36 protein-coding genes and 2 pseudogenes are annotated in these 42,448 nt (G+C 41.4%); 18 read left to right on the top strand and 20 right to left on the bottom strand.

What is annotated here, in order from left to right; all coding sequences use genetic code 11:
- The first annotated feature begins 427 nt into the window (after window positions 1-427).
- The gene (locus ACYTXL_RS35010) at window positions 428-2,731 is read left to right on the top strand and encodes an adenylate/guanylate cyclase domain-containing protein (RefSeq protein WP_461928582.1); all 2,304 of its coding nucleotides are present in this window, start codon (window positions 428-430) and stop codon (window positions 2,729-2,731) included.
- Between the two features lie 17 nt (window positions 2,732-2,748).
- Window positions 2,749-4,170 (top strand): mechanosensitive ion channel domain-containing protein, encoded by a 1,422-nt coding sequence (locus tag ACYTXL_RS35005; protein ID WP_461928581.1) that lies wholly within the window; start codon window positions 2,749-2,751, stop codon window positions 4,168-4,170.
- A 132-nt stretch (window positions 4,171-4,302) separates the two neighbouring features.
- On the opposite strand, the gene ACYTXL_RS35000 is transcribed toward ACYTXL_RS35005, so the two are convergent.
- On the bottom strand, window positions 4,303-5,250 hold the full coding sequence (locus ACYTXL_RS35000) for an NAD-dependent epimerase/dehydratase family protein (RefSeq protein WP_461928580.1): 948 nt from the start codon (window positions 5,248-5,250) through the stop codon (window positions 4,303-4,305).
- A 423-nt stretch (window positions 5,251-5,673) separates the two neighbouring features.
- Between ACYTXL_RS35000 and purD the strand changes: the two genes are divergently transcribed.
- The 4 genes from purD (at window position 5,674) to nblS (ending at window position 10,136) form a co-directional block, all read left to right on the top strand.
- On the top strand, window positions 5,674-6,972 hold the full coding sequence (gene purD, locus ACYTXL_RS34995; RefSeq protein WP_461928579.1) for a phosphoribosylamine--glycine ligase: 1,299 nt from the start codon (window positions 5,674-5,676) through the stop codon (window positions 6,970-6,972).
- Between the two features lie 249 nt (window positions 6,973-7,221).
- On the top strand, window positions 7,222-7,638 hold the full coding sequence (locus ACYTXL_RS34990) for a XisH family protein (RefSeq protein ID WP_461928578.1): 417 nt from the start codon (window positions 7,222-7,224) through the stop codon (window positions 7,636-7,638).
- Window positions 7,626-7,970, top strand: coding sequence for an element excision factor XisI family protein (locus ACYTXL_RS34985; RefSeq protein ID WP_461928577.1), 345 nt, complete (start codon window positions 7,626-7,628; stop codon window positions 7,968-7,970). Before ACYTXL_RS34990 ends, ACYTXL_RS34985 begins: the two co-directional genes overlap by 13 nt.
- Window positions 7,971-8,189: 219 nt before the next feature.
- The gene (nblS, locus tag ACYTXL_RS34980; RefSeq protein WP_461928576.1) at window positions 8,190-10,136 is read left to right on the top strand and encodes a two-component system sensor histidine kinase NblS; all 1,947 of its coding nucleotides are present in this window, start codon (window positions 8,190-8,192) and stop codon (window positions 10,134-10,136) included.
- A gap of 76 nt (window positions 10,137-10,212) precedes the next feature.
- On the opposite strand, the gene ACYTXL_RS34975 is transcribed toward nblS, so the two are convergent.
- Window positions 10,213-10,584 carry a zinc ribbon domain-containing protein gene (locus ACYTXL_RS34975; protein ID WP_461928575.1) on the bottom strand — a complete coding sequence of 124 codons (372 nt, stop codon included), beginning with the start codon at window positions 10,582-10,584 and terminating at the stop codon, window positions 10,213-10,215.
- A 264-nt stretch (window positions 10,585-10,848) separates the two neighbouring features.
- Between ACYTXL_RS34975 and ACYTXL_RS34970 the strand changes: the two genes are divergently transcribed.
- Window positions 10,849-12,234 carry an AAA family ATPase gene (locus tag ACYTXL_RS34970; RefSeq protein WP_461928574.1) on the top strand — a complete coding sequence of 462 codons (1,386 nt, stop codon included), beginning with the start codon at window positions 10,849-10,851 and terminating at the stop codon, window positions 12,232-12,234.
- On the top strand, window positions 12,231-12,947 hold the full coding sequence (locus ACYTXL_RS34965; RefSeq protein WP_461928573.1) for a ParB N-terminal domain-containing protein: 717 nt from the start codon (window positions 12,231-12,233) through the stop codon (window positions 12,945-12,947). Before ACYTXL_RS34970 ends, ACYTXL_RS34965 begins: the two co-directional genes overlap by 4 nt.
- A 131-nt stretch (window positions 12,948-13,078) precedes the next feature.
- Here the strand turns inward: ACYTXL_RS34965 and ACYTXL_RS34960 are convergent, their stop codons facing one another.
- Window positions 13,079-14,026, bottom strand: coding sequence for a glycosyltransferase family 2 protein (locus tag ACYTXL_RS34960; RefSeq protein WP_461928572.1), 948 nt, complete (start codon window positions 14,024-14,026; stop codon window positions 13,079-13,081).
- A gap of 284 nt (window positions 14,027-14,310) precedes the next feature.
- Between ACYTXL_RS34960 and ACYTXL_RS34955 the strand changes: the two genes are divergently transcribed.
- Window positions 14,311-14,742, top strand: coding sequence for a ketosteroid isomerase family protein (locus ACYTXL_RS34955; protein ID WP_461928571.1), 432 nt, complete (start codon window positions 14,311-14,313; stop codon window positions 14,740-14,742).
- 104 nt (window positions 14,743-14,846) lie between these two features.
- Here ACYTXL_RS34955 and ACYTXL_RS34950 read toward each other — a convergent pair whose 3' ends face one another.
- The 3 genes from ACYTXL_RS34950 to ACYTXL_RS34940 form a co-directional block, all read right to left on the bottom strand.
- On the bottom strand, window positions 14,847-15,272 hold the full coding sequence (locus tag ACYTXL_RS34950) for an ATP-binding protein (RefSeq protein ID WP_461928570.1): 426 nt from the start codon (window positions 15,270-15,272) through the stop codon (window positions 14,847-14,849).
- Between the two features lie 3 nt (window positions 15,273-15,275).
- On the bottom strand, window positions 15,276-16,949 hold the full coding sequence (locus ACYTXL_RS34945) for a SpoIIE family protein phosphatase (RefSeq protein ID WP_461928569.1): 1,674 nt from the start codon (window positions 16,947-16,949) through the stop codon (window positions 15,276-15,278).
- A gap of 167 nt (window positions 16,950-17,116) precedes the next feature.
- Window positions 17,117-17,836, bottom strand: coding sequence for a response regulator (locus tag ACYTXL_RS34940; RefSeq protein WP_461928568.1), 720 nt, complete (start codon window positions 17,834-17,836; stop codon window positions 17,117-17,119).
- Between the two features lie 444 nt (window positions 17,837-18,280).
- Here ACYTXL_RS34940 and ACYTXL_RS34935 point away from each other — a divergent pair, with 444 nt between their 5' ends.
- The gene (locus tag ACYTXL_RS34935; RefSeq protein WP_461928567.1) at window positions 18,281-19,036 is read left to right on the top strand and encodes a WecB/TagA/CpsF family glycosyltransferase; all 756 of its coding nucleotides are present in this window, start codon (window positions 18,281-18,283) and stop codon (window positions 19,034-19,036) included.
- 198 nt (window positions 19,037-19,234) lie between these two features.
- Entirely contained in the window at window positions 19,235-19,978 is a 744-nt protein-coding gene (gene ftsE / locus ACYTXL_RS34930; protein WP_461928566.1) for a cell division ATP-binding protein FtsE, read from the top strand.
- Window positions 19,979-20,046: 68 nt separating this feature from the next.
- Here ftsE and ACYTXL_RS34925 read toward each other — a convergent pair whose 3' ends face one another.
- Window positions 20,047-21,159: an acyltransferase family protein gene (locus ACYTXL_RS34925; RefSeq protein WP_461928565.1), complete on the bottom strand. Its 1,113-nt coding sequence runs from the start codon at window positions 21,157-21,159 to the stop codon at window positions 20,047-20,049.
- 405 nt (window positions 21,160-21,564) lie between these two features.
- Window positions 21,565-22,335, bottom strand: coding sequence for an armadillo-type fold-containing protein (locus ACYTXL_RS34920; protein WP_461928564.1), 771 nt, complete (start codon window positions 22,333-22,335; stop codon window positions 21,565-21,567).
- A 659-nt stretch (window positions 22,336-22,994) separates the two neighbouring features.
- Between ACYTXL_RS34920 and ACYTXL_RS34915 the strand changes: the two genes are divergently transcribed.
- Window positions 22,995-23,891 (top strand): alpha/beta fold hydrolase, encoded by an 897-nt coding sequence (locus ACYTXL_RS34915; RefSeq protein ID WP_461928563.1) that lies wholly within the window; start codon window positions 22,995-22,997, stop codon window positions 23,889-23,891.
- A gap of 225 nt (window positions 23,892-24,116) precedes the next feature.
- On the opposite strand, the gene ACYTXL_RS34910 is transcribed toward ACYTXL_RS34915, so the two are convergent.
- The gene (locus ACYTXL_RS34910; protein WP_461928562.1) at window positions 24,117-24,704 is read right to left on the bottom strand and encodes a Uma2 family endonuclease; all 588 of its coding nucleotides are present in this window, start codon (window positions 24,702-24,704) and stop codon (window positions 24,117-24,119) included.
- A 24-nt stretch (window positions 24,705-24,728) separates the two neighbouring features.
- Complete coding sequence (locus ACYTXL_RS34905; RefSeq protein ID WP_461928561.1) at window positions 24,729-24,932, bottom strand: hypothetical protein; 204 nt, start codon at window positions 24,930-24,932, stop codon at window positions 24,729-24,731.
- Between the two features lie 55 nt (window positions 24,933-24,987).
- On the opposite strand from ACYTXL_RS34905, the gene ACYTXL_RS34900 reads away from it, so the two are divergent.
- From ACYTXL_RS34900 to ACYTXL_RS34890, 3 genes are all read left to right on the top strand, one after another.
- Window positions 24,988-26,097 (top strand): AAA family ATPase, encoded by a 1,110-nt coding sequence (locus ACYTXL_RS34900; RefSeq protein ID WP_461928560.1) that lies wholly within the window; start codon window positions 24,988-24,990, stop codon window positions 26,095-26,097.
- On the top strand, window positions 26,094-26,579 hold the full coding sequence (locus ACYTXL_RS34895) for a hypothetical protein (RefSeq protein WP_461928559.1): 486 nt from the start codon (window positions 26,094-26,096) through the stop codon (window positions 26,577-26,579). The genes ACYTXL_RS34900 and ACYTXL_RS34895 overlap by 4 nt, the downstream gene beginning before the upstream one ends.
- Window positions 26,580-26,889: 310 nt before the next feature.
- Window positions 26,890-27,345, top strand: coding sequence for a nuclear transport factor 2 family protein (locus tag ACYTXL_RS34890; protein ID WP_461928558.1), 456 nt, complete (start codon window positions 26,890-26,892; stop codon window positions 27,343-27,345).
- 1,005 nt (window positions 27,346-28,350) lie between these two features.
- Here the strand turns inward: ACYTXL_RS34890 and ACYTXL_RS34885 are convergent.
- The 4 genes from ACYTXL_RS34885 to ACYTXL_RS34870 form a co-directional block, all read right to left on the bottom strand.
- The gene (locus ACYTXL_RS34885) at window positions 28,351-29,313 is read right to left on the bottom strand and encodes an orange carotenoid protein N-terminal domain-containing protein (protein ID WP_461921476.1); all 963 of its coding nucleotides are present in this window, start codon (window positions 29,311-29,313) and stop codon (window positions 28,351-28,353) included.
- A 782-nt stretch (window positions 29,314-30,095) separates the two neighbouring features.
- Window positions 30,096-31,610: an anthranilate synthase component I gene (gene trpE, locus ACYTXL_RS34880; RefSeq protein WP_461921477.1), complete on the bottom strand. Its 1,515-nt coding sequence runs from the start codon at window positions 31,608-31,610 to the stop codon at window positions 30,096-30,098.
- Window positions 31,611-31,910: 300 nt separating this feature from the next.
- A complete protein-coding gene (gene psaD, locus ACYTXL_RS34875) occupies window positions 31,911-32,336 on the bottom strand; it encodes a photosystem I reaction center subunit II (protein WP_292791048.1) in 426 nt (141 codons plus the stop codon).
- Between the two features lie 203 nt (window positions 32,337-32,539).
- Window positions 32,540-34,549 carry a DICT sensory domain-containing protein gene (locus ACYTXL_RS34870; RefSeq protein WP_461921478.1) on the bottom strand — a complete coding sequence of 670 codons (2,010 nt, stop codon included), beginning with the start codon at window positions 34,547-34,549 and terminating at the stop codon, window positions 32,540-32,542.
- Between the two features lie 1,056 nt (window positions 34,550-35,605).
- Here ACYTXL_RS34870 and ACYTXL_RS34865 point away from each other — a divergent pair.
- Window positions 35,606-37,897, top strand: a complete 2,292-nt coding sequence (locus ACYTXL_RS34865; protein WP_461921479.1) for an amylo-alpha-1,6-glucosidase — start codon at window positions 35,606-35,608, stop codon at window positions 37,895-37,897.
- Window positions 37,898-38,012: 115 nt separating this feature from the next.
- Here ACYTXL_RS34865 and ACYTXL_RS34860 read toward each other — a convergent pair whose 3' ends face one another.
- The 4 genes and pseudogenes from ACYTXL_RS34860 to ACYTXL_RS34845 all read right to left on the bottom strand — a co-directional run.
- Window positions 38,013-38,693: a hypothetical protein gene (locus ACYTXL_RS34860; protein ID WP_461921480.1), complete on the bottom strand. Its 681-nt coding sequence runs from the start codon at window positions 38,691-38,693 to the stop codon at window positions 38,013-38,015.
- Window positions 38,693-39,106, bottom strand: a complete 414-nt coding sequence (locus ACYTXL_RS34855; protein WP_461921481.1) for a RusA family crossover junction endodeoxyribonuclease — start codon at window positions 39,104-39,106, stop codon at window positions 38,693-38,695. The genes ACYTXL_RS34860 and ACYTXL_RS34855 overlap by 1 nt, the downstream gene beginning before the upstream one ends.
- A gap of 107 nt (window positions 39,107-39,213) precedes the next feature.
- Window positions 39,214-39,510 carry a hypothetical protein gene (locus tag ACYTXL_RS34850; RefSeq protein WP_461921482.1) on the bottom strand — a complete coding sequence of 99 codons (297 nt, stop codon included), beginning with the start codon at window positions 39,508-39,510 and terminating at the stop codon, window positions 39,214-39,216.
- Window positions 39,500-39,685: pseudogene (locus ACYTXL_RS34845) on the bottom strand (BrnT family toxin); the annotation flags it as partial. The pseudogene ACYTXL_RS34845 and the gene ACYTXL_RS34850, both read right to left, overlap by 11 nt.
- A gap of 327 nt (window positions 39,686-40,012) precedes the next feature.
- Here ACYTXL_RS34845 and ACYTXL_RS34840 point away from each other — a divergent pair.
- The gene (locus tag ACYTXL_RS34840; RefSeq protein WP_461921483.1) at window positions 40,013-40,183 is read left to right on the top strand and encodes a hypothetical protein; all 171 of its coding nucleotides are present in this window, start codon (window positions 40,013-40,015) and stop codon (window positions 40,181-40,183) included.
- Window positions 40,184-40,253: 70 nt separating this feature from the next.
- Here ACYTXL_RS34840 and ACYTXL_RS34835 read toward each other — a convergent pair whose 3' ends face one another.
- Complete coding sequence (locus tag ACYTXL_RS34835) at window positions 40,254-40,583, bottom strand: DUF2973 domain-containing protein (protein WP_334903739.1); 330 nt, start codon at window positions 40,581-40,583, stop codon at window positions 40,254-40,256.
- 413 nt (window positions 40,584-40,996) lie between these two features.
- Complete coding sequence (locus ACYTXL_RS34830; RefSeq protein WP_292791024.1) at window positions 40,997-41,314, bottom strand: DUF2605 domain-containing protein; 318 nt, start codon at window positions 41,312-41,314, stop codon at window positions 40,997-40,999.
- Window positions 41,315-41,729: 415 nt separating this feature from the next.
- Between ACYTXL_RS34830 and ACYTXL_RS34825 the strand changes: the two are divergent.
- Window positions 41,730-42,448: pseudogene (locus tag ACYTXL_RS34825) on the top strand (threonine--tRNA ligase); the annotation flags it as partial.

Genomic DNA, 42,448 nt, shown 5'->3' with positions numbered 1-42,448 from the left:
TCTAAAGGATTGTTCCGGAAAGAGTCAGGATAAGTCGTGATTTTTGAAGCCAGTTTTAAGTAATTTGGGAGAGCGATTTAGATGCGTTTACCCTGGAATTACCCCCCCCCTTAATCTCCCCTTAATTCCCCTTTCTTATAAAGGGGGAAAAAGAAATCTAGTTCCCTCCGCAATACATACGGGGAGGGTTAGAGTGGGGTATTTTTGTACCTCACCAACTCGCAATCTGCTGTATAAAAGAAGGCAGGAGGAAATGATTATGAATCAAAACTTTAGTTTTGGGTATAAAACCCAATGGTTCAATCCCACGCTTTTAAATCCATCTGGGTTAATTGTAGCTTCTGCGTTCTTTTTCAAACCCCTAAAAGAATAAATAACTTTCAGCCTGTATTATGCTCCTTGGGAGCAGGAAAAAATCATCACAAATATGCAGCTACCCATCTTTAATCGGTTGACTATCAAATCCAAGCTTATTATCGTAGTTCTATTTGCCAGTATTAGCTCGATTTTGATAATTGCTTATCTAGGGTTGCAGATGGGAAAGCGATCGCTAACTGAGTCTGTCTCTAACCAGCTTATCAGTGTTCGTGCTGCTAAGTCCGATGAAATTAAAACTTACTTTCAAACTCTCCGCAACCACGTTAAAACCTTGTGTGAAGACAGGATGGTTGTTGCAGCGATGGTAGATTTGCACCAAGGATTTCAAGAATTGAATGAGAAATCAATTCCGCCAGAGTCGGAGCAGTCTTTGCAAAATTATTATGAAAATAAATTTTTTCCGAATATTTCTGACAAAGTTTCTGGAGAACTCCGTTTTAATAACTATCGTCCTGTAAGCCTAGCTGCTAAATATCTCCAGCATTACTACATTGCTGCTAATTCCTATCCTGCGAACCAAAAAGCTCAACTTTTAGATCCTGGTGATGGTAGTGCATACAGTCGTTTTCATGCTCAATATCAACCTTTATTTCAAAATCTAGTTCAGAGCATGGGCTATGACAATTTATTACTAATCGATCCTAATACAGGCCATATCATCTACTCAGTCCGCAAAGAACCGGACTACGGCACTAATCTCACTACTGGCCCCTACCGCACCAGTAACCTAGCCAAGTTAGTGGCAACTGTGGGTCAAACCTTTGATCCTGGGGCAATTCAAATCACTGATTTTGAGGCTTATCAACCAGCCTATGGTTCCCAAATGGCGTTTATCGCTGGCCCCATTTATGACGGTTCTAAGCTGGTGGGAATTTTAGCGGTGCGACTATCCGTTGCTGAAATTAACCGCATCATGACCAATAACCAAAGCTGGGTGAGTCACGGTTTAGGAAAGTCTGGGGAAGCTTATTTGGTCGGCTCAGATTATCGGATGCGATCGCCCTCCCGATTTATACTCCAAGATAACTCCCCTGCTGAAAAGAAACTAAACAAAATCCAGATAGAAACAGAAGGCGTGCGAAAAGCTTTGACAGGTGAAACTGGTACAGGCATCTTCAAAGATTCTCGTGGGATCTCAGCCCTCACTGCTTATGCTCCTTTGAAGATTGGCGATCTCAACTGGGCAATATTGGCACAGATGGACACAGATGAAGTATTTGCTCCTGTGAACAATCTACAATTGTTGCTGTTGAGCGCCAGCACAATTTTAATTGTCATATTCACATTTTTGAGCATTATTGTTTCTCATTTTGTAAATCGTCCGATCGCAGCCATCAAAGAAGGAATTCAACAACTGCAAGCCGGAAATTATGACATCACAGTTGATATTAATGCTAACGATGAATTTGGAGAGATCGGGCGGGCATTTAATGCAATGGTTATTAATTTGGGCGAAAAGTTAGGAGAAATCGACCAGAAAAATCGGGAAAACGAAGCTCTAATGCTCAATATTGTACCTTTTACCATTGCCCAACGCCTCAAAGAGGGTGAGTTGCTAATTGCTGACCATGTGAAACACGTCACAATCTTGTATGCGCGTATAGTTGGCATTGCCGAACTTAGTCAACGACTCCCACCGACAGAAATTATTCAACTGCTGACTCGCTTATTTCATGAATTTGATCAGGCGGCGGAACGCTTTGGGCTGGAGCGTAAAAGTACAATTGACACCGACTACATGGTGATCTGCGGACTAACGATTCCCCGACTGGATCACGTTAAACGCACCGTGGATTTTGGGCTGGAAATGTTGAATATCTTGCATCGGATGGAGTTGGCACAAAATTTAGCTTTGGGGTTGAGAATTGGTATTCATACTGGTTCGGTAACAGCTGGGGTGATCGGTACTGAGAAATTTGGTTACAACGTTTGGGGCGAATCGGTTTATTTAGTCATGCGCTTGTACACTCAAGCGGAACTCAACAGCATTGTGATGACTCGTGCTGCCTATGAGTGGGTAGCAGACTCTTATACTCTCATACAATACCGACCAATGCACATTGATATCATTGGCGAGGTGGACACATGGATTTTGGTTACTGCTACTAGGGTATCAATGAGCAAAGTTGACTTGGTGCAATCATCCTTTGCAAAAGTTCAACTAATCGCTGATCAAGCTGCCGAACTATTTTATCAACGACTATTTGAATTAAGCCCCTCTTTGCGGCCTTTATTCAAGGGGAGTATGGAAGAGCAACAACGTAAGTTCATGAGTACACTAGCGATCGCCGTTGAAGGATTACGTAAACCAGCAGCAGTTATCAAGGCTGTGCAAGAACTGGGGACATTTTAACTTGGGGAATTGCCTTGATGCTGGGAGTTCCTCTGGTGGCGATCGCTCTCAACGAAGTAATTGAGAGGTTACAACGGCAGAATATACCGTTAGTAGAAACACTGCAACATCTGCGGAATCTAGTTTTACCCTTTCTGACTGCATGGCTGGTGATGCGTCAGATTCTCACCCTCAATCCTTCAGGAAACTTGAGCCGGGCAATTGAAAGCTTATTTTGGGTGGTAATTATGTACACCGGATTATCTTTTTTAAACACTACTCTGACAACCCGCAAAAAACCTAAAGCTTGGCAAATTCGATTACCAAAGCTCTATTTGTTGTTAGCAAAAGCATCAGTTATATTACTCATTGGGGTGCAAATCTTTTCTAATATTTGGCAAATTGACTTAGCACACATTACAACTGCTCTTGGGGTTGGCTCTTTAGTCATAGCGTTAGCTCTAAAAGATACTTTAGGTAATCTAGTTTCAGGTTTTCTACTACTCTTAGAGAGACCCTTTCAAGAAGGAGATTGGATAAAATTTTCGCAGCGAACAGGCACAAGTTTTGACGGAGAAGTAATTGAGATGAATTGGCGATATGTTCGCCTGAAAACCAGAAATAGAGATATCATCGTCATCCCAAATGCAGAACTTGGACAAACAACTTTTGAAAACTATACTTTACTCAATCCCATCCATGCAGAAAGGGTTTTTCTCAAGTTTTCTCATAATGATTTGCCTAATCAAGTTATAGATATTCTGCAAAAAGCTGCATTAGAAACTCCAGGAATTGTTGCCGAGCCAGAACCTAAGACACGTATCAAAGAATATGGTGATTTTTTCATCAGTTACGAAATGAAAATATACATCAATGATTATCCCAAGAAAGATGATGTAAGAGGTGATTTATTAAAACGAATCTACTACGCCATCAAGCGTCACAAGTTAACAATTCCCTTGTCAACTCAAATAGACTATTCCCTCGATCAAGCTTTGTTAAAAAGCGAAGTTCCCCAAGAAAGAGTATTGGAATATTTAGAAGCTCTCCCTTATCTTGCCTTTCTTGACCCTAGTACTATCAATAAACTTGCTCGTAGCGCCATTGTTGAAGAATACGGCGTAGGTGAATGTATTGTCAAAGCTGGAAATCTCGACAAAGGATTTTTTATTGTTTGGGATGGATGCGTTCGTCTCTCAGTAAAAAACTTTCAAGATAAAGAGCAAGAAGTATTTCGTTTGTCAAGTGGGGATTGTTTCGGTGAAATGTCACTCTTAGCAGGACAATCTAGTTTAGCGACTGTCACCGTGGTTCAAGATTTACAGGCGGTCGTAATTCCGACTGGGGTAATCATTGACTTGGCAGAACATAGTGCTAAGTTTGCCTTAGAAATCAACCGCTTAATTGAAGAACGAGATAAGGCAATTAAGTTAATTCAAGGGATAAGGAAGCCTTATTAATAATTCGTAATTACCTTATGGAAGGGGAAAAGAGCGAAAAATGCGGTCTTCTCCCTTTGGGAGAGGCTAGCCTTTGACAAAGAGTTTTAGCCTTAACCCAAGCGTATTCACCCACTCCCCACTTGTCTAGAGTTAATATAAAGACTTAATCCACTCCCATTCCTGTATCAAACCCTCTCTCAAAGAAACTTGGGGCTGATATCCGAGAATTTTCTTTGCTTTAGATACATCAGCAGCCGTGTGACGAGCGTCTCCCATCGCCTTTTCTATGTAATTTCTTTTGATTGACTTCCCAACGATTTCTTCAATCCTATCCAAGACTTCTGCTAAAACTACCCTGCTACCACCACCGATGTTAAAGATTTCTCCCAGTGCTTCGGGTGCGATCGCGGCGGCTAAATTAGCAGCGATAATATCACTAACATACGTAAACTCCCGCGTTTGCTGGCCATCGCCGTAAATAGGAATCGCTTCATCTTGCAAAATCGATTTAAAGAACTTATGAAATGCCATATCTGGGCGCTGTTTGGGGCCATAAACAGTGAAATAGCGCAATGTCACACAAGGCACACCAAAGTTTTTGTAATACAGTTCACACAAAAATTCTGCTGCTAGCTTTGTAATGCCGTAAGGAGAAACTGGTTGAGGGCAAATTCCCTCGTGGGTAGGTAATGTTTCTGCATCACCATATACACTCGATGAAGAGGCAAATACTAGCCTTTTCAGATGTTTAGCATCTTTGGCTGCTTCTAGCAAAACTTGTGTAGCGTTAATATTTCGTTCTGTGTAACCTCGAAAAGCTTTACCCCAACTTGCTCTCACACCTGCTTGTGCCGCTTGATGGTAAACTAGATCAACATCTTTTAGGAGTTTCTGCCAATCTAAAAACTGAATATCTCCTTCAATTAATCTAAAACCAGGTGAACGATGCAAGTGTACAATATTCTTACGCTTTAACATCGGATCGTAGTAATCATTGAATTCATCAATTCCGATTACTTCTTCTCCTTGTTGCAGCAATGTTTCTGCAAGATGAGAACCAATAAACCCGGCGGCTCCAGTAACGATAATTTTACCCATGCTCCCTATTTTTTTATATCCTGATTTATCTTTAATATTTACAAGTTAATAATTATAATCAATAATCCGTTACTAATTAATAATTTTTTAAATTACTTATTGCAGGTTATCAACATAATAGATTAATTAAACTAATCTACTTGCATTTAAGATATATTATGAAATATATTTAGTAATTGCGAAGAACAAAAATTATAAATTCACTAATTCATGAAATCTAATTTGAAGAATAAATACAGTGAAAACTCAATAGTTAAAATAGGTTAGCAGATCGGAATAATTAAAGTTAGATATAGCAATCCTAAAACATTGATGAAAAGTTAGATCCCCGACTTCTTAAAGAAGTCGGGGATCTGGACACCGAGAATTTTCACAAATCAGATAGGATTGCTATATGCATAATAGGGACGCACAAGGAAATCAGTGAAAGTTTTAGTTGTAGGTAATGGGGGGCGCGAACACGCTCTGGCATGGAAACTGTTGCAATCTAAGCAAATTGAGCAAGTTATCTGTGTACCAGGGAATGGGGGCACAGCAAGTATGGAACGTTGCCAGAACTTGCCCCTAGCAGTAGATGATTTTGAGGGCATGAGCCGATATGCTCTAGAACATGGCATAACTCTGGTGATAGTTGGGCCAGAAGTCCCCTTGGCGAAGGGAATCACAGATTATCTTCAAGAGAAAGGGTTGATGGTATTTGGCCCAGTCAGAGCTGGAGCGCAAATTGAAGCGAGTAAAGCTTGGGCAAAAGCTCTAATGCAAGAAGCAGGGATTCCGACGGCACGGAGTGCGGTATTTACACAGGCAGCAGCAGCAAAATCTTACGTCAAATCTCAGGGAGCGCCAATTGTCGTCAAAGCTGATGGCTTGGCGGCTGGTAAGGGTGTAACGGTGGCTGAAACAGTTGAACAGGCAGAAAGTGCCGTTGATGCGATTTTTCAGGGACAATTTGGCAGTGCTGGTAAATTTGTCGTCATTGAAGAATGTTTAATTGGGCAAGAGGTGTCAGTTTTAGCGTTAACCGATGGGTTAACAATTCGACCCTTGTTGCCAGCTCAAGACCATAAGCGGATTAGTGACGGCGATATAGGGGAAAATACTGGTGGGATGGGAGCATATAGCCCAGCACCCATTGCTACACCTTCTTTGATGGCACGCATTCAAACAGAAGTTTTAGAAAAGGCGATCGCCACCTTACGAGCTAGAGGCATTGATTACCGAGGCGTACTCTATGCTGGGTTAATGATTGCACCCGATGGCGACTTTAAAGTTTTAGAATTTAACTGTCGCTTCGGCGATCCAGAAACCCAAGTTATTTTACCACTGTTAGCAACACCTTTAGAAGAGTTGATTCTAGCGTGTGTACAGCAGCGATTGAGTGAATTGCCGCCTATTGCTTGGAAAGAGGGAGCATCTGCCACTGTGGTTGCAGCTTCAGGTGGTTATCCAGGAGAATATGAGAAAGGCCAGGTAATTACGGGCATTGACAAGGCAGAGGCAACAGGAGCAACTGTATTTCATGCAGGTACGAAGTTAAACCAGCAACAAGAAGTAGTGACAGATGGGGGTCGAGTATTAAATGTGACTGGAATCGGAGAAAATTTTGAGCAAGCGATCGCCCAAGCCTATGCAAGTATCAAATATATTCAGTTTCAGGGGATATATTACCGGAGAGATATTGGGCATAAAATAGTGAGTGCGAAGCAGGGGGAGCAAAGATAAGCGATCGCACGATGTTGCTTGTTCAAGAAGTTATGCGGGTGATTCTTGCGTTATAAAGCTCTGTTATCTGCCAATAGGCTAACAATAGCGTACACCGCATGGACAATCCCGCACACTTAACAGGCATAGGGTAGCTAATGATGCTTAGATTAAACTATGTTTAGGGATCCAATCAAAATGCAGTCTGATGTCGGCTTTAAGGCTGGCACTGATTTCCATCAGATAGCGAGGCTGACTTATACTTAAGCTATGCCCAAGTTAGACATTATCCATAATGCGGTAAAAAACGCACTGATCAAGGACGACTGGACGATTACAGATGATCCCTATGTAATTCAGTATCGAAGAACAACGCTGTACGCTGATCTAGGTGCTGAACGCCCCATTGCGGCTGAACGAGATGGGCAAAAACTTGTTGTGGAAGTGAAAAGCTTTGTTGGTGCATCAAAGATACAAGATTTAAAACAGACTCTCGGTCAGTACGACATCTACCGTTATCTTTTAGAGGAAACAGCACCAGACCGTAAACTTTACGTTGCTGTCGGTGCGATCGCTTATAAAAGCTTTTTCAAACAGGATGTAATTCAACTCATCCTCCACAAACATCAACTTCCACTCATTATCGTCGATACAGAGACAGAGGAGGTCACAAAATGGATAAATTAACTGAGTATCCCAAGATAATTAAGCGTATCCTGACGGAATATATAGAATTATGCAACCGTAGTCCTAATCGAGATATCGAAACATTCTTGATTATGGATGAGCAAAAGGGTCACTATATTTGGATGAACCTTGGTTGGCAAAATGGTGAACGCATTACTGGTATGACCGTCTACATTCGGATTCGAGATCGCAAATTCTGGATCGAGGAAGATTGGACTGAAAATGGGATCGCAACTGACCTACTTCGTGCGGGTGTTGCCAAGGAAGATATAGTGTTGGCATTCCATGAGCCTAAGATGCGGCAGTACACAGATTTTGCAGTAGCATCCTAGCGATGGTGTTCTCTGACAATGCAGTGTCGCCGACAGTAAAAATATCTTGGTACTGAGTTCAAGTTTACTAGCCCCCGCTAACCTGAGCCGGACAACTAGCTCAAAATTTGAAAGCCTTGCATTCCCCCATCTCCCTCTCTCCTAACATATTTATCGAATTAACTGTTAATTTTTTAGTTGTTGGGCTTATAACAAAGACTACTAACAACTTTATTTAAGATGCTAAGTCTGTTAAAAACAATTCGAGATGCGATCGCTAGTTGGTGGTCAGAATTCACCCTCCAGACCAAACTGCTCGCTGTGGCTACAATGGTAGTTTCGTTAGTGATGAGTGGTCTGACCTTCTGGGCTGTGAATACAATTCAGCAGGATGCGCGGATGAATGACACCCGCTTTGGCCGTGACTTGGGACTGCTGCTTGCTGCCAATGTTGCCCCCTTAGTTGCTGATCATAATCTTAGTGAGGTTGCCCAATTTTCCCAACGTTTCTATAACAGCACCTCTAGTGTGCGTTATATGCTCTACGCCGATGAAACCGGGGAAATGTTTTTTGGCATTCCTTTTTGGGAAGCGGAGGTAGAAAACTCCCTCACGATTAAACGGCGGATACAACTGCCAGAAGATTACCCTGGTGATGGGGAAAAGCCGATGGTGCGGCAACATCTGACCCCAGATGGAGTAGTCACCGATGTATTTATTCCCCTGATCGTCAATAAAAAATACTTAGGTGTATTAGCGATCGGTTTCAACCCCAATCAGACTGCGATCATATCCACCAATTTTACCCGCGATGTCACCATTGCCGTTTTTATCACGATTTGGGTAATGGTGATTTTGGCAGGAGTGATTAACGCCTTGACCATCACTAAGCCGATTAAAGAGCTGCTGGTGGGGGTGAAGCAAATTGCTACCGGGAATTTCAAGCAGCGCATTGATTTACCATTAGGGGGCGAACTGGGTGAGTTAATTTTAAGCTTTAACGAAATGGGAGAGCGATTAGAGCGCTATGAAGAACAGAATATTGAGGAACTGACCGCAGAAAAAGCCAAACTAGAAACCCTAGTTTCGACGATCGCAGATGGTGCTGTGTTAATTGATAACAACATGCAAGTGATTTTAGTCAACCCCACAGCGCGGCGAATTTTTGGCTGGGAAGCCGCTGATGTCGTCGGACAGAATGTGTTGCATCACTTGCCCCAATCGGTACAAATGGAAATCACCCGTCCCTTGTACGAAATGGCAGCAGGGGAATGCGAAAGCGCCGAATTCCGAATTTTTATTAACCAACCCATTCCACGGACGATCCGCATTCTCTTGACTACAGTACTCAATCTGCAAAGAGAAAGCATTAAAGGCATTGCGATTACTATCCAAGATATTACCCGCGAGGTTGAGTTAAACGATGCAAAAAGTCAATTTATCAGCAACGTTTCTCACGAACTGCGAACGCCTCTATTCAACATCAAAACCTATATTGAAACCCTGCACGACTACGGTGAAGAGTTAGCTTTGCAAGAACGGCAAGAGTTTCTGCAAACTGTGAACCATGAAACCGATCGCTTAACCCGCCTAGTTAACGATGTTTTGGATTTGTCAAAACTCGAATCTGGTCGCAACTACAGCTTCGATGGCGTAGATTTAGCCCAAGCGATCGAGCAAACCCTGCGTACTTACCAACTCAATGCTAAAGATAAAGGTGTTGAACTTCTTCAGGAAGTTGCTCCTAATTTGCCCTTGGTAATGGGTAATTATGATTTGTTAGTACAAGTGTTTGGCAACCTAATTGGTAATGCCCTTAAATTCACAAAAGCCGGTGGTAAAGTGGTAATCCGCGCCTATCAAGTAGATTTCAAGCCCAGTCACACCGAATCTTCTCCAGTGCGGATTGAAATTTCCGATACTGGAATTGGCATTGCCACAGAAGATCAACACTCAATTTTTGAACGCTTCTTTCGCGTAGAAAACCGAGTTCACACCCTAGAAGGCACAGGTTTAGGTTTATCGATTGTCAGAAATATCATCGACAGACATCGTAGTAAAGTCCATCTAGTGAGTGAAGTTGGCATAGGCACAACTTTTTGGTTCCATTTAACTGCCTTTGAAGAAAAAGCGCCACCGATACAAGTTGAACCTATTGCTGAAGTATCCAAAATCACCACAACTTGAAGATTAGGGATTGGGAATTGTTTGTTATTTTTGACAATTCCCTACTCCCCACTCCCCATTCCCTAGTAAACACAAATCAAGACCTTAATATAACAAACAACAAACAGACCAATAATAAACCTAATAGCAACAGCAAAGCTTGATTGCGTTTTATCCAACTTTTTAGAGTTAATGTAAAACTGTTAGTGTAACGCTGCTGTTCCAACTCTAACTTTGTCTTTTCAATATTTTGGTAGAGGGTACAGTCTTTAGCGTAGGGACGCTGGGGAAAATTGCAAGTATCATCAGCGTGATATGTGCAGGTGTCGCACAGATACCCTTCCCCAGTGGCGCGGTGCAATGGAATACCGGGATGGCCGTAAGCTTTGAGTGTTGTCCGGCAATAGGGACAATTAATAGCTTGACTATCAACGAGTTGATGGCAGTGGGGACAAGATACAGTAGCCAAAACCTTTAGCGCAAATAGCTTAAGTAAACACTTTGATTCTAGCGACTTACAGGAGTAATGGGCAAATACATATATGACCTGTTAATTTTGAATATCGCTAGCTCTCAGAATTGCTTATTTTATCAGCAAAAGTACTAATTTAATGATGATTTTTTATCTATTTCTAAGTGATTTATATCACTCAAAATAATTAAGGCTATGCCATAATCGAGCAAATATCAGATTTTCTCCCAAGTCCAAGAGTTATTTAGAGGTATAAAAATATTGCCTTTTAATCCTGAGATGTGCCGTAACGAAAGCGAAGTTGAAAGCAAACTCATAGTGCAATATTTGCTACCACAGCTAGGTTATACTGCTGACACCTGGCATCAAGAAATTGCCGTTGGTAGCATCCGCTTAGATTTCTTAGCATTTGCCGCACAAGTTATTCCCTTTGTTTTAAATGCTAACTCACCCTTGAGTGTTGTCATGGAGGCAAAGCATCCCAAACAAAACTTAAATAATCATGTCCCCCGACTCAGGCATTATTTAACCAGCTTGAATGTCAGATATGGATTACTGACTAATGGCAAAGAAATCAGAATTTATCAAAAATCGCAATACGATATTCAGCTATTATTCCAATGTTCTGGGAAGGAAGTTGAGATCAAGTTAGATAAAATTAAAGGTTTAATTGGTAGAGATAGCTTAAAAAAAGGACAATTAGTAGATAAACCAGAAGTTCAAATAACTGAAAATAATTTAATTTTTGAAACAAAGAGGCAACATTCAATGAAAACGATTGCAATCTACCACAATAAAGGCGGCGTTGGTAAGACTACTGTTGCAGTCAATCTTGCAGCAGCATTGAGTAAAAAAGGTAAAAGAGTACTGTTAATTGATATAGATTCCCAGGCAAATACTACTTTTGCTACAGGATTAATCAAATTTCAATTTGATGAAGATGATGATTTACGAGATTCTAATATCTATCATTTATTAGAATCAGGTGATTTTTACTTAATACCCGATGTCATCCGAAAATCACATTATTTTAACAATCCTGAAGTAGATGTTATTCCTGCACATATTAATTTAATAGAAGGACAGTATAAACTTAATCAAATTGATGCTAGTAAGACTAGGTTAGTTACGAAATTAAAAAAAGTAGAGCAAGAATATGATGTTGTCATTATTGATACACCTCCATCGAGAGATTTATATGCTAAAGTTGCACTTGTTGCTGCTGATTACCTGATAATTCCTTCAGATTTAAAGCCATTTGCAAATCAAGGATTATTAAGTGTCAAAAACTTTATTATAGAAGTTAATGAATTTAGAGAAATGATAGGAAAACCACATATTATATTAATGGGTATCCTCGCTTCAAAAATCTCTACCAATTCCAAATTTTTACAATATACTTTTCCTAAACAAAGGAGCGTGATTTCAGAACGTTACAATCTGCCTTTGATGGAAGCAGTAATTTATGATAGAACCGTACTATCCGAATGCATGAATCAGACTATAACAGTTGGAGATTTAGAATATCCTGATCCCAAATCTGTTGTTAAATATGCAGAAGAAGTAAAATCAGATGCTCAAAAATCTGCTATGGAATTTGAAATTTTAGCAGATGAAGTATTAACGGGAATAGGGTTAAATAAATGATGAATTTTTCTTTAGTAGATGTAAAGAATATTACTTCTAATGAACCTCGATCAAATTTTTCAGAGGCTGATTTGGAAAATCTCGCAGACATAATTATAGAAACTGGAGGAATTATCAGACCATTAATTGTGAAAGTGACAGGAGTAGAGAGCTATACGGTAGTTGATGGACATTTTGAATATTATGCTGCTGTCAGGGCACGAGAAAAAAATCCTCGGCAAGCTGAAATGGTTAATAGTTTTGTCATCGCCCCAAAATTAGAGGATTTAGTACTAAAGCAAGTTGTATCTCTCCAAGGAATTGATTCTTCTGGTAAAATAGTAACACCACACCCTGAAACAACAAAGTTAGAACCACGTCTGGCAAATCTAGAATTACGTCTTGAGAAGCAATTCAATGAATTTAAGTCAGAATTTCTACAAGAAAGACAGAGAATAGATAGTCAGTTCAAGCAACTTGAAAACCTTATTCCCCAAAAGGGTGAACAGAGTAATCCACTCAGTTTATTGAACTCTTTGGATAAAGACGAGTTATCTATAAAGTTACAACGCGCTAGAATTCCTGACGCGGAAAAACTTGCCAAAGCTATAGAAGATGCTCGACATAAGAAGCCAAAGCAAGTCTTTGAAGATTACCGTGATGTAGTAAAATCTGTTAAAAACTTGGGTGAAAAAAGAATTTTGACTATTATTGATGAGTGGTCAAGAAGTTAGTAGTTAGTAAAATAAGTTCTTTGCGATGTAAAAACTCTGCATAGCATTCTCTGCGTCTCTGCGTGAGACATTTCCACTAAGTATTTGATATAAAAAGGGATGCGTTAGCATAGCCCGCGCATTCCCATAGCCTAACCCCGCACCTGTCGCAGTGCATTAAATGCCTTACCTCGCAACCCAACTGGTAACAGCGATAATCCTAAACCAGTCCAAGCTTTAGGAGTTGAAAAAGACTTTCCTGCTAAAACTAGCTCTCTGCCTTTTTGCGTTTCACCCTTTTCAATTAAACGCAAACCTAATAATAATTGCGTTTCAGTTAGACGATTTTTCCTGATTGTCTCTATTTTTTCCGACTCAAACTTATAATTTTCTAAATACCGGAGTTTATCAAATAAATAAGGAATGGCTCGATTGATACCTTGCTGCTCTGCATGAGAGCGATATTCCATCAATAATTCTGGTAAATAATAGCCATTTTTTCCAGCCAAAGCCAGACGCACAAATAAATCATTATCCTCACAATTTTGCAGATTTGGCTGCATATATCCTAATTCTTGCAATGTTTGACGGCGAAATAATGTTGCCCCAATTTGAAAGCTTTGCTGAATAAATACAACTTCCAACAAATTATCTACAATACCTGCTGGTAAATTCTTCCTACCCCAGCGATGAGAATTTTCTTGAGTTTTTGCCTCATCCCGCACATTGTTAATATCAATTATCCAATGGTCTGTACCAACAAAATCAATACTAGAGTCTTGAGTAAGAATAGCTGCGGTACTTGCGAGAAAATCGGGTGTTAGCCGATCATCATCATCAAATTTAATAAAATATTCACCACTGGCAGCATCAAAGCCAGAGCGCATATTATTACTTTTACCAATATTTTGCGGATGACGGATATATTTAATCCGGTGATCTGTGTACTGTGATATCAATCCAGGTGTAGCATCCCTAGAACCGTCATCACAAACAATTAGCTCAAAGTCTTGCTCAGACTGATTGAGTATGCTGTCAATCGCATAAGGGAGGAGATTAACACGATTAAAAGTAGGAATGCAAACAGTAATTTTAGGCATATTATATACTAATAACTGGAAAATATAACCGAGGGCAAGAAGGAAGCTATTTTGGTTATGGATGATACTAACTTACCCTCTGTTTGTCTGCATTGGCAAAACCCGTGTTGTGGTATCGCTTCTCCTAAAAGTGGCCTGTGCGCTTGGTTATTCGATTAAATGCTGTAAAACTTCCATCGTAAGGAAGATTTACGAATATGTGGCAATCTCTCTCAATAGGAGCTTTCTTTTTAGCTATTTTTGTATTGAAATTAATATTCAGCTAGGATGATCCAGGTAATTTTATGACTTCTGCTGAATTTATATCGCCAGCCCAGTTGAAAGAAGAATTCCAGATTGAGGGAATTACAGAACCAAGTATACTCGGCTATTTTAAAACCTTAAATGCCGGAGAATTTGAAGCAACTGCTGCCTTATTTGCGGGAAATGGTGTGATGCGTCCACCATTTGAATCTGATATTCTGGGGACAGATGCGATCGCAGCCTACTTAAAACAAGAAGGCCAAAACATTAAAGCTTACCCCAACACAGCAATAGCCGACACTTTAGAAAACGGTGATATCCAAATCCAGGTAACAGGCAAAGCCCAAACTTCCTGGTGTAGTGTGAATGTCTTGTGGCTATTTATCCTCAACCAACAACGGCAAATTTCCTATACTAGAATCAAACTTTTAGCTTCCCCCCAAGAGTTACTTTCTTTACGTCGTGAAAAGTAGTAAATAAGTGTAATACCTTAGACAATATTTGATTATACCCAAAACAAAATCTAGTCATCTACAACTTGGATAAATAATATTACTTGAAAAATAGTAACTTTTGTCTATTGGACTAATTCGGGTAAAATAGCTTCTAATTTAAGACAGTTAGCACCATCAATCTGCAACTGATACTCGACCTTATCCATAAGACGATTCATAATCATCCAACCATAACCACCTTCTTGTTTTTCCATCGGGTTTGGAGTGTAGTATGTAGACATATCAAAGCCTTCGCCGAAGTCCCAAACTTCTAAGGCAAGCTCCCGGTCTTTGAGTTCCAAACGCAGTAAAATTGGCAAATTTGGTTTGTTTTTGTGAGCATGACGGACTGCATTTGAGTAGGCTTCTACCAAAGCCAGTCTCAAACGACTTGATTGCCGTGACCAATCCACAGAATCTCCTAGTTGGATTTTTAAACATCCTAGCAACCAGTTTTCGACAATATTAAGAAAACTCAAGTCACTTGGTACATGAAGCTCACTTTTCATGACTTACAAAATCTCCACTGAAAGTATAGTTTGATCATCTTCTTGAACGTGGTTATCTGCCTGGATGCGAGCTAGTAAATGGTTAAGAGAAAGCGGTTGTTGCTCTTGTTGTAAGAGTTGCCATAAACCATCTTGATTCAGCATAGAACGGTTAACTGGCTCAACGTTAGACTCGGTTTTTACTGGTGAATCAGAATTAGTTGATACCGTTGCTTCTGTAATTCCATCGCTGGCTAGTAACAATGTGTCTCCAGCCGCGAGAACCAAACGACCAGACTGTGCCTGCCACTTAGGCAAGATCCCCAAAGGAACGCTGCGGACTTTGAGGTAATTGGGATTATCGGCTAAAGCACCTTGGCGTGACCATAATAGTGGATAAATATGACCGGCATTAGTATAGACAAATTCCTTAGTGCTAGGGGTATAACAGGCTAAGACGAGGGTGATGAAATAATTGTTGCTAATCAAGTCTTCACTGAGAGCGTAGTTGAGGTTCTGCATGACCACATTCGGCTCGGCTGGTGTTTCTTGAGATAATTCCCGGCGCAAAACTGAAATAATACTAGCCATAAATAAAGCAGCTGGAACGCCCTTACCAGAAACATCACCTACTGCTAGCCACAAGTCGCCTTTGGGATGAACAAAAACTTCAAAAAAATCGCCTCCGACTTCCCGCGCTGGGTAACAGCAAGCTTGCACCTTCACACCTTTGATGTCAGGTAAAGTTTGGCGTAGCAGGTTGTATTGAATTTGGCGAGCCACCTCCAATTCATTGTGAATCTGCTGTTGCTTTTCTTGGAGGCGCTGGTAGAGTTTTGCTTGTGAGAGAGCTAAGGCTGCTTGTTCGGCAACACCTACAATCAGTTGGATGTCTTCGTCTTCCCAAGGGCGATCGCGTCCCCATTGGTGGAGGGCTAGCACAGCCAACAGATGCTGCTGGTAGCTAAGTGGCACAACTAGGTGGTGGGAAGCCTTGCCATTATATACATCTTCAGCAAGTTGATAATGGCGGGTTTCCAGTACTTTTTCAATTAAAACACTGGGGTCGAATAAGCTATCTGATACATCGAATTTAGGATCGCGGTAGAAGAACTCGTCTTGTGTAAGGCGATCGCCCTCTACTGGTCTGAGCAAGCAACTGGTAGCTTCAAATGTTTGTCCAATAGTTGCTACAATCTTTTGCAGCATACTGTCGTAGTCTAAAGATTCCCGAATTGCTGTTGTTACCGCATTAAACAAAGATTCTCGCCGTAAAGCCCGACGCAACTCTTGCGTGCGCTTCTTAACTAGCCGATATGTATCAGTGGCTTGCTCAACTAACGCTCTGAGCTGATCCGGATTCCAGGGTTTGGTAATATACTTGAATACCTGACCAGAGTTAATCGCATCTACCAAATCTTCGACATCAGTAAAACCAGTTAACAAAATCCGAATTGTGTCTGGATAGCGCTCTACAGCCCGACTAAAAAATTCAGTGCCACTCATTTCTGGCATTCTTTGGTCAGAAATAATCACCGCCATTTCGCCAAATTGATCCAAGATTTCCAGAGCGCCCAAAGCATGATTGGCTTTATATACTTGAAAATCTCGCCTAAAAGTGCGGTAGAGTAGATCTAAGTTATCTGGCTCATCATCTACCACCATGAGCTTAAGTTTGTCCAACCCGATCTTAGACATAATTGACTTCAGTTTTCACATATTTGAATAGCGAGATAGGATAATGTTTATCCCACCTGATAAATAACAGAAAACCCGAGAAGCCATTCACTTTGAAAATATAACTTTCTCAAAGTTGGGAGTTTCTCGTGTTGATCCTCAATAATTGCTCCAAACCAAAATTAACTTTATCCAACCAACCCAGAACGCAAGGCGCGGACTGCTGCTTGAGTACGGTCATCGGCACATAGCTTATTCAAAATATTACGAACGTGAGTTTTAACAGTCCCAACAGTGATGTAAAGTCTTTCGGCAATTAGTGCATTACTACAACCTTCGACAATCAACTGTAACACTTCTAATTCCCTTTCTGTCAGGGTGTAAGGTTGAATTCCTTCCTGATTCTCAACAGAATTAGGGTTAGGGGCAATAGTCTTGGCATCGACAAAAGCCGATTCCAACTTTTGGGGATTTTGTTGCGCTTGTTGTAATACAATCCGAGCGATCACCGGATCGATCCAGGCGTTGCCATTGTAAGTGACTCGCACTGCTTCCAGCAAATTACCGAATTTGATATCTTTCATACAGTAAGAGTCTGCACCAGCAGCAAAAGCTGCCAACACCGCTTCTTTATTATCCCGCAGCGTCAAAATTAACACCTTTGTCACTAGCTGCTGCCCATTAATAGTAGATTTTACCTCCCGTGTCAACTCAATGCCATCCTTATCTGGTAAACCAATATCGACAATGGCAATATCTGGTTGTACTATTTTTAACATTTTTAGCCCGTCAGTAGCATTAGCAGCTTCACCTACAACTTCAATGTCATTCTTTTGCAGTAGTGCTGTCCGAATACCCACACGAGTTAGGTCATGATCTTCAATCACAGCAATCCGAATTTTACTCATAGCCAACTTCAGCCCGTTACACTACCTTAACCGTAAAGTCGAGTTTGCTGACATACTCCCACACTAACTGCAAGTAGTATAGTGGGGGCTTGTGTTACCGGAACCAGAGTTGAGTGTTTTATACTGACAGGACTTACGCAAACAATAGCTGAAAAGAATGATTTTTAGGTAGGGGCAATACCCTGCGGTCAGCTAAAGCTACATAAATTCCCCCTATCGTGTGTAGTTTTGCGTAAGTCTTAAGTGAGTGAATATTACACTTTAACAATCATAAAATTTGCACTGCTTCAGTCCAAGTACAAGCGCCCAAGACTAATTAGTTAAATATGCTTTCTATTGTTGCAGGGCAATGGGGAATCTTTCCTGCCTAAGTTCTAATCTAAAAAAATTTGATAAACTTAACAATCAAGGAAATCTGGTGTGATGGTTAATCAACAATAGGTTATGTCTAACGGCAATCAAGCATTTTCAGTATTGGGAATACCAGTTCATGTGATGGCTAACTATCCAGGCTGGTTGTTAGAATGCCTGCACACAGGCAAAGGAACTCATGTAGTAACGCTGAATGCAGAAATGATTATGCAGGCAGAGCGAAATCATTTCTTAGCTGAGGTGATTAAAAATGCTGAACTTGTGATTCCAGATGGAGCCGGGGTTGTTCTGTATTTGCGGTGGCTATTATGGCAAAATGTACAGCGTTTTCCGGGGATTGAATTAGCAGAAAAACTTTTGCAAGAACTTGGGCAACACCAGACAGGGGCAAAGATATTTTTCTATGGAGCAGCGCCTGGAGTGGCCTCAATTGCGGCAGATTTTTGGCAGCAGCAAATTCCAGATTTAAGTATAGTAGGTACTCACTCAGGCTACCATTCCCCAGAAGAAGAAGCACAATTGCAACAAACTCTGGCTCAATTGCAGCCACAAGTGATTTTTGTCGGTTTGGGAGTGCCACGTCAAGAGTTATGGATTGCCGAAAATCGCCATTTGTGTCCTCAAGCAATTTGGATTGGCATTGGTGGCAGTTTTGATATTTGGTCGGGAACTAAAACTCGCGCTCCCGCCTGGTTAGGAAATAATAATTTGGAATGGTTGTATCGGCTTTATCAAGAACCTTGGCGTTGGCGGCGGATGTTGGCATTACCGGCGTTTGCTGTGAAAGCGTTTGTTTATCGTTTGACAGCAAGGGGTGCAATTAGTTAAGAGACGCGATTAATCTTAAGAGACGCGATTAATCGCGTCTGTACTAGGGAGTGTTAGTATTAAAGCCTTCAAAAAATTTAAAATTTTTTTTGGTAAATTTTAAATTTCCAGGCGAAACCTGGGAATCCTTATTTTTGACAGGAATGTCACATCTAAATCGGCAAACTGTTTGGTTGTGGGTATGAGGAAGATTGAACAATGCCAGTATTAACAACTCAAGTTAAGAAAGACAAATCAGTTCATAGAGAGGACAGTAAAACTAAACAGCACGGTAATACTACTGCAAAGGTGCAATTGCAATCTGTAACTAAGACCTATAATAACGGCTGTCACGCCTTGTTGAATGCGAACCTTGAGGTAAAAAAGGGAGAATTTCTGTTTATCACGGGGCCTTCTGGTTCTGGTAAATCAACGCTCTTGAAACTGCTGTATGGACAGGAGTTAGCCACTCAGGGAGAAGTAATTGTTGATGGATATAATGTAGCGGATTTACGGGGCGATCGCTTGTCATTATTACGGCGACGGATTGGCATTGTGTTTCAAGACTATAAATTGATTACCCAACGAACAGTAGCGGAAAATGTGACTTTTGTGTTGCAAGCTCAAGGGTATACCCGTAAAGAAATTCAACGACGTTTACAACCAACTTTAAAATTGGTGGGTTTGCTGAATAAAGCTGACTGCTTTCCAGATCAACTGTCTGGGGGAGAGCAACAACGGGTGAGTATTGCCCGTGCGATCGTTGGCACACCACCCCTGCTGTTGGCGGATGAGCCGACTGGAAATCTCGATCCAGATAATTCTTGGCAAGTGATCCAGATTCTCCAAAAGTTAAATTCCTTTGGGGCTACAGTAATTGTTACCACCCACGATGAACAATTGGTGCGGCGATGCAATCATCGGGTAGTGCAAGTTCGGAATGGACGGCTGTCTCAAAAATAAGTATTGGGCATTTGTAAATGACAAATGCCCAACGTTAACCTATTTTCTCTTGTTTCCCTGAGTATAAATTATTTCAACAACAACATAGAAAGCAAATTCGAGTGATTCTGACCATATCTGGTTTTGCTAATTATTCCAGAAATGATTTTTTTCTGGAGATAAGTGACTGCGATCGCTCCGAAAGTTACCACTGAAAAGGCAATCATAAAGTGACTGGCAAATTTTGGTAAATATATTACCAGAGTTTGCCAATAATAAACAAAGAATATATGCCACAAATATATCCATAAAGAGGATGAACTGACAAAAATAATTCCCCTGAGCAAGACATGATTATTGTTAGATAAATTATACTTATTACAAATTCTATCTACTGCACAAAAAGCAAACAAAGACATAAAAATGCCATAGGAAACAAAGTACATTCTGGGTGGATATTTAAAATCTGCGGTAGATATAAAATGTCCTTGACTCCGGTAATATAACCCAGCTAATAATAAGAATATAGTCAAAAAAATTCCAGAAATAAATAATACTTTTTTTAATCTAAGTTGGAGTAATACCATGCCCAAGCCATATAAACATCCATACGGAATAAGATAAAATAAGTAATCATCGACAAATTGGGTAATGATTTTACTGTGTAAGTTGAAATGCTTAATTTCAATAAATAATATTTCGTATCCCAGATATATTAAAAATAGCAGAGCTAAAAATTTATTTTCTGACTTACATAATTTATATAACTTCAATAAAGGATTCGCAAAAATAGCAACGAGAATAAATACACGAATAATCCAGACATATCCAATCCCTTTTAATAAGAGAAATGTTTCAATTATTTGTGAAGACGAAAATGGATAAGGTTTCGCCAGCAAAAAAAATATCAGATCAGCCGAAATAAAGAAAAAAGTCAAAAATAACCATACCGGCGCAATCAGACGAGGCAATCTTTTTTGCAAATAATTCCAAAAAGATATTTTTTTATTGTTAGCTGAATAGTAATATAATGTTCCTGATGCAATAACCATCAGAGGCACATCAAAACGTCTGATGTCAAATAAAATATTATTTTCAGGTCCGACATGGGCAAAAATAATACAAAGCAACGCGATGGTTTTTAAGATATCAAATCTAATATCTCGCTGTTTTTCTAGAGTTTTTTCTATTCTATTTATCATTGGCTACACAAAAGTAATTTCATATTTATGGCTTTTCAGTAATTATGCGAAGTTGCTTTGCCAAAAGTAGAGAAATTTTACCAGATTATTATCTAACATGGGAAAATTTCGTAGAAATTGGGGCGTTCTATCCTTGATTTTTAAGTCAAATTTGGATTTTGATGTTTAACTAATATACGAATCCTATTTTATTTTTAACCAAGACTCAGTACAGATTTATCCCTTGTTCCCTGTTGCCTGCCACGCAAGTAAATTCAGAAATCAACTCGGATTGCTATAGTTTGGCATACTATATATTGAATAACCACATTTATACATATCTTGCCTAGTTGACAGACAAAACTCAAGCTGCATAGCAGTATGACTTGACTTGAAACTCTCTTTCATACTGCTTTTAAGCCGTAACTAATAAACGTGGTGCTTGACTTTTGTAGATAGGGGTACGAAAGTTGCTGTTTTGGGTGGTAGCAGTTGTAGGCGATCGCAAGCTTGTAAACTCTTAAAAGCTGCCTCTCGAATCACCACTTCCTCATCTCGACTGAGTAGGAGTTGCAAGCATTCAACAACATCTTGCTGTACTGAAGAATCAACTTGTTTACGGCTGATGAATTTAGTTAGTTGACGTAGGGCAATCAAGCGCTTCAATGGATCTTTTTCTGTTAAATTCACCAACAACTGATCGAGGTGGTCTTCTTCTCGATTTTCATAGAAGTTGACAATTTGCCATACCAATAAAATTAAAGTTAACAGGGTTCCCACACCTTGCACAATAGCACCGGTGGCAATCCAAGGACTGTGAGAGTCAACCCAAATTGCAGCTGCCATGTAAGTGCTGACAGTAGCAAGACCACCACTGACGACTGCTAAGGCTAACCGACGATTTGAACTGTTTAAGAATTTACGTATCTTAGACCAGTGCAATTGCCAGTCCCACTCCTGCATTGAGTAAACTAATACCATTACTCCAACGCCGATTAAGAGAGCCAATAGCAGTTTCCAGTTCCACAACAACATGGCAACGACGATTGTCAGAAACCCAAGAAAGCCCCCAGGTCCAGAGAAGCGCTTAAATGTTTGCTGCTTTGTGGCTCTTTTTGTCTTGAATTTTGTCAGCGGCCAGTTCCATTTGGGGATCTGGTTGATCAATTGCTGCCAAGAAGACGAAGCCTGTGCCACAGTGTTTACCTACTTAATTACGAAATTACCTATTGTATAAGTTTTACTAGGGATGAAGAAAGGGTGAAGCCCAAACCACAAGATGCCCGGTTTTCATGGACGGATAGTAGACTAATACAGTACGGCGAAAATCAAGATACCATTTAAAATCGCTCAGAGCAAGGGCATAAAGGCTTTATTAGCGCTTGATAGTGCAGTTTGAGCGATCGCGATCGTAAGCCCAAAGCACTAGTAGAATTAATAGCTTATTAAAATCAGCGTTTTGACTCTTCTTGACGCTCAAAATTATTTATAGTTTTTTTGATAGACTACCATAAAAACTTATCTTTGATTCACGCTTTAGTGATAGTCCTACCACGAAAAACCCTTATAAAACAGTAATTACAACGTTAAGTTATTTTTTATTATGAAAGAATAATTACCAAATCTTTACAAGTAATCCAGTAATTTTATATCTACTTAATCTGGCGGTAGCGAGAAGTCCTAGAGTGATTGGTTCGCTGATAATAACAATGAGTGAAGAGTTTGAACTAAACACGTAAGCATCCAAGGTGACTAAAAAACGCGGTGACGCGGAGAAATTATCAAATACTTTCTTTGCGTCCCAGGTCTATTCTTTCACTTGTGCCAACTAATCACCACAGTCAACAAAAATACTTATGTTTCAACCACTAGGATTTGAACAACGCTCGATAAATACCTCACTAGGTAGAATGGCATACTATACTGCCGTTGGGACACCTTGGCTAAACAATGTAACTGCCAAAGATGATCGAGAAACTTTGGTGTTCTTGCACGGTTTTGGTGGTGGTTCTTCTGCTTATGAGTGGTCGAAAGTTTATCCGGCTTTTGCCGCCGAATATCGGGTCATTGCGCCAGATTTAATCGGTTGGGGTAGGTCTGAACATCCGGCGCGGAGTTATAATATTGAGGATTATTTGACCACGATTCGGGAGTTTTTCGAGCAGACTTGTACGGAGCCAGTAAGTGCGATCGCTTCTTCTTTGACCGCAGCATTTACAATTCGAGTAGCAGCAACTCATCCTGATTTATTCAAGTCTTTAATTCTCACTACCCCCGCCGGACTTTCGGATTTTGGCGAAGACTATTCCCGTAGTTTTTTTGCCCAGTTAGTCAGCGTTCCCGTTGTTGACCGTTTACTTTACAGCACTGGAATAGCTACGAGTGGGGGTATTCGCAGCTTCTTGGAGCAACGGCAATTTGCTCAGTCTAATCGAGTCTACCAAGAAATTGTCGATGCTTATTTAAAATCCGCCCAACAACCTAATGCTGAGTATGCAGCCCTGTCTTTTGTCCGTGGCGATTTATCCTTTGATTTATCTCTTTATATTCAAGAACTAACAACTCCCACCGCCATAATTTGGGGACAAAGGTCGCAATTTACAGGGCCATCAATTGGTCGCCGCCTTGCCGAAATTAATCCCCAAGCGATCCGATTTTTTCAACAGTTAGAAGATGTGGGGTTAACACCGCAGCTGGAATTACCCGCAGTGACAATTGGGTTAATTCGCAAATTTTTGCCTTTGCTTAATTAGTGGTTTGCTCAATTGTCAAAGCCTCATCTAATTTCAACCATAATTGTGTAGCTAGACTTGGGATTGTCGAGGCTTAATAAATTAAATTAAGGGCGTTACTGAATCATATTTTGATTTTAGAACGCCCTTAATTTCACCTTAAACTTACTTATAGGTTGCTTGTATGTACTGCAAAAGGATCTCGCTGAAAATAAATGTTGCTAAAGTATATCTTAATTAATAAAGCTACATAATCTGCTGTAAATCTAACACAAATCCAGGTAGTACATTTTCTCCTGATAAACTAGCAGGATTCTCTAATATCTCTACATCTTTACCTGGACGATAAATTTCTACTCGCTTGTTTTTCCGATCAATTAACCAGCCTAATTGAGCGCCATTTTCGATATACTCCTGCATTTTCTCCTGCAATTCTTTCAAGGAATCAGAACGAGAACGCAACTCTACTACAAAATCAGGACAAATCGGGGCAAATTTTTCTTGTTGTTCTGGGGTTAAAGCATTCCATCGCTCAATTTTTATCCAAGAAGCATCAGGAGAACGTTCTGCACCATTGGGTAATGTGAAACCAGTTGAAGAGTCAAAAACTTCGCCTAAATTACTCTCAGAGTTCCAAATATCTAATTGAGTACTAATTTTTACATTCCGTCTGCCAGTATCACTACCTGTAGGTGGCATAATTAATAATTCCCCTGATGCTGTACGCTCAAATCGATAATCGCGGTTTTTCTGACACATCTGGAAAAATTGCTCATCAGTCAAGTCAATTTTCAATGTGAGTGTAGAAGGTAAAGTGGTTGTTGTGGCGTCCATAGGTTATCTTGAGCATCTTACTTTCTAGTTTAGTGCTGTGTGGTGTGCGATCGCATGATTCGTGTTTAGGACTTTCCAAACAACCTCTAAACTTTTAAATTCATCAACTCCCATTTCTTGAGGATAGCGTTTGTTATGAGAGTAAATGTAATTTAATATGTATCTAATTCCTGTGTCGATCAGCAAAGCACCGGAATTCTCAGGACGTTCGTGGCAATGCTTATTCACTCCTTAGGCAGATCAAAAAGTTCTTTCACTTTCCACTCCTCGGAATCGTTTTCCTATGCTCCAAAGACTATATATACACAATTTCAGATGCCTAGAAAACTTTGAACTGCCCCTAAAGGGGATGTCATCTGCTCTCTTGATTGGAAAAAATGGTGCAGGTAAATCAACTATTGCCTCTGCATTAGAGGTACTTCAATCCATCGGTCGAGGTATTAATAGAGTTGGCCAACTTGTCCAATCAAAGGATTTTGCTCGTGGAAGGTCTGATGTTCCGATCCGGTTTGAAATAGAAGTATTAATTGAAAATAAATTATACAAATATGCCCTTGCTTTAGAACTGCCAGAAAATTTTAAAGAGCTTCGGGTTTTTGAAGAGCAATTGATAGTTGCAGGAAATATAATGTACTCTCGAAAAGAAGCACAAGTCACTGTTTACAACAACTTACAAAATCGTGAGGCTCAGTTTCTGGTAGATTGGCATCTTATTGCCCTTCCAGTAATTCAGAAACAATCAGAGACTGATCCTCTTCATATTTTCAAGACTTGGCTTGCTCAGATGATCATTTTAGCCACGATCCCAAGCTTGATGACCGGAGACTCTAATGGTGAAACTTTGGAGCCAAAACGAGAGGGTTCAAATATTGGGGAGTGGTTTTCTGGGTTACTCGGTCGCTATCCTGCGGCCTACACACAGGTTGACCAATATCTTCGAGAAGTTATACCTGACATAAAGGATTTTATGAATGAACTTATTGGCAAAGACTTCAAAAGCATGATTGTTCGCTTTGAAGAAAATAATGCAAATCTGAGTGTTAACTTTAAAGACTTATCTGACGGTGAAAAATGCTTTTTTCTTTGTGCTGTTGTCTTGGCTGCTAACAAATCATACGGTCAACTTTTTTGCTTCTGGGATGAGCCTGACAACTATCTCTCTTTGTCAGAGGTTGGACATTTTATAACATCACTGCGACGCTCATTTAAGAATAGTGGACAAATTTTGGTGACTTCGCATCATGAGGAAGGAATCCGAAAGTTTTCAAATGAAAATACCTTTGTACTTGATCGAAAAAGCCACTTGGAGCCAAGTTTGATCAGATTGCTCAATGAGATGTCTGTTCAAGGTGATCTTGTAGATGCTTTGATTCGTGGCGATATATCACTATGAGCGTGAATAAGTATAAACCGCACATTCTTGTGTTGCCCGAAGACGATGCTAATCGTCAGATTGCAAACGGATTTATTCTTGATCTAAACCTCAATAGCCGCGCTATTCAAGTCCTACCAGAAGCTCATGGTTGGGAAGACGTTGTGGATAAATTTACGAATGATTATGCCTCTACAATGCGACAATATCCACACAGAATGATTGCCTTGGTGATTGATTTTGATGAGCATAAAGATAGATTAATTTATATAAAGGATCAGATTCCCGATGATTTAAAAAATAGAGTATTTGTTCTTGGAGTGTTATCTGAACCAGAGAGATTAAGGAGAGATATTAATAAGGATTTTGAAAAGATCGGAGAAGCTCTTGCAAAAGATTGCTCCGATAATACGAATGAATTCTGGGGACAGCATCTTCTCAAACACAATATAACTGAGTTAGATCGGATGATTTCATCTGTCAAACCATTTCTATTTAATTAAAGTAGATATCAAGCACTTTATAAGTTGCCAGATTATTATAGCAATCAGAATCGAATCGTGAGAAAATACGGAGATTAAAAGTACGTATTTATAAGCTTTTCAGCCTTTTACTGTCTCACGAATGATTTAGGATTGGTATATATAATTTATCCAAGGAGTAGGTTAAAGAGCGATCGCCAGTTTTGGCTGTAGAATTAACATCAACGCTACAGACCTTCTGCATCCAATCAAAACTTGATTTTTCGCAGGTACGAGATTAAATGTTACAAATACTCTAAGGCTTGATACTTTAGAGGGTAGAAAAATCTAGATGGTTTGGTTGTCTCAATGGCTAGTTTTAGGAACTATATTTGTTAACTTAACTTTTAGCACACCTTTATTTGCCAGTCAGTCTATGAACCAAGAAGATATTCAGATATTAATAGAAAAAGCTAAAGATGCATGGGTTGCTCAAGATGTCGATGCTCTTGTACAGTTATTTACAGTTGATGGGGAACTAATCGTACCTGGTCAATCCTGGCGGGGGCAAGAAAGAATTCGAGAAGAAGTTACCCATTTTAAACAACAGTATTCAGATGTCAAAATAGACATCCACCGGATTATCGTTGGAACAAATCAAGCAGCAGTAGAATGGCACTACGAAGATACGGAAAAGGCGACAGGTCGTCGTAATAAAGCTGATGATGTAATTGTCGTAGATTTCAGGGATGGTCAAATTAGTCGTTGGCGTGAATATTTTGACACACAAACGCCAGCTAACAGATAGTTGCACTAACCTTTATAGTTCCAAATCTCCTTAGTTCAAAATCAATTAAGGAGATTGGAGCGTCATAATTAAGTTCTAATCTAAAAGACACAAGACGTTTACCACCTTAGACCGCTCTGATGAAGGGTTTAACCTTCCCTTGGTGATAATAAAGTGGAGGAAGCGACAAAAACTCCAGACCGTCAATGCCTTTAATTGATTTACACTGTTCAAACATCTGCGATCGCTCTCCTTCGATGTCTGATAATGGGTCACAGCGGCATAACACCCATACAGTGTTGTTTGTTTTCACTCACTAGAATAGCTAACAGTTGAATGAAAAACCTTCGCTCTCAGGTAGGAATACTAGCTAGCCAACAGAGAGAGCTATATTGGTTATCCAAGCCTATCTCAAGTAAGATTTTAATTCTTTATCGTAAATAAAAGGGTTTAAGACCCCAACCATTACACGTAGTGCGGAGTCGGAGCCACTCCGCCTCCGATCAGTTTCAGTCCTTAAAAAGCGGGACGCTACGCGTAGCTTGCTTCCACGAAGTGGTACGACAGGCTCAGGAACCATCGGGGTTTAAATCCCCCGAAGTTGCCACAAACTCCTCCACCCCCGCAAGGCACTTCTCTTCTCTGCCAGACGCTACGCGAACGTCTGAAAATGTCTTTAATTACGAATTACGTTAGCGTAGCGTTAGCGAGTCATCGAGCGTCATTACGAATTACGAATTATTTAAAACTTGACCACAAAATCCCTTGGCTACTCTAGCTAATGGGTAGAAACTGGGCGGTTAGGAAAATCTCAGATGAAATTAGTCCCCAGATAATATATGCTTGATTGACCTTTAGCTAGATTTTTCAACTACCTTTTTGCGATCGCAGGACGAAGATACCAAAGAAGGCGTTATCCTGAGAAGTTTCTTTTGTTTAAGCGTGGAAGAGTGGTGATGTCTACGACGGGCTGTTCGGTGACGCTCCTTGACTCATCCACGCTTAAGCAGTGACTAATCTAGCGCTCTATTTACGTACTAGGTTGAGCAGTTCTTTAGGAGAAGCGAGCAAGTCAATCCCTACAAAGAAGATTTTGCCTTCGGGATTTAGCAAAAACCGCCATGCAATATTCATCCCCACACTGGCACCGAACCAAGGGCTTTGAACTTTGCCTGTGACTTTAACTTGTGTATAGCCATCTTCCACTGGCTCAGAGACACCGCGCTCTGGGATCATCTTCAAGCCCTGGCATTCTTCACGCATATAAACGCGGATTCCCTCCTGACCAACAATCGGTCTTTCAAAGGGAGGTTGCAAGGCACCTTCAGAGGTAAACAAAGCAACCGCAGCATCAAAGTCATTGGCATTCATGTTGTTGATATAGCCCAGCACCGTAGGGTTGTTGATGCCCTCAATCATGACTTTAGTCCGAAATGCTAGTGCAGTGGGAGGAGCCACAGGCTCTGAGATTTTTTTGTAACTGCCGGGAGCGTTCGGGTCAAATCCCATGCTAACTACGGTATTGCGTAGGATTGTGATTTGTTGACCTGAATCAGCATTGCGGATGGCTTCCAACACCTCGGCAGCCTTAGGAGAAAGCTTGTAGCCTTCTGGGATTGGAGCAACGATTCCTTGGGCCATCCATTCTCCTAACTGATACCAGAAGCCCAACTTAATGTTCACGGTGAAGGAAGCATAGGAACGGCAGAAGGGAGTGTCAGCAGAGTTAGCCAAATCGTACATGACTTGCGTTTGAGCCTCAAAAGACATCTGCTTAATTTGTTCGAGTAAGCCTTGCGCGAGGATCATGTTGGCTGCCCCAGGAGCAGCAACCGTAATACTTTTACCCATCTCGGTATAGGCAAACCAGAGTAATGCTAGTTGATCTTCAGCATTGAGCTGAGAGAATGATTCGACAACAGTTGGAACAACATCAGCAACTAGGGTGCCGGGAAAAATTCTTTGAGCCGACTGGATGGTAAAAGACATAGCAAAAATTCCCAAAAGAAAATTACAGTTCTATCGAATCTGAAAATCAAGTGTGCAAAGACGGAAGGCAAATGCATTTAGCTGTTAACAAAGGCACTTAGTAGCTGTTGCGTATGCGTAGCCCGTACTTCTCTACGAGACCCTTCTCTACCAGACGCTGCGCGTAGCTTGCTTCCACGAAGTGGTACGGCAAGCTACCTCGGCTGCGCTCGGCACAAGTCAGTAACCATCGTAGACATCGCTTTACCAAAAGCATAGTGATTCCTCTTGACGTTGAGTTTGGATACTCGGCAAAGCACATTGCATACTCAACTGCATAGTTATTTAGAAAGCCTTAATCAACAGTACTTTAACGCATTTATGTTGCTTTTGTATCTTTATGTAAAGAAACATAGCAACTTAGTTACAAATAAGCAATACTTCTTCAGTTATAAATTGATAATTTATATTTATATAATTAATAAGTTTTACTAAAGTAAGATTAAACGCAATTGGTGTGTTTGTACGTATTCACTTCTAGGAACTCCGGCGTAGCGCGCACTTCTCTACGAGAGGCTACGTCAACGACAAAGTGACACAGTGAGCCCTTCGACAGGCTCAGGGTAACACCTGTCGAACTGCTCAGTGACCGTCGTAGACATTGCACGTCTCTACACCATGAAATTTCCGTAAAAAATCCTTAATTGAACCTATACCGGTTCTCAGTTGGGTGTAATACGCCTGCTTATTGGGGAGTCCGAAGCCAGAATTCAGGTAACAATCGCAAAGTTAGGTAAGCAAGTTCAACGCAAACAACGAATCGCCTCTAATAGACCTCTAGCTTTATTCAGCGTCTCTTCGTATTCTTTCTCTGGCTCAGAATCAGCCACCAAACCTGCGCCGGCTTGGACGCTGACTGTATTATCATGCACTACCATTGTGCGAATTGCGATCGCAGTATTTAATTGTCCTTCAAAATCGTAATATCCATACACACCGGAGTAAACTCCCCGACGACTAGATTCTAACTCGTGGATAATTTCCATTGCCCTAATCTTAGGTGCGCCGCTTACCGTACCTGCTGGGAAACAAGCTTTCAATAAATCCCATGCTGTTTTAGCAAGTGCTAATTTACCCACAACATTGCTGACAATGTGCATCACATGGGAGTAGCGCTCAACTACCATTAATTCATCAACTTTGACGCTACCACTTTGGCAAACACGCCCCAAATCATTCCGTCCTAAATCCACAAGCATGACGTGTTCGGCAATTTCCTTGGGGTCTTGGAGTAAATCTTGAGCGAAGGCTGCATCTTCCTGGGTGGTTTTGCCCCGTGGACGTGTCCCGGCAATTGGGCGTACTGTTGCTATCACTCCACCATCTCGATCTATTTCGGCTTTCACCATCACTTCAGGACTGGAACCGATGATTTGCCAATCTTGGAAGTTAAAGTAAGCCATGTAAGGCGAAGGATTTATCTGACGTAGGGAGCGGTAAAGTGCAAAGGGGTCGCCTGTGTATGTTGTTGATAGTCGCTGGGAAATTACTACTTGAAAAATATCGCCTGCTTTAATGTAGTCTTTGGCCTTTTGGACATTGGCACAAAAATCAGGGCGGGTAAAGTTGCTGGTGTATTCCTCTGCTCCTCCAGATACCCTGCTTCCAGGCGGTTTCCATTCCAATCTGGTTTTTTGTGGCGATAGGGGTAGAGATAGCTTTTCGAGCATTTGGGTGACGCGATCGCCCGCTTGTTGATAGGCTGCTTTTAAATCTACTTTCTCTTCACGTAAATCAGCATAAGCGATCGCCCAAATTTTCCGCTTCACCTGGTCAAAAATCAATAGGTGGTCTACCTGCATCCACAATCCATCAGGGATATTTCGCTCATCTTGGGGATTAATTGGCACACGCGGCTCAATCCAGCGAATCAATTCATAGCCCCAAAACCCAAACAAACCGCCAATTCCTGGCGGTAGCTCTGGTAATTTCACTGGGTGATAAGGTGCTAAACATTCGGCTAAAGCTGTAAAAGGGTCGCCTGCAAAAACGACCTGTGATCCATCGCGGTTTTTCTGGGTTGTGCGATCACCCCTTGCTTCCAAAACCCACACTGGATCGCAGCCTACTAAACTATAGCGTCCCAGCTTTTCCCCGCCTTCTATCGATTCCAACAAAAAGCTATAGGGCTGACCTGCACATACTTTATACCAAGCAGATACGGGCGTATCTAAGTCCGCGACCCATTCTTGATATACCGGGACGAAGTTACCTTCTAGAGCTAGCTGAGAAAATTCGGAGAAATCGGGGAATACCATAAATTGCTTAGGGATTGGGTATGGGGCATGGGGCACTTGTACTGAGCGTTGCCGTTGGCGCAGCCTCTCGTAGAGAAGTATGGGGCATGGGGCATGGGGCAATTGAATTTGGGATTTTTGATTGACGATAGCGCAGCATTAGCGAGTCCGCGATAGCGTAGCGGTAGCGAGTATTCGATCGTCGCGTCTTTTGGATTAAACTTCAATTGTTTAATCCAAAAGCGTTCGACTGAGCGCTCACGCCGAAGTCTAAAATCTAAAATTCTTACTCCCCAGTCCCCAGTCCCCAGTCCCTAGTCCCTATGCTTCGTGGGTAGCTTTACCACTGAACTTGAGTTGTGCTGGGCTGGGGTTTTGCCCAATGCTGCGTGGGACATAAGCCACTTTTGGACGACCTTCTTTGACTTTTTCGGGGAATTCACCATCAGCTGGGTGAATTAAAGTCGTTTCTCCGTTGGGTAAAATCCGATAAATTTTGTAGTCTGTGATTTTGAATTTCCGACGGAGTTGCTGACCGCCCAAAGCGATGCCATATTCTTTACGAGCTATATACAGCAGGTTTTCACCTTTCCGCATAATAGCAGCACCACTTGTAGGCAATTCAAATACTTGCTCTTTCGGGCTAGTCCAAGTGATCGCGTACTTTTCTTCAACTTCTGCTTTTCTGAGCAAGCCACCGGTGCTGCCACCGTATAGCGGGGTTTGTCCAGAGAGTGTTTCTGCCATAAAGTGATTCTCTCAACGTTTTTAGGGAATCCTAACATCGCAAGCAGGATTATATTGCGATCGCGTCATAGACTGTAACAGTTTTTAGTCATTTGTCATTGGTCATTAGTCATTTGTCATTTGTCAAAAACCAATGCCCCATACTTCTCTACGAGAGTCTGCGCCAACGGCAACGCTCAGTACAAGTGCCCAATGCCCAATACCTATTTACTCTTGACTTTTGTCCGCTTTTCCTCTTGGCTACTGTGAACAATCGGGATAGTGAAGTGAAACTGACTACCCTGGTCTTTGCCAGTTGACTCTGCCCAAATTTCCCCACCCCAGCCATTAACAATTTGACGGCAAATTGCTAAACCAAGTCCAGTCCCGCCAGTGGTGCGGCGCAGCGCTCCTTCTTCTTGATAAAAGCGGTCAAAAACTACTTCTAAACGATTCGGTTCAATGCCCCGTCCAGTGTCAGCTACAGTCACTTCAACCATTTGACGGCTGTTGTGAATCGCTTTAATGGTGATTTCTCCTTGGGGTGGCGTAAATTTATAAGCATTGTCCATGAGTTTTGCCAGTACCTCAACTAGCCAATCACCATCAGCTCTAACCAAAGGGAGGTTTTGGGCAATTTGAGTCTTGATTTGGAGCGGCTTTTCCGTTGAGGAACGCGTGCGATTTCGGCTGAGTGCTAAATCCACACATTCTTGGAAGGTGAGGGATTCTGGGTGCCACTCCACCCGACCGCTTTCCAAGTTGGAAAGTGTGAGGAAATCTTGTACTAGTTTTCGCATCCGCTCTGAGTCGGAAAGAGCAGTATTCAGCATGATCTGCTGCAACTCCAAGGGCATATCCGGCTCACTAGCGAGACTTTCCAGGCAGACTTGAATTGTAGATAGGGGGGTACGCAGTTCGTGTCCGGTGATGGCTATCAGGTTGCTGCGGGTACGGTCTAGGGCTTCTAACTGCTGGTTAAGTTCTTCTAGGTTGGCGTAAGCTTCCGCTTGGATGAGAGCTGCTCCCACTTGGGTAGCGATCGCTTTTACCAGATCCAACTCCCCAGGTTGGCACTCATGGGGTGGCATCCGGCAATAGTGCAACTCCACAATGCCCAATAATCGCCCCTGATAAAACACTGGTTCCATGAGCCAAGAACGAATGGCAAACTTTTTGGCGATCGTGGAGAGTCCTGGCGAATTGGTAACGCGAGGGTCAGTCAGCGTATCGCTCACACAAACACCTTCGCCTTGTTCCACTATGTCCCGAAATAGGGAATTTTTCTCTAACTCCCAAGTTTGCCCACGAACCGATAAAACACCGGGATTCAAAAACTCGTGTTCAATCATGGCTTGGCTATCTGAGGCTTGAGCGCGGTAAATTAAACAGCGACACGCTTCTAAGTGTTGTCCTAATTCTTGTGCCGCCACCTGGAGAACTTCGTGAGGATCGAGCGATCGCCGAATCGCAGTGCTAATTGAGTTGACTAATCGTTCTTTTCGTGCTTGGGCAGCAATTGAACGGTAAGCTTTATGCAATTTGTACTGGCTAGCTTGCAAATAAGTTACTAAGCGCTGCACAAAGGGATCTGTATCAATGTCACAAGCATATTCGTTTACCGGCTCTGCTCCAGAGTCGTTTCGCGGCTCCCCGATGCCAAACCTCTGACGTGCCTCCTGAATTTTACTTGCTAGTTCTGGTCTATAAACCAAAATCCTGTCTAACAGCAATTCGGCGGCTTTCAGGCTAACTCCCCTTTCCGATGTCCAAATTCCCTCAAATCTTCGCGCTGTGTCGATATCCAGATTCGGGCTTAGTTCCGGTAATTGCCTGTTTTTGGCAATAGAACCAAGGCTTTCCCGGCAAACCAGACAAGTCGCATAATTATCAGCAATCACTACTAAATGCCACTCTTGACTTAAGCCATCCTTAGGTTCAAAAGCGATCTTTTCGTAGTGTTTGGAACTGTTGGTGAAATCCGTTTCTGGAGCAGATAATACATATACTTGATTACTTCGCAAGGCAAGTCGCTGGTAGCGATGAGCTTCTTGGCGGTAGAATCGCTCTCGCTGAAAACTAGCAATTACAAGGGGTTCAGCTAAAGTCCCAGCCAAAACTTGATCTTCCATCGCGTGCGAGAGCGCCGTTAATGAAGCCTTAAAATATAGCTGGGGTCGCAAGTAGGGTAGGGACTTTAGCAGATCACTCAGCACAGAAGTCGAAATGCTCATGAATTATTGTTAAACGCTCAACCTCGATAAGATCCACGTCACAGCTGCATTGTACAAATTCCAAGGGACTCTCAAGTAAAATAGACAGTTCCAATATGTAAAGAACGCTAAAAAGCGCTTTTCGCCAAAGCAGGCGCAACACTTTGTTACCAATTAGCAGGAGTGCGTACAACTTGATTTGTTAATTGACAACCTACTACGCCCAATATACATTCTCGACCAACTTATGCTTTTGCTTGTACAGGTAAAATCGTTCCTGACTAAGTACTAAAATACTAATTATTGTATGGTTTAAACTGTTGTCTTGCCGAATAAGCACTGATAATTGATTGATAATTCACACGTTGCTGTAGCAGGTTGTAGACATCGCCTACTTTGATTTATGCTCACTAAAGAAATTTTCTTACCCAGAAATTATTATTGCTACATTCAGATAATTTAGTCCATAATTAGTGATGAAATTTAATCAATTAAACCTCATCTAAGCCGAGAACCGTAGTTTTTGCCCTCACCCTAAATCCGTCTCCCAGATATGGGAGACGGACTTTGAAATTCTGGCTCCCCTTCTCCCAAATCTGGGAGAAGGGGTTGGGGGATGAGGGCAAATCCTTTTGATCACCGAACAACTACAGGTTTCAAGATAGACGCGGTTTAATTAATTCTCATAAATCTGTCTAATGAAATACCAAAGATATTTAAGACAAAATCGTATAATAGTAGGGAACAAATGCTCTCTATACCCAAGAAAAACTGTAAATTTCGCATTTTTGCTGAGTATACTATATATCTTGTGTTTCTGAAAGTTTAATGAGTAATGAATTCTCTCAAAATCCGCGGTTTTCAGTCTTGACTTGAAACTTATAAAATATAAAATTATCAAAATTTGGTTATATGGATTTGAGCAGTGCTATTTTGTCAGCAGTATGTAAGGATTACTTTGGCTCGAATGGCTCAAACTAATTTTAGAGAGCGTCTTTTTTTCGGAAGTTGTGAGGGTCAGTGACCTCTACTCGGAAGACCACAAAAAATATAGACCTGTACACGGAACTTTGACTAATGACACCGGATACGCTAATGACCCCGGAAAAAATTTTTCTGGATGGAAAAACTTTTATTCCTGCTGAACAATTACCGATCCCGGAGTGGCCTTGTGTTGTGAGTGAAAGACCACAACCAACACTGACGGTTAAAGATGATGATTTATTTTTTGTGACAGATAGTATCGGGAATATTTCTGGCTGTTCTCTTAACGATGGCAATCCCAGCATGGGCTTGTTTTGTTGTGATACAAGATTTCTCAATCGTTTGGAGTTGCAAATTGAAGGGCGATCGCCTGTACTCCTCAGTAGTACTGCCCAAAAAGGGTTTTCACTCTCAGTTTTGTGTACCAACCCCAAAATTGACGAACGCCTGAAACCTGACACTGTAGGAATTCGCCGAGAAATCGTGCTGAATGGGGCACTATTTGAAGAAATAGAAATATCTAACTACAGCACAACTACCGTCAGCTTTGAACTAAGCATCAGCTTTAATGCGGATTTTGTTGATTTATTTGAAGTCCGGGGCTATGACAGAGAAAAACGAGGTCGGCTTTTACGCCTAGCGGAACTGACGGCTGAGGAAGAAACATTTTCTCTGATTGATGGCGTTGCGTCTGTACCCAAAGAGCCATCGGCCTCTAGGGAACAATCTTTGACACTCGCCTATCAAGGTCTGGATGGCTCCGTGATGGAATCCCGGATTCTATTCCAGCATCGGCAACCAGACTCTTTCAAGGGTTACACTGCGGTTTGGCAGCTAGAGTTAGCTTCTCACGAAACTCAAAAGCTGGGCTACCGAGTGAATATGTTGAGAAACAACCAGTCCAGTTCAACCGTGAGCGCCGCCTTCACATTAGGACAGGCGAAAGCGGCGGAGTTGATGGAGGAGCAAAACTGGGTACAACAAATTACACGCATTAGCTCAGATAAGAATACCTTCAATCGAGTGATTGAGCGGGCTGAACAAGATATGTATTTGTTGCGCCAATCTTTTGGGAAGCATAAGACTGTTTCTGCGGGAGTGCCGTGGTTTTCGACACTATTTGGGCGAGATTCGCTGGTTACAGCTTCTCAAACTCTGATGTTAAATTCGCAAATCGCCAAAGAAACCCTGATATTACTTGCGACGTACCAAGGTAAATTTGAGGACGAATGGCGCGAAGAAGAACCGGGTAAGATTTTGCACGAGTTACGTTTAGGAGAAATGGCTCGTTGTCAAGAAATTCCCCATACACCTTACTACGGTACAGTTGATGCGACTCCCCTGTGGCTGATGCTTTATGCCGAACATTATGCTTGGACTCACGATCAAGAACTCCTAGAGCAACTTTGGCCGAATGCTCTAGCAGCAATGGAGTGGATTGATCGCAATAGCAAACAAACCAGCTACCTCAGTTACTTCCGTAAATCCAAACGCGGTCTGGTTAACCAAGGTTGGAAAGATTCTGGGGACTGTATTGTAGACCACAAGGGAGAATTAGCTAACGGCCCAATTGCCCTCTGTGAGGTACAAGCTTACGTCTATGCTGCAAAAATGCGCCTAGCAGAAATAGCTAGGATGAAGAAGCGGCTTGATTTGGCAGATCGTTGGCAAGAAGAGGCCAAAAATCTTAAGATTCGTTTTAATCGAGATTTTTGGGTAGAAGACCAGGATTTCTGCGCTTTAGCTTTGGATGGAGATGGCAAGCCAGTAGACAGTATTACCTCAAATCCCGGTCATTGTCTGAATTTGGGACTCTTCACACCCGAAAAAGCCTATAGTGTAGCAGAACGGTTGCGGGCACCAGATATGTTTAATGGTTGGGGCATTCGGACTCTGAGTAGTTTGTCACCCGCTTACAATCCAATGGGCTATCACACTGGTTCGGTTTGGCCTCATGATAACGCTCTGATTGCAATGGGATTGCGATCGCTCGGTCTGATCGATCAAGCCCTGGAAATATTCCAAGGTTTATTCGACATGACTGACCAGCAACCCTATCAACGTCCTCCAGAACTTTTCTGCGGCTACGAACGGAACGGTGATAATAGCCCTGTGCAGTATCCAGTTGCTTGCACTCCCCAAGCTTGGGCTACTGGTAGTATTTTCCAACTACTGCAAATGATAGTCAATTTGGTGCCTGACGCTCAAAATAACTGCTTGCGAATAATTGACCCCGCTTTGCCAGAATCGATTAATCGGTTGTCATTTCATAATTTGCGAGTCGGTCCCACCATCCTCGATTTGGAATTCGAGCGTTCTGGTAGTACGACTGCTTGTCGCGTTGCAAAAAAACGGGGTAATTTGCGAGTAGTTATCGAAGCTTAGGAAGGGAGTAGGGAGTTTAGCACTCCCTATTTTATGCTTAGTGCGTAGGCGTAGCCCGTCGTAGACATCGGCATGACTTGAAATTCGGCACCAGGGCTGTCCAACCAACGCAATGTTAGCTTGCTTCATCGCCAGTGCGTAGAGTTCTCAAAAGCTGCTCTGTAAGCTCGATCAATTCATATACAGAATTTTGCGTAATTTGTGTAGTTTTGAAGCCATGAGCAATAGAATTACGTAATGGGAGTGAATTCATTAATAACTGATACTCAGATTTTGAAATTACACCTTCAGTTGCTAATTGCTTCACTAAGTACAGTGGATCAAATCTTTCTAAACTTAGCTTTTCCTTTTGGGCAATAAGTCTCAAAGTTGCTTCTACTAAAGGCCAGGAACATAGGAGAGCTAATTCTGGATGTTGCGTTGTAAGTTGCCTTGCTGGTTGCAACTGTGATTCTATTTCATGTTCTTGAAGAGAAGCCTCTGCTTTCAGAGAATATGTTGTATCTTCCGGGTTGGTCATTACTAATTCAAATCTCCAACCAGGATGTTTTTCTACCGCTTGAGCTAAATTACCTAAATATTGATTAGAAGAAGAGGTAAGTGAGGAGCGTGATTTGACTTCAATAACTACATTTTCTTCTCCCCGACGTACTATCATGTCGGGGCGATAGTGATTAAGGAAGTCAGGCAAGTCTTCTGGATTTGGATGAAAAAAAACTTCATAACCCTTTTCACGATACTCCTCTGCTAGTTTCAGCAATCGCTCTCTTTCTAAGTTTGCGGTTAAAGTTTCCATCAAATAATTACCTCCTGGTTAGGAGCATCAATTACGACAATATGTAAGAACTCATTGCCACGAGCAAAGCCTTCCGCCAATGTCAAGGTCATATTTTCTATTCTAAAGTTATTTGACAAATTCCTCTTTCTAACTAGGAGATCGCTTACTTGATTATCATCGACGTAGGCTAATCCTTTAATTGCATCTTGAATAGGCTTCACTATATTATCTATATCTATTTCAACAGAATCATAGAAATAAGTTATCTGGAGCATAACCAACCCAGTAGCTGTTTTTTGTTCCAAAGACCAGTATTTTTCAGCTTCTTGTCGCACTGTCTTTTTCCAATCTTGAAGCCGATTGCCCTTACCGCGCTTACGAGCCTGTTGTGATACTGGTCGCCCATTTACTATGAACTCAAATCTGGTCAATGCACTTCTAAATAATAGATCACAGGTTATTCTATGCTAGTAACCTCGAACACAATCAGATAACTCCCGTTACTCAGCTGGATTTAGCTTTTCTCTTACTGCCGTTACTAACTGTTGCTGTCTCGCCCAGTAGCTTCGCTGAGTGCTTCACGAATTATCTCATCACTCACACCATGCCGTTTCAGACTCGCAATAAATGTCGAAACAGTATCACCATCAAGTCGCTCAAGATCAGATCGGAGTCCTTGGCTGATGTAAGCACGAACTAATGGTTGATAACCAGAAAACCCTAACAATGGTGCTACTCGCTTCAAATCCTCAATCACATCTTCAGGAATGCGAATTGTGATTGTTATCATTGGACGATTTTTATCGAGTCGCTTTTTTAAGAATTCAGCTTTCATAGTATTCACGTTCCTTGGGCGTCGCTTTCCGAGCCGAAATGATCCTAATCATGTCGTTTTCACGGTCTATGTAGACGACGTAAAGAAGATTCCATCGTCTGTCCAAGCCAATTACAGCATCCCGCTCCTCATCATTGCGGCTTGCATCAACCACCACTAGAAACGGATCGAAGAAAGCTTCTACGGCTTGCTAAAATGTTATGCCGTTATGATTGCTAGGATTAATCCGAGCTTTCTCCTCATTCCAAAGGAAGGTGACACCATTAAGCACGAAAAAAACATCCATACCTCATAGTCTAGGCAAGATGTATTTACGTTGTCAATACGCTTTTTTGTAAATTTCTAAATGCTTTTGGTGAGAGAATTACTTGCTAGTCCAGGCATCGATTATCTGCTCAACTGGAATTCCCTGCCCCTGATCAATCTGGTTAAACCCTTCCCGTATAGCTGCAATAAACTCAATTTTCTGAATAATTTCTCATAGGGTTACATCCTGGGGTAAATGTTTCACCAATTCAATAACGGCTTCTTTGTCACTCATAACAACTTAAACTTGTGTCAAGTGGACAACACAATATTAACTTTTCAGCCTAGCGATGCGATCGCCTCAAATTCAAAGGATGGTAATAGAATTCTGGTAGGGGAAAAGTTAAGGATGCAAAAACAACAATAATTTACACCCAAACTCCTAACTCCTGTACAGACTCGATTAATCGCGTCTCTGCTCTTAACTCCTAACTTTTTTAAGCTTCCTCGGAATTTTCACTTTTATGTCCTGGAGATGCTTCATAAAGTGCATCGAGATGTTGACGCGCATCTTCAACGTTAATCGAACGCATTACCAAAAGTGGCTCTTTAATTAAGTTGCCCGCGCTATCTAATAACTCTGGATGGGGTACAAACTGTTTTTTTGATGAATAATAACCATAGTTGCCTTGATTATTCATTGACAAAGTATTCGTCGGGTAAGTTCGCTCTCGATCAAAACTGAACATGATCAGGTTACGAATTAAGTTGCCAACAGCTATAAATGCAAGAATTGTAAAAGCAAGAATGTAAAGCAGGTGTAACATGGGATTTTCCTCCAGGGCAGCAATTTATAAAACTTTATTTTGTAACGCTTTGCTTCGCTGATACTGTGACTCACAGTTAAGACGAGTATTTGATGCACCCTTTGGGCGCTTACATCTATATGAAACTATTTGTCAACCGTTATTCCACTTACGGTAACATAGGATACATTTTTTTGTTAGTCCCAATAATGTTAAGAAATTGTTAAGAATTTTCTACTATCTCTTTAAGGGCTGTTCTACCATCTTGCGTTTACGCAAAGCTGTGAGGCTGTAGCAGTCTTCTCTCATGCGCTAAAGCATTTGGTAAAAGAAGGGAAGATGCTAACTAAGAGCGATCGCGCATCTGGCAGAGAAGCAGCGTCACCCGCAGGGCTTGTAGTAGTCTGCCAAAATTTACCGAGAGCATCTGCTGCTTAGACTTCACGCCCTTGACGAAAGCGCATTGCGACATTCCAACATTCTGTTACTAAGTCATGCCAAGGCATTAACGTTGCCATCTCAATCCCGACTTGTTTATTAGTAGCAGCAAACAGCATCCTCACCGTGTTTAGTTCATCCTGCGCTTGCTTAACCCGCCAGAGCAAGTCAGATTGCTCTTGCTCACTCATAAATGATATTTGCTCAGTTTCGAGTAAATGGCGCGATCGCCTGAACCAATGCTGAAAATCTTCCAGCAGGGGTTCTAAAACCGTTTTCAGTAACTCAGTCCCTGGTACATTTGAGTCTGACATAAATGATAAGCATATTTTAAACTTGCTTACTAATATTAACGTTATTTATGTTTCTTAACATATTTCTTATTTCTCTCATAATTCCGGGAATGTAAAAATATGTAACAAATAACACAAAATTTGTTATATAGTCTTGATATCGGGTTTATACACTTCCTTTGGAGAGGCATCTATACGTATAACTGACAGCGAGTTGCAATTCATCAGATAATTTAGCGATGTCTACGACGGGCTACGCCTACGCGTGCAATCCTGAATTTGACACTCAGGTAAGCAATCAAAAATTTATCTTTATCCCCGATTAAAAATTAATCTCAGTAATGGCAACATGAAGCCTACAGGGCAAAAATCAAAGTCGTTATAGTTGAATAAGCCTACAGATTCAGATAAATCACCTTTTGTAATCACTTCGCCAATGGTTCAGCAGCCAATGTCGCTAAAATCATCGAATCCGTCAGAACAGCCAGAACAAGTTGAAAAAATTTATTTACCGCGTACCAGCGAATCAGAGAACTTAAAAAAGATTCGCCACACTGCTTCCCATGTAATGGCAATGGCAGTACAAAAGCTGTTTACCAAGGCACAAGTTACAATCGGCCCTTGGATTGAAAACGGTTTTTACTATGACTTCGACAATCCAGAACCATTTAGCGAAAATGATCTCAAAGCCATTAAGAAAGAGATGGCGAAGATTATCAATCGCAAGCTGGGAATAAGTCGAGAAGAAGTTAGCCGCGAAGAAGCCGCACGCCGGATTCAGGAAATTAACGAACCTTACAAGCTAGAAATTCTGGCAGATATTAAAGAGGAACCAATTACGATTTACCACCTGGGGAATGAATGGTGGGATTTGTGTGCGGGGCCTCATCTGGAAAATACTAGTGAATTAAATCCGAAAGCAATTGAACTAGAAAGCGTTGCTGGCGCTTATTGGCGTGGGGATGAAACTAAAGCCCAATTACAACGCATCTACGCTACCGCTTGGGAAAGTCCAGAACAACTCACTGAATATAAACGACGCAAAGAAGAAGCGCTGCGGCGAGATCATCGGAAACTGGGTAAGGAACTGGGATTATTTATATTTTCTGATCTAGTTGGGCCGGGTTTACCTTTGTGGACACCAAAGGGTACTCT

The sequence above is a fragment of the Nostoc sp. genome, assembly GCF_054880495.1.
The sequence above is the reverse complement of the archived record's forward strand: the minus strand, read 5'-3'. Positions and strand labels throughout refer to the sequence as shown.

Excerpts from the sequence above, each read along its gene's own strand:
- ACYTXL_RS34885 (WP_461921476.1), bottom strand. The coding sequence starts at position 29,313 with ATGTCTTTTACCATCCAGTCGGCTCAAAGAATTTTTCCCGGCACCCTA.
- ACYTXL_RS35000 (WP_461928580.1), bottom strand. The coding sequence starts at position 5,250 with ATGGGTAAAATTATCGTTACTGGAGCCGCCGGGTTTATTGGTTCTCAT.
- ACYTXL_RS34850 (WP_461921482.1), bottom strand. The coding sequence starts at position 39,510 with ATGAAAGCTGAATTCTTAAAAAAGCGACTCGATAAAAATCGTCCAATG.
- psaD (WP_292791048.1), bottom strand. The coding sequence starts at position 32,336 with ATGGCAGAAACACTCTCTGGACAAACCCCGCTATACGGTGGCAGCACC.
- ACYTXL_RS34915 (WP_461928563.1), top strand. The coding sequence starts at position 22,995 with ATGTTTCAACCACTAGGATTTGAACAACGCTCGATAAATACCTCACTA.
- ACYTXL_RS34895 (WP_461928559.1), top strand. The coding sequence starts at position 26,094 with ATGAGCGTGAATAAGTATAAACCGCACATTCTTGTGTTGCCCGAAGAC.
- ACYTXL_RS34840 (WP_461921483.1), top strand. The coding sequence starts at position 40,013 with ATGTTTCACCAATTCAATAACGGCTTCTTTGTCACTCATAACAACTTA.
- ACYTXL_RS34830 (WP_292791024.1), bottom strand. The coding sequence starts at position 41,314 with ATGTCAGACTCAAATGTACCAGGGACTGAGTTACTGAAAACGGTTTTA.
- ACYTXL_RS34945 (WP_461928569.1), bottom strand. The coding sequence starts at position 16,949 with ATGTCTAAGATCGGGTTGGACAAACTTAAGCTCATGGTGGTAGATGAT.
- ACYTXL_RS34870 (WP_461921478.1), bottom strand. The coding sequence starts at position 34,549 with ATGAGCATTTCGACTTCTGTGCTGAGTGATCTGCTAAAGTCCCTACCC.
- ACYTXL_RS34950 (WP_461928570.1), bottom strand. The coding sequence starts at position 15,272 with ATGAAAAGTGAGCTTCATGTACCAAGTGACTTGAGTTTTCTTAATATT.
- nblS (WP_461928576.1), top strand. The coding sequence starts at position 8,190 with ATGCTAAGTCTGTTAAAAACAATTCGAGATGCGATCGCTAGTTGGTGG.
- ACYTXL_RS34890 (WP_461928558.1), top strand. The coding sequence starts at position 26,890 with ATGGTTTGGTTGTCTCAATGGCTAGTTTTAGGAACTATATTTGTTAAC.
- ACYTXL_RS34955 (WP_461928571.1), top strand. The coding sequence starts at position 14,311 with ATGACTTCTGCTGAATTTATATCGCCAGCCCAGTTGAAAGAAGAATTC.
- ACYTXL_RS34865 (WP_461921479.1), top strand. The coding sequence starts at position 35,606 with ATGACACCGGATACGCTAATGACCCCGGAAAAAATTTTTCTGGATGGA.
- ACYTXL_RS35010 (WP_461928582.1), top strand. The coding sequence starts at position 428 with ATGCAGCTACCCATCTTTAATCGGTTGACTATCAAATCCAAGCTTATT.
- ACYTXL_RS34860 (WP_461921480.1), bottom strand. The coding sequence starts at position 38,693 with ATGGAAACTTTAACCGCAAACTTAGAAAGAGAGCGATTGCTGAAACTA.
- ACYTXL_RS34900 (WP_461928560.1), top strand. The coding sequence starts at position 24,988 with ATGCTCCAAAGACTATATATACACAATTTCAGATGCCTAGAAAACTTT.
- ACYTXL_RS34940 (WP_461928568.1), bottom strand. The coding sequence starts at position 17,836 with ATGAGTAAAATTCGGATTGCTGTGATTGAAGATCATGACCTAACTCGT.
- ACYTXL_RS35005 (WP_461928581.1), top strand. The coding sequence starts at position 2,749 with ATGCTGGGAGTTCCTCTGGTGGCGATCGCTCTCAACGAAGTAATTGAG.
- ACYTXL_RS34965 (WP_461928573.1), top strand. The coding sequence starts at position 12,231 with ATGATGAATTTTTCTTTAGTAGATGTAAAGAATATTACTTCTAATGAA.
- ACYTXL_RS34835 (WP_334903739.1), bottom strand. The coding sequence starts at position 40,583 with ATGTTACACCTGCTTTACATTCTTGCTTTTACAATTCTTGCATTTATA.
- ACYTXL_RS34910 (WP_461928562.1), bottom strand. The coding sequence starts at position 24,704 with ATGGACGCCACAACAACCACTTTACCTTCTACACTCACATTGAAAATT.
- ACYTXL_RS34935 (WP_461928567.1), top strand. The coding sequence starts at position 18,281 with ATGTCTAACGGCAATCAAGCATTTTCAGTATTGGGAATACCAGTTCAT.
- trpE (WP_461921477.1), bottom strand. The coding sequence starts at position 31,610 with ATGGTATTCCCCGATTTCTCCGAATTTTCTCAGCTAGCTCTAGAAGGT.
- ACYTXL_RS34985 (WP_461928577.1), top strand. The coding sequence starts at position 7,626 with ATGGATAAATTAACTGAGTATCCCAAGATAATTAAGCGTATCCTGACG.
- ftsE (WP_461928566.1), top strand. The coding sequence starts at position 19,235 with ATGCCAGTATTAACAACTCAAGTTAAGAAAGACAAATCAGTTCATAGA.
- ACYTXL_RS34960 (WP_461928572.1), bottom strand. The coding sequence starts at position 14,026 with ATGCCTAAAATTACTGTTTGCATTCCTACTTTTAATCGTGTTAATCTC.
- ACYTXL_RS34925 (WP_461928565.1), bottom strand. The coding sequence starts at position 21,159 with ATGATAAATAGAATAGAAAAAACTCTAGAAAAACAGCGAGATATTAGA.
- ACYTXL_RS34990 (WP_461928578.1), top strand. The coding sequence starts at position 7,222 with ATGCCCAAGTTAGACATTATCCATAATGCGGTAAAAAACGCACTGATC.